Origin of the sequence: Pseudomonas migulae, assembly GCF_043225285.1 — a bacterium.
Lineage (GTDB): Bacteria > Pseudomonadota > Gammaproteobacteria > Pseudomonadales > Pseudomonadaceae > Aquipseudomonas > Aquipseudomonas migulae_C.
The window spans coordinates 114501-172171 of the sequence record NZ_CP171224.1; the positions used below are offsets into that span (position 1 = coordinate 114501).

General features: G+C 62.3%; 49 protein-coding genes and 1 pseudogene (2 of these 50 cut by a window edge). 31 read left to right on the forward strand and 19 right to left on the reverse strand.

Annotated elements, in window-relative coordinates:
- From ACF6ZU_RS00635 to ACF6ZU_RS00645, 3 genes are all read left to right on the forward strand, one after another.
- Positions 1-125, forward strand: the end of a protein-coding gene (locus ACF6ZU_RS00635; protein ID WP_392889886.1) for a TetR/AcrR family transcriptional regulator. It extends 499 nt beyond the left edge of the window; 125 of the gene's 624 nt are visible here — the last part of the coding sequence; its start codon lies off the left edge, out of view; the stop codon is at positions 123-125.
- A 10-nt stretch (positions 126-135) separates the two neighbouring features.
- A complete protein-coding gene (gene mug / locus ACF6ZU_RS00640) occupies positions 136-666 on the forward strand; it encodes a G/U mismatch-specific DNA glycosylase (protein WP_392889889.1) in 531 nt (176 codons plus the stop codon).
- 73 nt (positions 667-739) lie between these two features.
- Positions 740-1168, forward strand: a complete 429-nt coding sequence (locus ACF6ZU_RS00645; protein WP_392889891.1) for a nuclear transport factor 2 family protein — start codon at positions 740-742, stop codon at positions 1166-1168.
- Positions 1169-1240: 72 nt separating this feature from the next.
- Here the strand turns inward: ACF6ZU_RS00645 and ACF6ZU_RS00650 are convergent, their stop codons facing one another.
- Complete coding sequence (locus ACF6ZU_RS00650) at positions 1241-1477, reverse strand: hypothetical protein (RefSeq protein ID WP_392889893.1); 237 nt, start codon at positions 1475-1477, stop codon at positions 1241-1243.
- Positions 1478-1646: 169 nt separating this feature from the next.
- Here ACF6ZU_RS00650 and ACF6ZU_RS00655 point away from each other — a divergent pair, with 169 nt between their 5' ends.
- Positions 1647-3410: an L-lactate permease gene (locus ACF6ZU_RS00655; RefSeq protein ID WP_392889895.1), complete on the forward strand. Its 1764-nt coding sequence runs from the start codon at positions 1647-1649 to the stop codon at positions 3408-3410.
- A 287-nt stretch (positions 3411-3697) separates the two neighbouring features.
- Here ACF6ZU_RS00655 and ACF6ZU_RS00660 read toward each other — a convergent pair whose 3' ends face one another.
- Positions 3698-3826, reverse strand: coding sequence for a hypothetical protein (locus ACF6ZU_RS00660; protein ID WP_392889897.1), 129 nt, complete (start codon positions 3824-3826; stop codon positions 3698-3700).
- A 592-nt stretch (positions 3827-4418) separates the two neighbouring features.
- Here ACF6ZU_RS00660 and glcD point away from each other — a divergent pair.
- The 5 genes from glcD (at position 4419) to yghX (ending at position 9746) form a co-directional block, all read left to right on the forward strand.
- Positions 4419-5918 carry a glycolate oxidase subunit GlcD gene (gene glcD, locus ACF6ZU_RS00665; RefSeq protein ID WP_392889899.1) on the forward strand — a complete coding sequence of 500 codons (1500 nt, stop codon included), beginning with the start codon at positions 4419-4421 and terminating at the stop codon, positions 5916-5918.
- Positions 5918-6982 (forward strand): glycolate oxidase subunit GlcE, encoded by a 1065-nt coding sequence (gene glcE / locus ACF6ZU_RS00670; protein WP_392889901.1) that lies wholly within the window; start codon positions 5918-5920, stop codon positions 6980-6982. Before glcD ends, glcE begins: the two co-directional genes overlap by 1 nt.
- Before the next feature lie 3 nt (positions 6983-6985).
- A complete protein-coding gene (glcF, locus tag ACF6ZU_RS00675) occupies positions 6986-8227 on the forward strand; it encodes a glycolate oxidase subunit GlcF (protein WP_392889903.1) in 1242 nt (413 codons plus the stop codon).
- Positions 8224-8625 carry a heme-binding protein gene (locus ACF6ZU_RS00680; RefSeq protein WP_392889905.1) on the forward strand — a complete coding sequence of 134 codons (402 nt, stop codon included), beginning with the start codon at positions 8224-8226 and terminating at the stop codon, positions 8623-8625. The genes glcF and ACF6ZU_RS00680 overlap by 4 nt, the downstream gene beginning before the upstream one ends.
- Before the next feature lie 233 nt (positions 8626-8858).
- On the forward strand, positions 8859-9746 hold the full coding sequence (gene yghX, locus ACF6ZU_RS00685; protein ID WP_392889907.1) for a YghX family hydrolase: 888 nt from the start codon (positions 8859-8861) through the stop codon (positions 9744-9746).
- Positions 9747-9758: 12 nt separating this feature from the next.
- On the opposite strand, the gene ACF6ZU_RS00690 is transcribed toward yghX, so the two are convergent.
- Positions 9759-10703 carry an aldo/keto reductase gene (locus ACF6ZU_RS00690; RefSeq protein ID WP_392889911.1) on the reverse strand — a complete coding sequence of 315 codons (945 nt, stop codon included), beginning with the start codon at positions 10701-10703 and terminating at the stop codon, positions 9759-9761.
- 988 nt (positions 10704-11691) lie between these two features.
- Here ACF6ZU_RS00690 and ACF6ZU_RS00695 point away from each other — a divergent pair.
- The gene (locus ACF6ZU_RS00695) at positions 11692-12480 is read left to right on the forward strand and encodes an alpha/beta hydrolase (RefSeq protein WP_392889913.1); all 789 of its coding nucleotides are present in this window, start codon (positions 11692-11694) and stop codon (positions 12478-12480) included.
- A 9-nt stretch (positions 12481-12489) separates the two neighbouring features.
- Here the strand turns inward: ACF6ZU_RS00695 and ACF6ZU_RS00700 are convergent, their stop codons facing one another.
- From ACF6ZU_RS00700 to ACF6ZU_RS00710, 3 genes are all read right to left on the reverse strand, one after another.
- Positions 12490-12819 (reverse strand): hypothetical protein, encoded by a 330-nt coding sequence (locus ACF6ZU_RS00700; RefSeq protein WP_392889915.1) that lies wholly within the window; start codon positions 12817-12819, stop codon positions 12490-12492.
- Between the two features lie 79 nt (positions 12820-12898).
- A complete protein-coding gene (locus ACF6ZU_RS00705; protein ID WP_392889917.1) occupies positions 12899-13219 on the reverse strand; it encodes a DMT family transporter in 321 nt (106 codons plus the stop codon).
- A 69-nt stretch (positions 13220-13288) separates the two neighbouring features.
- Positions 13289-13744: a carboxymuconolactone decarboxylase family protein gene (locus ACF6ZU_RS00710; protein ID WP_392889919.1), complete on the reverse strand. Its 456-nt coding sequence runs from the start codon at positions 13742-13744 to the stop codon at positions 13289-13291.
- A gap of 199 nt (positions 13745-13943) precedes the next feature.
- On the opposite strand from ACF6ZU_RS00710, the gene ACF6ZU_RS00715 reads away from it, so the two are divergent.
- The 3 genes from ACF6ZU_RS00715 (at position 13944) to ACF6ZU_RS00725 (ending at position 16739) form a co-directional block, all read left to right on the forward strand.
- The gene (locus tag ACF6ZU_RS00715; protein WP_392889921.1) at positions 13944-14597 is read left to right on the forward strand and encodes an FMN-dependent NADH-azoreductase; all 654 of its coding nucleotides are present in this window, start codon (positions 13944-13946) and stop codon (positions 14595-14597) included.
- Positions 14563-15975 (forward strand): PLP-dependent aminotransferase family protein, encoded by a 1413-nt coding sequence (locus ACF6ZU_RS00720; RefSeq protein ID WP_392889923.1) that lies wholly within the window; start codon positions 14563-14565, stop codon positions 15973-15975. Before ACF6ZU_RS00715 ends, ACF6ZU_RS00720 begins: the two co-directional genes overlap by 35 nt.
- Positions 15976-16142: 167 nt before the next feature.
- On the forward strand, positions 16143-16739 hold the full coding sequence (locus ACF6ZU_RS00725; protein WP_392889925.1) for a TIGR00730 family Rossman fold protein: 597 nt from the start codon (positions 16143-16145) through the stop codon (positions 16737-16739).
- Positions 16740-16851: 112 nt separating this feature from the next.
- Here ACF6ZU_RS00725 and ACF6ZU_RS00730 read toward each other — a convergent pair whose 3' ends face one another.
- Positions 16852-17871 carry an ABC transporter substrate-binding protein gene (locus tag ACF6ZU_RS00730; RefSeq protein ID WP_392889927.1) on the reverse strand — a complete coding sequence of 340 codons (1020 nt, stop codon included), beginning with the start codon at positions 17869-17871 and terminating at the stop codon, positions 16852-16854.
- Positions 17872-17925: 54 nt separating this feature from the next.
- Entirely contained in the window at positions 17926-18999 is a 1074-nt protein-coding gene (locus ACF6ZU_RS00735) for a sigma-54 interaction domain-containing protein (RefSeq protein WP_392889929.1), read from the reverse strand.
- A gap of 812 nt (positions 19000-19811) precedes the next feature.
- On the opposite strand from ACF6ZU_RS00735, the gene ACF6ZU_RS00740 reads away from it, so the two are divergent.
- The 4 genes from ACF6ZU_RS00740 (at position 19812) to ACF6ZU_RS00755 (ending at position 24509) form a co-directional block, all read left to right on the forward strand.
- A complete protein-coding gene (locus ACF6ZU_RS00740; RefSeq protein WP_392889931.1) occupies positions 19812-20885 on the forward strand; it encodes an ABC transporter substrate-binding protein in 1074 nt (357 codons plus the stop codon).
- A 14-nt stretch (positions 20886-20899) separates the two neighbouring features.
- Entirely contained in the window at positions 20900-22123 is a 1224-nt protein-coding gene (locus tag ACF6ZU_RS00745; protein WP_392889935.1) for a lipase family protein, read from the forward strand.
- Positions 22124-22138: 15 nt separating this feature from the next.
- Complete coding sequence (locus ACF6ZU_RS00750) at positions 22139-23347, forward strand: LLM class flavin-dependent oxidoreductase (RefSeq protein WP_392889938.1); 1209 nt, start codon at positions 22139-22141, stop codon at positions 23345-23347.
- Between the two features lie 76 nt (positions 23348-23423).
- Positions 23424-24509 carry an LLM class flavin-dependent oxidoreductase gene (locus ACF6ZU_RS00755; protein WP_392889940.1) on the forward strand — a complete coding sequence of 362 codons (1086 nt, stop codon included), beginning with the start codon at positions 23424-23426 and terminating at the stop codon, positions 24507-24509.
- Positions 24510-24606: 97 nt separating this feature from the next.
- On the opposite strand, the pseudogene ACF6ZU_RS00760 reads toward ACF6ZU_RS00755, so the two are convergent.
- The 8 genes and pseudogenes from ACF6ZU_RS00760 to ACF6ZU_RS00795 form a co-directional block, all read right to left on the reverse strand.
- A pseudogene (locus ACF6ZU_RS00760) lies at positions 24607-25066 on the reverse strand (transposase).
- Positions 25067-25270: 204 nt separating this feature from the next.
- The gene (locus ACF6ZU_RS00765) at positions 25271-27076 is read right to left on the reverse strand and encodes a dipeptide ABC transporter ATP-binding protein (protein ID WP_392889942.1); all 1806 of its coding nucleotides are present in this window, start codon (positions 27074-27076) and stop codon (positions 25271-25273) included.
- Positions 27073-27918, reverse strand: coding sequence for an ABC transporter permease (locus tag ACF6ZU_RS00770; protein ID WP_392889944.1), 846 nt, complete (start codon positions 27916-27918; stop codon positions 27073-27075). The genes ACF6ZU_RS00765 and ACF6ZU_RS00770 overlap by 4 nt, the downstream gene beginning before the upstream one ends.
- 10 nt (positions 27919-27928) lie before the next feature.
- Complete coding sequence (locus ACF6ZU_RS00775) at positions 27929-28990, reverse strand: ABC transporter permease (RefSeq protein WP_392889946.1); 1062 nt, start codon at positions 28988-28990, stop codon at positions 27929-27931.
- A complete protein-coding gene (locus tag ACF6ZU_RS00780) occupies positions 28983-30551 on the reverse strand; it encodes an ABC transporter substrate-binding protein (RefSeq protein ID WP_392889949.1) in 1569 nt (522 codons plus the stop codon). The genes ACF6ZU_RS00775 and ACF6ZU_RS00780 overlap by 8 nt, the downstream gene beginning before the upstream one ends.
- 10 nt (positions 30552-30561) lie before the next feature.
- Complete coding sequence (locus ACF6ZU_RS00785; RefSeq protein WP_392889951.1) at positions 30562-31761, reverse strand: LLM class flavin-dependent oxidoreductase; 1200 nt, start codon at positions 31759-31761, stop codon at positions 30562-30564.
- Between the two features lie 161 nt (positions 31762-31922).
- The gene (locus ACF6ZU_RS00790; protein WP_392889954.1) at positions 31923-32654 is read right to left on the reverse strand and encodes a class II aldolase/adducin family protein; all 732 of its coding nucleotides are present in this window, start codon (positions 32652-32654) and stop codon (positions 31923-31925) included.
- 15 nt (positions 32655-32669) lie between these two features.
- Entirely contained in the window at positions 32670-33725 is a 1056-nt protein-coding gene (locus ACF6ZU_RS00795) for an ABC transporter substrate-binding protein (protein WP_392889956.1), read from the reverse strand.
- Between the two features lie 431 nt (positions 33726-34156).
- Between ACF6ZU_RS00795 and ACF6ZU_RS00800 the strand changes: the two genes are divergently transcribed.
- The 13 genes from ACF6ZU_RS00800 (at position 34157) to ACF6ZU_RS00860 (ending at position 52018) form a co-directional block, all read left to right on the forward strand.
- Positions 34157-35425 (forward strand): acyl-CoA dehydrogenase family protein, encoded by a 1269-nt coding sequence (locus tag ACF6ZU_RS00800; protein ID WP_392889958.1) that lies wholly within the window; start codon positions 34157-34159, stop codon positions 35423-35425.
- A 250-nt stretch (positions 35426-35675) separates the two neighbouring features.
- A complete protein-coding gene (locus ACF6ZU_RS00805; RefSeq protein ID WP_392889960.1) occupies positions 35676-37457 on the forward strand; it encodes an ABC transporter ATP-binding protein in 1782 nt (593 codons plus the stop codon).
- Positions 37450-39318, forward strand: a complete 1869-nt coding sequence (locus ACF6ZU_RS00810) for an ABC transporter ATP-binding protein (protein ID WP_392889963.1) — start codon at positions 37450-37452, stop codon at positions 39316-39318. The genes ACF6ZU_RS00805 and ACF6ZU_RS00810 overlap by 8 nt, the downstream gene beginning before the upstream one ends.
- 306 nt (positions 39319-39624) lie before the next feature.
- Positions 39625-40785: an LLM class flavin-dependent oxidoreductase gene (locus ACF6ZU_RS00815; protein WP_392889965.1), complete on the forward strand. Its 1161-nt coding sequence runs from the start codon at positions 39625-39627 to the stop codon at positions 40783-40785.
- Between the two features lie 20 nt (positions 40786-40805).
- The gene (locus ACF6ZU_RS00820; RefSeq protein ID WP_392889967.1) at positions 40806-41858 is read left to right on the forward strand and encodes an ABC transporter substrate-binding protein; all 1053 of its coding nucleotides are present in this window, start codon (positions 40806-40808) and stop codon (positions 41856-41858) included.
- 36 nt (positions 41859-41894) lie between these two features.
- Positions 41895-42953 carry an ABC transporter substrate-binding protein gene (locus tag ACF6ZU_RS00825; RefSeq protein WP_392889970.1) on the forward strand — a complete coding sequence of 353 codons (1059 nt, stop codon included), beginning with the start codon at positions 41895-41897 and terminating at the stop codon, positions 42951-42953.
- 376 nt (positions 42954-43329) lie between these two features.
- A complete protein-coding gene (locus ACF6ZU_RS00830) occupies positions 43330-45600 on the forward strand; it encodes a TonB-dependent receptor (RefSeq protein WP_392889972.1) in 2271 nt (756 codons plus the stop codon).
- 260 nt (positions 45601-45860) lie between these two features.
- Positions 45861-48323 (forward strand): TonB-dependent receptor plug domain-containing protein, encoded by a 2463-nt coding sequence (locus ACF6ZU_RS00835; protein WP_392889974.1) that lies wholly within the window; start codon positions 45861-45863, stop codon positions 48321-48323.
- 225 nt (positions 48324-48548) lie between these two features.
- Entirely contained in the window at positions 48549-49310 is a 762-nt protein-coding gene (locus ACF6ZU_RS00840) for an ABC transporter permease (RefSeq protein ID WP_392889976.1), read from the forward strand.
- A gap of 9 nt (positions 49311-49319) precedes the next feature.
- On the forward strand, positions 49320-50081 hold the full coding sequence (locus tag ACF6ZU_RS00845) for an ABC transporter permease (protein WP_392889978.1): 762 nt from the start codon (positions 49320-49322) through the stop codon (positions 50079-50081).
- 13 nt (positions 50082-50094) lie between these two features.
- Positions 50095-50889, forward strand: a complete 795-nt coding sequence (locus ACF6ZU_RS00850) for an ABC transporter ATP-binding protein (protein ID WP_392889980.1) — start codon at positions 50095-50097, stop codon at positions 50887-50889.
- 323 nt (positions 50890-51212) lie between these two features.
- Positions 51213-51374, forward strand: coding sequence for a hypothetical protein (locus tag ACF6ZU_RS00855; protein ID WP_392889982.1), 162 nt, complete (start codon positions 51213-51215; stop codon positions 51372-51374).
- Between the two features lie 53 nt (positions 51375-51427).
- Positions 51428-52018 carry a helix-turn-helix domain-containing protein gene (locus ACF6ZU_RS00860; protein ID WP_392893988.1) on the forward strand — a complete coding sequence of 197 codons (591 nt, stop codon included), beginning with the start codon at positions 51428-51430 and terminating at the stop codon, positions 52016-52018.
- A gap of 2296 nt (positions 52019-54314) precedes the next feature.
- Here the strand turns inward: ACF6ZU_RS00860 and ACF6ZU_RS00865 are convergent.
- Positions 54315-54824, reverse strand: coding sequence for a hypothetical protein (locus ACF6ZU_RS00865; RefSeq protein ID WP_392889984.1), 510 nt, complete (start codon positions 54822-54824; stop codon positions 54315-54317).
- Between the two features lie 354 nt (positions 54825-55178).
- Here ACF6ZU_RS00865 and ACF6ZU_RS00870 point away from each other — a divergent pair, with 354 nt between their 5' ends.
- Positions 55179-55487 (forward strand): hypothetical protein, encoded by a 309-nt coding sequence (locus tag ACF6ZU_RS00870; RefSeq protein WP_392889986.1) that lies wholly within the window; start codon positions 55179-55181, stop codon positions 55485-55487.
- Here ACF6ZU_RS00870 and ACF6ZU_RS00875 read toward each other — a convergent pair.
- Positions 55471-56745 carry a glucarate dehydratase family protein gene (locus ACF6ZU_RS00875; protein ID WP_392889988.1) on the reverse strand — a complete coding sequence of 425 codons (1275 nt, stop codon included), beginning with the start codon at positions 56743-56745 and terminating at the stop codon, positions 55471-55473. The genes ACF6ZU_RS00870 and ACF6ZU_RS00875 overlap by 17 nt on opposite strands.
- Positions 56742-57671, reverse strand: the 3' portion of a protein-coding gene (locus ACF6ZU_RS00880; RefSeq protein ID WP_392889991.1) for an MFS transporter. The gene runs 468 nt beyond the window's last position; only the last 930 of its 1398 coding nucleotides appear in the window; the start codon falls outside the window, past its right edge — the gene reads right to left on this strand; it ends in the stop codon at positions 56742-56744. Before ACF6ZU_RS00880 ends, ACF6ZU_RS00875 begins: the two co-directional genes overlap by 4 nt.

Here is a 57671-nt window from a genome sequence, read left to right on the forward strand (position 1 = left end):
CGTCGGCCCTCGCCGTGCTCGCCTCCTCCCTGCTGCACAGCATTTCGATCCGGGCGCGGGCGGGCAAATCCCGTGACGAGTTGTCGGAACTGGCGCGCAACGCGGTCAACGTCATCTGCGGTTGAGGTGTTCAACGTGAGCGAAGGACTCGAAGACATCCTGGCCGAGCATCTGGCGGTGATTTTTTGCGGCATCAATCCGGGGATGCTGGCCGCCGCCCGGGGGCATCACTTCGCCGGCCGGGGTAATCGCTTCTGGCGCACGCTGTACCTCGCAGGCTTTACGCCGGAGGAAGTGAAACCGGAAAACGACCGCACGCTCTTGCACTATCAATGCGGCCTGACCGCCGTGGTGGACCGGCCCACGGCGCGGGCGGATCAGCTCTCGGCCGATGAGTTCACTGCCGCTGCCGCGAATTTCGAACTGAAGATTGCGCGGCATGCGCCACGTTTTGTCGCCTTCCTGGGCAAGGCGGCGTATTGCGCGCTGACCGGTCAGCGACAAGTTCCATGGGGGCTTCAGCCAAAACCGTTCGGGAACGCAGCCGTCTGGATTCTGCCCAATCCCAGTGGACGAAACCTGGCGTTCACGCTTGACCAGCTGGTTGCCGCTTACCGCGAACTCAATGTGGCTGCCACCATCGACCGCTTGAATGCATCGCCATAAACAGACCTTCGGACCCATTGCGATACAGTCGCTGGCAACGCTTTCAGAACAACAACAAAACAGGAGTTGAACCATGTCTGAACTGAACCTGCAGCCCAACGCCGCCGCTTCGCTGGCCCAATGGCACGAGATGATCCGCCAGGGTGACCTCAAAGGCCTGCCCGCTCTGCTCGACCCGAAAGCGGTGTTCCGCTCGCCCATGGCCCACACGCCGTACCCGGGCGCACCGGTGGTCGCGATGATTCTGAACACCGTGGTCGAGGTCTTTGAAGACTTCAAATACCACCGTGAATTGTCGACGGCGGATGGCTTGAATGTGGTTCTCGAATTCAGCGCGAAGGTCAGCGGAAAAGAGCTCAAGGGCATCGACATGATCCGCTTCGACGAGCACGGCAAAATCGTCGAGTTCGAGGTCATGGTTCGTCCGTTGAGCGGCTTGCAGGCGCTGGGTGAGGAAATGGGTCGTCGTCTCGGCGCTTACCTCGCGGCCAGCAAGGCGTGAAGCGCGCCGGCTCCTACACGGCCCTTGTAGGAGCCGGCTTGCCGGCGATGGCGTCACCTCGATTCCAAAGCCTTATAACGTCCGCTGCCCATTGCCAATGTCTTTGGCTTTCTCGATCCCCCACTCCATCGCCGCCTCCATGTCGAGAAAATGCGGCGTCGGGTGATCGTTTTCCTCGATGGCCACGCCATCCGGTCGGTAGACACCGATAAACATCCCCAAGGAACCGTCCCTCAGAATCTCGGCCTTGACCTTGATGCTGCATCCGTTCGACAGCGTTTCCGTGTGGAGCAAATGGCGCTCAGTCATCGTTGCGTTCCTCCGGTCAGTGAAGTCGGTTGACGCGTGCCGCATCCCGTATTTCCAGTTCTGAAGCCCTGATTTGCCGGGCACAGGACAGCGGCGTAATGCCACCTATACTACAAGCCACCGCCCCCTCGGGGTCTGCACTTTCAACAATAAAAAGCAGAGGTGGAACATGGTCTGGCAGCAAATCTACGATCCGTTCGGCAACCCGGTCATTTCAACCATCATGGCCGCCGTGCCGGTGGTGGTGATGCTGGCGGCCCTGGCGTTCTTTCATATCAAAGCACATCTGGCGGCATTGCTCGCCCTTGCCTCGGCGCTGGTCATCGCGATCTTCGCCTTCGGCATGCCGGCGAACATGGCCGGCTCGGCTGCCCTTTACGGCGCCGCCAACGGTCTGCTGCCGATTGGCTGGATTGTGCTCAACATCATTTTCCTGCACCGGCTGACCACCGAGAACGGCTCGTTCAAAGTGCTGCAAGACTCGCTGGCGCGAATAACCGATGACAGGCGTCTGCAACTGTTGCTGATTGCCTTCTGTTTCGGTGCCTTTTTCGAAGGCGCGGCCGGCTTCGGGACGCCGGTGGCGGTGACCGGGGCGATCCTGATCGGTCTCGGTTTTTCGCCGCTGGCCGCGTCCGGCCTGGCGTTGATCGCCAACACCGCGCCGGTGGCCTTCGGTGCCCTCGGTACGCCGATCATTACCTTGGCCAAGGTCACCGGTCTGGACGAAATGGAATTGTCGATGATGGTCGGTCGGCAACTGCCGTTTTTCTCGGTGATCGTGCCGTTCTGGCTGATCTGGGCTTTTGCGGGCTGGCGCAAGATGCTGGAAATCTGGCCGGCCATCCTGGTCGCCGGGGTCAGCTTCGCCATACCGCAATTCCTGGTGTCCAACTATCACGGGCCGATGCTGGTGGACGTGATCGCCGCGCTGATTTCCATGGCCTGCCTCACCGGTTTTCTCAAGGTCTGGAAACCGGCGACCGTGCACACCTCGGCGGCCTTGTCCGGGCGCGTCGACAACTCGAAAATTGCCGAGGAGCACGATGAAAAACCCGTCGCCAGCGCGACGTTTTCCAGCGACGCCAAACCGGCGGTGATGCGCGCGTGGATGCCTTGGATCATCCTCACGGTGTTCGTCTTCGCCTGGGGCACCCAAGGGTTCAAGAACCTGTTCGATACGCGCCCGGCGATTGATCCAGTGACGAACTCCGCGAAGCTCGACCCTCAGGGCAAACCGCTACGCGAAGCCAACCCTATCTTTGCCCCGGTCATTACGTTTGGCACCATCCACCAGCAAATCGAAAAAGTCCCGCCGGTGGTGCCTGCGCCTAAAACCGAGGACGCGGTCTACAAGTTCACCTGGCTCACCAGTACCGGCAGCGGCATCTTGCTGGCGGCGATTCTTGGCGGGTTGTTGATGGGCTACTCGATCCCGCAACTGATCAAGCAGTACCTGCGAACCATCTGGGTCGTGCGCTACTCGCTGATCACCATCGTCGCGATGCTCGCGCTCGGGTTTCTCACGCGGTACTCGGGGCTCGACGCCACCATGGGGCTGGCCTTTGCGGCGACGGGGATTTTTTATCCGATGTTCGGCACTTTGCTGGGCTGGCTCGGCGTGGCGTTGACCGGGTCGGACACGGCGTCCAACGTGTTGTTTGGCGGTTTGCAACGGGTGACGGCGGAGCAATTGGGGCTGAGTCCGGTGTTGATGGCGGCGGCCAACAGTTCCGGTGGGGTGATGGGCAAGATGGTCGATGCGCAGTCGATTGTCGTGGCTTCGACCGCGACGCGTTGGTATGGGCATGAGGGGGAGATTTTGCGTTATGTGTTCTTCCATTCGATCGTTCTGGCGATTCTGGTGGGGGGGTTGGTGACGTTGCAGGCGTATGTGGCTCCGTTCAGTCATATGGTGGTGGGTGGGCATTGAGCGCTGGGGGCATATCCGTTTCTTGCGTGATGGCGACTATTGGTTTCGCCCTTACGGCGAGTCACTTGGAAAAGCCCCAAGTAACCAAGGGCTCTTGCCCCTTTCGTTCGGTGCCTCGCCTAGGCTCGGCATTCCCTCGCTCCGGTCCTGCTCCGTGGGCCCGCCGCCATCGGCCATCCATGGCCGGGGGCGGCTACCGCGGCATCCTTGCCGCGGTGCCCACTGCGCAGAACCTCCACTCGGCCTCTCGAGGGGGCGTGCACCGCAAGATCAAAATCAAAGGCGAGCTAACGCTCGGCCTGATGAGTGGTGAAGATCAAAAGCGCACGCCGATCCCCTGTAGGAGCCAGCTTGCTGGCGAAAAACGCCCAGGCACCGCGTTCATCCAGGCACCCCGCGTCATCGTTGACGTCCATCGCCAGCAAGCTGGCTCCTACAATGGAAACGCGTATGTATTCGGGATGCACACGATCAACTGTAGGAGCCGGCTTGCTGGCGATCGCGGTGGGTCAGTCCACACATGTATCGCCTGAACGGACGCAATCGTCGGAACGCCGCCCGCAGCAAGCCGGCTCCTACAGGGGGATTGTTGTACATATCCGGAATGGGGGGAACGCAGACACCAAAGAGCCAAGTCGGCTTTAAGGCCGCCTCGGCGGCTGTGGCGGTGGTCGCCCCCTCGAGAGGCCGAGTGGAGGTTCTGCGCAGTGGGCAACCCGGCATGGATGCCGGGTTAGCCGCGCACGGCCATGGATGGCCGATCGCGGCGGGCCCACGGAGCAGGACCGGAGCGAGGGAATGCCGAGCCATGGCGAGGCACCGAACGAAAGGGGCAAAAGCGCTTGGTTACTTGGCGCCGGGCGGCGTTCCGTTTTTCCAAGTAACTCGCCGTAAGGGCGAAACCAACAGCCGCCGTGACAAAAACAATGGATCTGCACCCAACAGTTTTGAACACAACTCCACAGACCGCTGCCCGCCCCGTCACCAACGGAGTATCGTAAAACGACCATGAACATTCTCTACGATGAACGCGTTGACGGCACCCTGCCCGACGTCAACAAGTCAGCACTGCTGCAAGCCCTGCAAACCCGTTTGCCAGGCCTGGAAGTGCTGCATCAGCAAGAAGAGCTCAAGCCGTACGAATGCGACGGGCTGTCGGCCTATCGCACCACCCCGCTGCTGGTGATACTGCCGCGCCACCTCGACGAAGTACAAGGCGTGCTTCGGCTCTGCCACGACATGCACGTCCCGGTGGTCGCCCGTGGCGCCGGCACCGGTCTGTCCGGTGGCGCGCTGCCGCTGGAAAAAGGCGTGCTGCTGGTGATGGCGCGTTTCAACCGCATCCTGCACATCGACCCCGCCGCCCGTACCGCACGGGTTCAGCCGGGTGTGCGCAACCTCGCGATTTCACAGGCTGCCGCACCATTCGGCTTGTACTACGCGCCGGACCCCTCCTCGCAAATCGCCTGCTCCATCGGCGGCAACGTCGCCGAAAACGCCGGGGGCGTGCATTGCCTCAAGTACGGCCTGACCGTGCACAACCTGCTCAAGGTCGAGATCCTCACCGTCGACGGCGAACACCTGACCCTCGGCTCCGACGCCCTCGACTCGCCCGGTTTCGACCTGCTGGCGCTGTTCACCGGTTCCGAAGGCATGCTCGGGGTGATCACCGAGGTCACCGTCAAACTGCTGCCCAAACCACAAACCGCGAAGGTGCTGCTGGCCGCGTTCGATTCCGTTGAAAAAGCCGGTCGCGCCGTGGGCGACATCATCGCCGCCGGCATCATCCCCGGCGGCCTGGAAATGATGGACAACCTGGCCATTCGCGCCGCCGAGGACTTCATCCACGCCGGTTATCCGGTGGACGCCGAAGCCATTCTGCTGTGCGAACTCGATGGCGTCGAAGCCGATGTTCACGACGACTGCGACCGCGTGCGCCAGGTACTGGAACAGGCCGGCGCCACCGAAGTGCGCCAGGCTAGGGATGAAGCCGAGCGCGTACGTTTCTGGGCCGGACGCAAGAACGCCTTCCCGGCCGTGGGTCGGCTGTCACCGGATTATTACTGCATGGACGGCACCATCCCGCGCCGGGAATTGCCCGGGGTGTTGCGCGCCATCGCCGCGTTGTCCGCCGAGTATGGCCTGCGTGTGGCCAACGTTTTCCACGCCGGTGACGGCAACATGCACCCGCTGATCCTGTTCGACGCCAATCAACCGGGTGAACTCGACCGCGCCGAAGCCCTGGGCGGCAAGATCCTCGAACTCTGCGTGAAAGTCGGCGGCAGCATCACCGGCGAACATGGCGTGGGCCGCGAGAAAATCAATCAGATGTGCGCGCAGTTCAACAGCGATGAGCTGACGCTGTTTCATGCGGTCAAGGCCGCCTTCGACCCGAGCGGCCTGCTCAACCCTGGCAAGAACATTCCGACCCTGCACCGCTGCGCCGAATTTGGCGCCATGCACGTGCACGGCGGCCAACTGCCCTTCCCTGACCTGGAGCGTTTCTGATGCACAGCGAACGGGATTTCGATGACAGCGCCGCACTGCTGGAGCAGGTCAACCAGGCACTGGAAAGCGCCACACCGCTGCGCATCCAGGGCTCCAACAGCAAGGCCTTCCTGGGACGCATCGTTGCCGGTGAAGTGCTCGACACCCGCGACCATCGCGGCATCGTCAGCTACGACCCGACTGAACTGGTGATCACCGCGCGTTGCGGCACCCCCTTGTCGGAACTGATGGAAGCCCTGGACGACGCACAGCAGATGCTGCCCTGCGAGCCACCCTCCTTTGGTGACGACGCCACGGTCGGCGGGATGATTGCCGCCGGGTTGTCGGGGCCACGGCGTCCGTGGTCAGGTTCGGTGCGCGATTTCGTCCTCGGCACCCGGGTCATCACCGGGCACGGCAAGCACTTGCGTTTCGGCGGCGAAGTGATGAAGAACGTCGCCGGCTACGACCTGTCACGCCTGATGGCCGGCAGTTTTGGCTCACTGGGGGTGATCACCGAAGTCTCGCTCAAGGTCCTGCCCAAACCACGGCAATGCCTGAGCATCAGCCTGGAAATGGACAGCGACCGCGCCTTGCTGCGTCTCGCGGAATGGGGCCAGCAACCGCTGCCGATCAGTGCCGCGTGCCACGACGGCCAACGTCTGCATCTGCGCCTTGAAGGGGGCGAAGGCTCGGTGGCGGCGGCCCATGATCGTCTGGGTGGTGAGTTGTCGGGAGCGTCTTACTGGACCGATCTCAACGAACATCAGCTGGAATTTTTCGACGAAGACCAGCCTCTTTGGCGCCTGTCCCTACCGCACAACACACCGCGCCTGTCCTTGCCCGGCCGGCAACTGATCGACTGGGGCGGCGCCCAGCGCTGGCTCAAGTCGGACGCTGAAGCAGCGTTCATTCGCAAAGTCGTCGCCGAAATCGGCGGCCACGTCACCTGCTACACCCATGGCTTGATCGACAGCCCGTTCCAGCCGTTGCCCGCCGCGTTGATGCGCTACCACCGCAGCCTCAAGCAACAACTCGATCCTCGGGGCATCTTCAACCCCGGACGCCTGTACGCGGAGCTTTGAACCATGCAGACGACCCTGAGCGAGACCGCCCGACAACTGCCCCGCGCCGAAGAAGCTGAAAGCATCCTGCGCACCTGCGTGCACTGCGGGTTCTGTAACGCCACCTGCCCGACCTATCAATTGCTCGGCGATGAACTGGACGGGCCGCGGGGCCGCATCTACCTGATCAAACAGGTGCTGGAGGGCAACGAGGTCACGCAGAAAACCCAGCAACACCTGGACCGCTGCCTGTCCTGCCGCAATTGCGAAACCACCTGCCCTTCCGGCGTGGACTACCACAACTTGCTCGACATCGGCCGCGCGGTGGTCGATGCCGCCGTGCCGCGCCCCATCGGCCAGCGTTTGTTGCGCGAAGGCTTGCGCAGCGTGGTGCCCAATCCGGGGTTGTTCAATGGCCTGGTCAGCAGCGGCCAGGTGTTTCGCGCGTGGCTGCCAGACACCCTGCAAGCGAAATTGCCCCGCAATATCCCGGTCAGCAAACCCTTCCCCATTGCCCGGCATGCCCGCCAGGTGCTGATGCTCGAAGGCTGCGTGCAACCGAGCCTGTCGCCCAACACCAATGTCGCGGCGGCGCGGGTGCTGGATCGCCTGGGCATCAGCGTCACGCCGTGCCGTAACGTCGGCTGTTGCGGTGCCGTGGACTATCACCTCGACGCCCAGGCGGCCGGGCTCGACCGCGCCCGCCGCAACATCGATGCCTGGTGGCCGAGCATCGAAAACGGCGCCGAAGCCATCGTGCAAACCGCCAGTGGCTGCGGCGCCTTCATCAAGGACTACGGCCATCTGCTCGAACGCGACCCGGCCTATGCCGACAAGGCGAAACGGGTCAGCGCGCTGGCCAGGGACCTGGTGGAAGTGTTGCGCGACGAACCGCTGGAAACCCTCGGCATCCACAGCGACCAGCGCCTGGCGTTCCATTGCCCCTGCACCTTGCAGCACGCGCAAAAGCTCGGCGGTGCGGTGGAAGCGCTGCTGATCCGGCTTGGCTTCAACCTCACGGCCGTGCCCGACAGCCATTTGTGCTGCGGCTCCGCGGGCACCTATTCGATCACCCAACCCGAGTTGTCCCGGCAACTGCGCGACAACAAACTGAACGCGCTGGAAAGCGGACATCCTGAAGTGATTGTCACCGCCAATATCGGCTGCCAGTCCCACCTCGACGGGGCCAACCGTACCCCGGTCCGGCACTGGATCGAACTGGTCGACGCCGCAATGCCTTCCCCCATTACCGGAGATTCCCGATGAAAAGCAAAGCCGTCCTGAGCCAGGCCGAAGTCAGCCGGATCCTCGCCGCCGCGCGCACCGAGGCGCAGAACAACCAATGGGCCGTGACCATCGTGGTGGTCGACGACGGCGGCCACCCCCTCGCCCTCGAACGCCTCGACGGCTGCGCCCCCGCCAGTGCCTACATCGCCACCGAAAAGGCCCGCACCTCGGCGCTGGGCCGACGTGAATCCAAGGGTTACGAAGAGATGGTCAATGGCGGGCGTGTTGCGTTTCTGTCGGCGCCGTTACTGACGTCCCTGGAAGGGGGTGTGCCGATCATCGTCGACGGCCAGGTGATCGGCGCGGTTGGCGTGTCGGGAGTGAAGGCCGAGCACGACGCGCAGGTGGCGCGGGCCGGGGCGCAATGCCTGAACTAATCTGCGATAAATGGCTCACCCCAACCCCGTAGGAGCCAGCTTGCTGGCGATAGCGATCTCACGAACGCCATCGCCGGCAAGCCGGCTCCTACCCGATTGGGGAATATTCGAGATTTCAGGCTCACACAAAAACCTGTAGGAGCCAGCTTGCTGGCGATGGCGATCTTACGGACGCCATCGCCGGCAAGCCGGCTCGTACATGGATTCATCTACGCCAAAGAGGTAGCGCACCGATGACTCGTCTGACCGCAAAAGACTTCGCCCCGGAACTGCTCGAACTTTACGACTACTACGCCCACGGCAAGATCAATCGACGCGAGTTCCTCGACCAGGCGGCGTTGTTCACCCTCGGCGGTCTGACGGCCAGCGCGCTGCTGGCGGCGCTGAGCCCCAACTACGCGTTGGCCGAGCAAGTGGAATTCACCGACCCGGACATCATCGCCGAGTACATCACCTACCCGTCCCCCAAGGGCAACGGGCCGGTTCGTGGCTATCTGGTGCGGCCGGCCAAAACCGCGGGCAAGGTGCCGGCGGTCGTGGTGGTGCATGAAAACCGTGGGCTCAACCCCTACATCGAAGACGTGGCGCGGCGGGTGGCCAAGGCCGGGTTCATCGCCCTCGCGCCGGATGGCCTGACGTCGGTCGGCGGTTATCCCGGCAACGATGACAAAGGTCGGGAGTTGCAGGCCACCGTCGATCCGGAAAAACTCATGAACGATTTTTTCGCCGCCATCGAGTGGATGATGAAACACGAAGCGAGCACCGGAAAAGTCGGGATCACCGGTTTCTGCTACGGCGGTGGCGTGGTCAACGCGGCGGCCGTGGCCTATCCGGAACTGGGCGCCGGCGTGTCCTTTTATGGCCGGCAGGCCGACGCGAAGGATGTGCCCCGGATCAAGGCGCCGTTGCTGCTGCATTACGGCGAACTGGACACGCGCATCAACGAGGGCTGGCCCGCGTACGAAAAGGCGTTGAAAGCGGCGGGCAAGACCTATGAAGCCTACATCTACCCCGGCGCCAACCACGGCTTCCACAACGACTCCACACCCCGATACGACGAGGCCGCGGCCAAGTTGGCCTGGGACCGCACGCTGGCGTGGTTCCGTCGATACCTGGCCTAGGCCGACAACCGTTTACCCCACTACGTCGATCAACTGCTCGCGCTGCGCTCCCGTCAGCGTCGGGCCGAAACCGGCACCGGCATTGTCCGCCATGTAACGCGGGTTGCCGGTGCCGGGGATGACGCACGTCACCGCCGAATGCGCCAGCAGAAACTTCAGCGCCAGTTGCGCCCAACTGGTGACGCCGACTTGCGAAGCCCAGCCCGGCAGCGGCTTGCCCTTCAACCGGGCGAGCAAATCACCACCGCCGAACGGCCGGTTGCAGATCACCGCCACGCCCCGCTCGCGGCACAGTGGCAGGATGCGTTTCTCGACACCGCGATCATCCAGCGCGTAGTTGATCTGCAAAAAATCCAGGGGCTCGGCTTTCAGCACCGCTTCCACTTCGTCATAGGCCGACGCGGTGTAATGGGTGATGCCGATGTAGCGGATGCGCCCTTCTTCCTTCCATTGGCGCAGGGTCGGCAAATGGGTTTTCCAGTCCAGCAGGTTGTGAATCTGCATCAGGTCGATGCGGTCGGTTTGCAGCAGTTTGAAGGATTGCTCCATCTGCGCGATGCCTTCTTCACGCCCCCGGGTCCACACCTTGGTGGCCAGGAACGCTGGCGAGCGGGGTTGGTGAATCGACAGCAATTCGCCAGTGGTCTCCTCGGCACGACCGTACATCGGTGAACTGTCGATCACCGTGCCGCCCTTTTCGAACAACGCGCTGAGGACCGCGGGGAGCTGCTTGTAGGCCGGATCGCCCGGCGCCACGTCAAAGCCGCGATACGTACCCACGCCGACGATGGGCAATGGCTCGTTGCTGGAAGGAATGGCGCGGGTCAGCATGTTCTTGCCTCCTGTTTCCTTCGACGGCGCGGTGGTTGCAAAGGCCGGATCGAAAGTGAGCACCGCCGAAGCACCGGCAGCCAGCGTGAGTATTTGGCGACGCGTGTATCCGTCAGTGTGGCTCATGGATCGGTCCTTCACTATTTACTGCCCGGCAAACGAGCGATCAGCAGCGCCATCGGACTTCTGCCAGCTACAAGAGAATAGCTGCCGGCGGCAATTCGTCCTGGCTTGACTTGGAATGAGGTTGGGTGGGGATGGGGGGCATATCCGTTACTTTTGTGATGGCGGCTGGCGGTTTCGCCCTTACGGCGAGTTACTTGCAAAAGCGGCAAGTAACCAAGCGCTCTTGCCCCTTTCGTTCGGTGCCTCGCCCAGGCTCGGCATGCCCTCGCTCCGGTCCTGCTCCGTGGGCCCGCCGCGATCGGCCATCCGTGGCCGTGCGCGGCTAACCCGGCATCCATGCCGGGTTGCCCACTGCGCAGAACCTCCACTCGGCCTCTCGAGGGGGCGACCACCGCCACAGCAGCCGAGGCGGCCTTAAAGCCGACCTGGCTCTTCACTTGTCCGCGTTAATCCCATTCCGGATATGTACACCAATCCCCTGTAGGAGCCAGCTTGCTGGCGATGGACGTTAACGATGACGCAGGTTGCCTGGATGAACGCGGTGCCTGGGCGTTTTTCGCCAGCAAGCTGGCTCCTACAGGGAATCGCGTACGCTTTTGATCTTCACCACTAATCAGGCCGAGCGTTAGCTCGCCTTGGCTTTTGAGGTGCACGCCCCCTCGAGAGGCCGAGTGGAGGTTCTGCGCAGTGGGCAACCCGGCATGGATGCCGGGTTAGCCGCCCCCGGCCATGGATGGCCGATGGCGGCGGGCCCACGGAGCAGGACCGGAGCGAGCCACCGAACGACAGGGGCAGGAGCGCTTGGTTACTTGGCGCCGGGCGGCGTTCCGTTTCTCCAAGTAACTCGCCGTAAGGGCGAAACCAATAGCAGCCGTTACCGAAGAAACGGATATGTACACCCCCCGCAAAGCCAACCACGCCACTGCCGCTGAACTACACTCCGACGACAGCCATCAAACCGCCGAAGCCTCCACCCCCAGAGCAGTCAATGCCCCCGAAGCCCATCAGCCGAATGTCACGCATCCTGATGTATACCGTCCTGATCATCACAGTGCTGTACCTGGCGCTCTGCCTGGCGCTGTTCATCTTCCAGCGCAACCTGATCTACTTCCCGCAACCAGCCGCCATCGACGCCCCCGAAACGCAGCTCACGCTGTCCGTCGCCGACGCGCAAGTGAACGTCACCGTCAGACCCCACGACGGGCCCAATGCCTTGATTTATTTTGGCGGCAATGCCGAAGACGTTTCCCGCAACCTACCCGAGTTTTCCCAGGCATTCCCCGATCATGCCCTGTACTTGCTGCACTACCGCGGTTTCGGTGGCAGCACCGGCTCCCCTTCCGAAGAAGCCATCGCCCAGGATGCCCTGACCCTGTTCGACAAGGTCTACAACAGCCACCCCAATATTGCCGTAGTCGGTCGCAGCCTCGGCTCGGGCGTCGCCGTGCGCCTCGCCAGCCAGCGCCCCGCCGCGCGGCTGATCCTGATCACTCCGTACGACAGCCTCGAAGACATCGCCAAGCGCCAATACCCGATCTTCCCGGTGAAGTGGCTGCTCAAGGACAAATTCGAATCATGGAAATACGCCGCACATATCACCATCCCGACGCTGCTGCTGGTCGCGGAACAGGACGAAGTGATCCCGCGTTCCAGCACAGAAAAGCTCTACGGGCATTTCGCCAAGGGCGTGGCGACCCTGAAGGTCATCCCGGATGTCGGGCACAATTCGATTTCCGACACCCCGGAATACTTCAAGTCATTGGAGCAAGGCTTGTAGGTCAGCCGATCATTTGCGCGCCATCTTAAAGCGCACGCAATCTTCATAAAAACCCTGCCGCAGTGCCGCAGGCTTGATCCGAGAAGGGCTGTCGTAGGTTTGCTCGGTGATGCCCATGGCGGTCATGCGCATCCACGGCTTGCTGAATTTGTAGGTCTGCAATTTCTGCCGGGCGGCGTACAACGAAACGCCCGCCAGTTTGAGTTCCTGGGCCCTGGCGGCGGTGCCGGCGCCCCAACTGCACATATACCGGTCATTACCTTGCAGCTCTCTGGCCTGGGCAGAAACGGCGATACCTGCCAGGCCCAGCGAAATCAGTGTCTTCCATACAATGCGCATTTAAAGCCAGCCCTAACCACCTGAAATTGAAGTGATTCTGTCTGTAACTTTCAGGCTTCGGGGCCAGCAATATGCCTTCTCAGTTACCCGTGACCAACTTGAGCCCGATCACACCGCCCAGGATCACCGCAATGCACAGTATCCGCAGAAAAGAGGTGGCATCGCCCAGCAACGCCATCCCCAGAATGGCGGTGCCCGCCGCGCCAATCCCGGTCCACACCGCGTAAGCAGTGCCCACCGGTAATGTCCGCAGCGACAGAGACAGCAGAAAGACACTCGACAACCCTGTCGCGGCCGCCAGCAGTCCTGGGATCAATCGGGTAAATCCGTCCGAGCCCTTCATGAAAAAAGCGAAGGCGATTTCGAGAATGCCGGCGATGCCAAGCAGTGACCAGGCCATGGTGATGACTCCGTTGGTCGACCCGCCGAACACCACAGCCCGGCGAGTACGAGGGGTTCAAGAAATGTTTCAGGCGTTGTTGGCAGCGGCCGGTTTCGCCCGGAATGTCACGCCGAAACGGTTGAAGGCGTTCATCAGGCCGATCGCATAGGTCAGGTCCGCCAGTTCCTTGTCGCTGAATTCGGCGGCCGCAGCGGCATAGTCGGCATCCGGCACACCGGTTTCAGCCACGCGAGTCACGGTTTCCGCCCAGCTCAACGCGACCTGTTCACGGGTGCTGAAAACGGCGCCGGAATCACGCCACACCGGCACCAACACCAGTTTGTCGACGCTGACGCCGAGCTTGGTCAGGTCGCGGGAATGCATGTCGATGCAAAAGGCGCAGCCATTGATTTGCGACACCCGTAGGTAAACTAGGTCGATCAGTTCGTGGGACAGGCCGCTGTTCTGCAGATAGACGTAAACACCGCCGTAAGCCTTGTAACCTTCAGGTGAAGCTTTGGCGTAATCGAGACGATTGCTCATGATGAATCCTTGTGTTTGCTGATTGAGGAACGCCATCGTGTCGCGTCTTGGCCCTGCCGATAAGATCCATGATCGGCCTAGAGTTGTAGGCCATGATTCAGCAATCATGGCCCAATCATTTGTGCATTTCTTGGACCTTTGGCCTGGGTCATGGGCTTCATAGAATGATTCCCCTCGCACACTTCACATCGGGTGAATCATGAAAATCCTCCACGTCACTTGCAGCCCTCGCGGCGAAGCATCAGAAAGTTATCGGTTGTCGAAGCACATCATCGGCTTTCTGCTGAAGGCCAACCCGGCGGCCACCGTCATCCACCGGGTGCTCAGCGGCAATGCGCTCAGCGCGATCGATGAGCTTTACGCGGAGTCCCAACAGTCCAGCGCCGACGTCACCGAGACTGGCTCGATCGCCCGCTCGAATGCACTCATCGATGAGTTGCAGAACGCCGATGTACTGGTGATTGGCACGCCGATGCATAACTTCACCGTGCCCTCTACGCTGAAACTCTGGATTGACCATGTGGCGCGGGTCCGGCGCACGTTCAATGTCGGGCCGCAGGGCAAAACCAGCCTGCTGCCCGATCGTCCGGTGTATGTTGCGGTGTCCTCGGGCGGCCGGTTTTCCGGGGTCACCCCGCGTCAACCGGATTTCCTGACGCCCTACCTGAAGGCCGTACTGGGTATGATCGGCCTGCATGACGTCAATTTCTTCTCTGTCGAAGGAACCGCTATGGGCCCGGACGCCGTCGCCGGCGCCAGGCACAAGACCGGCGAGGCGCTGCAGGCGCATTTTTCCAAGCACTCCATGGGCGAGGCCAATGACCCTTCAGAGCAAACACTTCTCACCCCTTGATCCGGCGTCCCCGGAACCGATCTACCGGCAGATCTACTGGCGGTTCCGCGGGGCGATCAGTGACGGATTGCTCGCGCCGGGGGACCGGATTCCGGCGGCCCGGGCGCTGGCGAAGGAGCTCGGCCTGGCGCGAGGCACCATCGACACCGCGTATTCGCTGCTGACGGCGGAGGGTTATCTGCTGGCGCGGGGCCAGGCGGGCACTGTGGTCGCGCCGGGGATCAACGTCAGAAAGCCCTCCGCGCGCGCCGAGCAACCTTTGCACGCCGCCACGTCGATCCGGCACAAGGCGCCGGTGCTGCCCTTTCAAATGGCCCTGCCGGCGCTGGATGCCTTTCCGCGGAAAATCTGGTCGCAGATCGGCGCCCGGTGCGTACGTGCTACGCGCATTCCGGACATGGCCAACCCCTCGGTGTTGGGCCTGGAGTCGTTACGCACCGCGATTGCCACTTACCTTCAAGTCGCGCGGGGCATTACCTGTTCACCCGCGCAAGTGTTCATCACCTCGGGTTATCGCAATACGCTGGCGTTGATCGCCCATGCCTTGCTCAAACCCGGGGACCGTGTGCTCGTTGAAGACCCGGGTTATCTGCCGACCCGACAGTTGCTCGCACATCTGCAGATCGAGGTCGCGCCGGTGCCGGTCGATCAGGACGGCATGCAGGTGTCGCAGGGGGTGAGCAGTACGATGGACGCGCGGGCGGCGGTCGTCACCCCGGCGCATCAGAGCCCTTTATGTGTGTCGCTGTCGTTGCCGCGCCGGCTGGAGTTGCTGGAATGGGCAACCCGGCAGCAGGCCTGGATCGTCGAGGACGATTACGACGGCGAGTACCGCTACGTCAGCCGTCCGCTGCCGGCGCTGAAAAGCCTGGATCGCGACGGTCGGGTGCTCTATGCCGGCACGTTCAGCAAGGTGCTGTTTCCCGGGATTCGCCTGTCGTACCTGGTGGTGCCGCCGGCGCAGGTTGAACGCTTCGAGCACGTCAGCGAAACCTTTCTCGGCGGCTGTCCGGAACTGACCCAGGCCATTGTTGCCACGTTCCTGACCGAGGGCCATTTTGCCCGCCATATCCAGCGTATGCGCAAGCTCTACGGTGAACGTCGGGAGGCGACCGCTCGTGGGTTGAAGAAAGTCCTGGGTGATCGCATTCGCATCGATCTCCAGCCCGGTGGGATGCATTTGATCCTGCGGCTGACGGGAGCGCAGTCCGATCGCGCGCTGGTCGAGCGGCTGTTGGCGGCGGGTATCTATGCCGAAGCGTTGAGCGACTGGCGGGTGCGTGACGAAACGGATTCTGCGTTGCTGCTGGGGTTTGCCAATGTTGATTCGGAGGAGACTGCCGAGCGGTTGGGGAAACGGATACTGGCGTTGATGTGAGGGGAATTCGAGGACGCTATCGCCGGCAAGCCGGCTCCTACAGGTTTTGTGGCGTTTTTGAAACCGCCGCCCAACTTCATGGCCCAATCAATCACCCAACTTATGGACCTGTCCGCCTCCACGCTCACATCGCATCATTGGGCATTTTTCACACCCCGGAAAATCCAATGTCCACCTCTTCCCCACTCCGCAGCATCGCCGTCTTCTCCGGCTCCAACCACGGCTTCAACCCCGACTACGTGGCAGGCGCCCAGGCCCTCGGCCGCGAGATCGCAAAGCGCGGCATCCAACTGGTCTACGGCGGCACCGACAAGGGTTTGATGGGCGTGATGGCTGACACCGTGCTCGCCGAGGGCGGTGAAGTGGTCGGCATCATTACCCGCCTGCTGTTTGACCTCGGGCATCTGCACCGTGGCCTGACCCGCCACGAAGTCACGCAAGACATGCGCAGCCGCAAGGCACGCATGAGTGAGTCGGCGGACGCCTTCATCGCCCTCCCCGGCGGATTGGGCACGTTTGAAGAGTTGTTCGAAGCCGCGACCCTGACGCAACTCGGCGAACACCAAAAAGGCGTGGCCTGCCTGAACATCGGCGACTTCTTCAACCCGGTGCGCAGCCTGCTCGACCATGCGGTGAAAGAAGGTTTCATGAAAACCGAGCACAGCGAAATGCTGATCCTCAACGCGGACCCTGCCGCCCTGATCGACGCACTCGAACAATGGCAGGCCCCAACCGTCACCAAATGGATCGGCCCTGCGGTTTGAAACCTTTTCATCGGACAAACACGGTCCTGTAGGAGCCAGCTTGCTGGCGATGAGGCCCTCAAACCTTGCGGCGCATTCAAGGACACCATCGACGGCAAGGGGTTGTGTTGTTTCAGCTACCGGCACCGGCATGTGCTTCTTCGAAGAAATAATCCTTCCAGCTATCCGCCTTGTTTTTCAGCACGCCCAGTTCCTGCAGTTTCTCGGCATAGACCGCCGTGCGCTGCGGTACCACCGTGAAGTTGATTTCGGGATCGTTGACGATGGTTTCGACCAGCGACAGCGGCAGCTTCGACTGCTCGACGCGAATGTAGGTCTGTGCCGCAGCGGCTTTGTCGGCCTTGATGATCTTCTCCGCTTCGGCCAGGGCGTCGTAAAACGCCTTGTAGGTTTTCGGGTTTTCGTCGTGGAACTTCTCGGTGGTGTACAGCACGTTGAACGTCGCCTGACCACCCAGCACGTCATACGAACTCAACACTTTGTGCACGTTGGGGTTCTGCAGTTCCTGGTACTGGAACGGCGGGCTGGAAAAGTGTGAGTTGATCTCCGAACCACCGGCAATCAGCGCCGACGTCGCGTCCGGGTGCGCCAGGCTGATCGAGATGTCGTCGAATTTCTTGTACTGGTCATTGCCGAATTGCTTGGCCGTTTCGATCTGCAACGTACGCGACTGGAACCCTACCCCGGCCGCCGGCACAGCGATGCGATCCTTTTCGGAGAAGTCCTTCAGCGTCTTCACGTTCGGGTTGTTGGTCAGCAGGTAGTTGGGCATCGAGCCCAGGGAGGCGATGGCCTTGACGTTCTGTTTGCCCTTGGTGCGGTCCCAGATGGTCAGCATCGGCGGCACGCCGGCCGACACCACGTCCAGCGCGCCGGCCAGCAGCGCTTCGTTCATCGCCGTGGCACCGGAGATGCTGTTCCAGTCGACCTTGATATCCAGGCCCTCGGCCTTGCCGTGTTTCTCGATGAGTTGCTGATCGCGAACCACATCCAGGATGAGATAGCCGATACCGAATTGCTGGGCGATGCTGATCTTGCCTTCAGCCTGCGCGCCGGGGCTGAGCAATGCGCTCACCGCTGCCAGGGATGCCGCCAGAAGTGTCAACGCTGAACGCTTGTAGGGAGTTGCCATGAAATGCTCGCTGTGGGTGGACGGATCAGGGATGAAGCGACGGTGAACGAATGGCTACTCTTGCACCGTCAATGTCTTGTTCAATTCGCCGATTTTTTCCAGCCGCGCCCGGACGATGTTGCGGCTGATGTTGAGCAGGCGCCCGGTCTGCAACTGGTTGCCATGGCAGAACCGGTACGCGGCGCGAAAGATGGTTTCTTCGATGTGTTCGTAAAGGTCCGGAATGTTCTGTTCGAACAACGCATTGAGGGCCGATTCCAGGTCCACCGGGCCGGCGATACCGTGGTTCGTCTGCGCGGCCTGTTCCTGGCGGATGCCCGAGGAGCGCATGTCGACCAGGTGCAGATCCGCCGGGGCCACCCGTTGATTTCGGCACACCAGCAAGGCGTGGTGGATGGAGTTTTCCAGTTCGCGGATGTTGCCTGGCCAGCTGTGTTCCAGCAGTTTGCGTTCGGCTTCGATGCTCAATGTCGCGCGGTTGTAACCGAGGCGCTGGCAGTGTTCTTCGAGGAAAAATTCGGCCAGCGGCAGGATGTCGCCCGGCCGTTCGCGTAACGGTGGCAGGCGGATGGTGGCGACGTGCAGACGGTAGAACAGGTCTTCACGAAAGTGCCCGGCGACCACGGCGTCCGCGAGGTTGACGTTGGTCGCGGCCACCAGCCGGACGTTGATGGGGATCGGCGTGCGCGAGCCGAGGCGCACCACTTCGCGCTCCTGCAGGACGCGCAGCAGTTTGACCTGCATGTTCAGCGGCAGATCACCGATCTCGTCGAGGAACAATGTGCCGCCATTGGCCGCTTCGAACCAACCGGCCTTGCTGGTCGTGGCGCCGGTGAAGGCGCCCTTTTCGTGGCCGAACAATTCGCTTTCCACCAGGGTTTCGGCAAACGCACCGCAGTTCACTGCCACGAAAGGTTCGCGGCCGCGACGACTCAGGTGATGGATATGCCGGGCGACCAATTCCTTGCCGGTGCCGGTTTCGCCAATGATCAGCGTGTTGGCTTCGCTGGGCGCCAGGCGCTCGATGCGACTGAGCAATTCCTGGGAGCGCGGGTCCTTGAACACCAGGACGGTGGCCCGCACCGACTTGGTCAATTCGCGAGCGTTTGGGTGAGTGATCAGCGACATGGTGCATTCCTGGCAGTAAAAGCGCGTGATCAATAGTGCATGAAGTTGTTTAGACTAAAAAATTCTTAATTAGTATTTATATATACCTATAAGCCATATGCGATGTGATTGCTTCCAGCCTGCTGCTGGAGCAGCAATGGGGACGCATTGGTCTGCTTGCCTATCAACAGCGGGCTGTTCGTGCCGCACCCTCTCCTCGCCCTGAAACCCTTATCCGGCAAGGCCTGCAGACTGTTTTTCAGACGCTGGCATGCAATCTGCTCTCTCCCTTTCAGGCACACCGAAATTTTTTTGTAGGAGCCGGCTTGCCGGCGATGGCGTCCGCAAGTTCGCCGCAAGGGTCGATGGCCTCATCGCCAGCAAGCCGGCTCCTACAGGGGGACCGTGTTTGCAACGCAGCAGCCTCGGTGCACCGCAAAACTTGTAGGAGCCGGCTTGCTGGCGATGGCGTCCGCAAATTCGCCGCCATGCTTGAAGGCCTCATCGCCAGCAAGCTGGCTCCTACAAGGACCGTGTTTGCAACGCAGCAGCATCGGTACACCGCAAAACCTTGTAGGAGCCGGCTTGCCGGCGATGGCGTCCGCTAGTTCGCCGCAAGGCTTGATGGCCTCATCGCCAGCAAGCCGGCTCCTACAGGGACCGTGTTTGCAACGCAGCAGCATTGGTATGCCGCAAAACCATTGTAGGAGCCGGCTTGCTGGCGATGGCGTCCGCAAGTTCGCCGCAGGGCCCAATGGCCTCATCGCCGGCAAGCCGGCTCCTACAGAGATTGAGTTTCGACAATGCCGGTTTGGTCATTTAGGGAGATTGCTATGAAACGTTTCTGGCGCAACAGCCTGGTCGCCTTGACCGGGTTAATGCTCAGTGCCACGGCGCTGGCTGAACAGGTTCCGGCGTCGGTGAAGATCGCCATCGTCGCGTACACGCAGGGTGGCAAGCCGGTATTCGGCGGGATCGCCGGGCGGGTGATCGAGGACGGCTGGCTTGAACAGCAACTGGCGCAACGCGGCGTGAAGCTCGACTGGATCGCCCTGCCCCACGCTGGCGCCGGACCGCAGATCAACGAAGGCTTCAGCAACAACAGCATCGATTTCGCCGTGCGCGGTGACCTGCCTTCGGTAATCGCCGGGGCGGGTGGCGTTCCGGGCAAGCTGATCGTGCCCGGAGGCAGCGGCAACAACATCTACCTGGTGGTGCCCGCCGGTTCCAGCGCCAACAGCATCGAAGACCTCAAGGGCAAACGCCTGGCCCTGCACCGCGGTCGTCCGTGGGAGTTCGCGTTCAGCAACTTCCTCGCCAGCAAGCACCTGAAACTCGACGATTTCAAGATCGCCAACCTCAACCCACAAGTCGGTGCAGCGGCCGTGTCCGCCGGCAAGGTCGATGCAGCGGTGCTGCTCAGCGAAGCCTATGCGCTGGAAGACAAAGGCGTCGGCAAGATCATCTGGTCAACCAAGCAAGGCGCCAACGACTGGCGCCTGGTCTCCGACCTTTGGGGCACCGACAGTTTTGTCGCGCAACACCCGGACATCACCCAGTTGCTCGCGACCGCGTGGATCAAAGCCGCGTGGTGGATTTCCCAGGAACAGAACCAGGACGCCTACTACCAACTCTCCTCCCGCGCCGGCACCGCCGAAAGCGTGCTGCGCCGCGACGACCAGAACGACCCCGTGGCCTGGAAAGACCGCTGGGCGCCAAAAAGCGACCAGCAACTAAAGGCCCACTACCAGGCGTTGACCGCCTATGCCCTGGCCAATCACCTGATTCGCGACACCTACGACATCACCCCTTCGCTGGCCACCGGTTTCACCAACCAGGCGCTGATCGATCTGAAACTCACTGACTACTGGCCAGCCCTGCGCGGCCAGGTCAGCAACAATCCATGATTAGGGAAATCCAGATGAAACTGCCGCAAAAATTCGTGTTCGGTCTGAGTGTTCTGGCGCTGTCCATGAGCGCCCTGGCCGCGGGTACGCACGCCCCCAAACCCGACCCGCAACAAGGCGATGGCCGTGTCTCGGCGTTCTACACCTGGAAAGAGGTGATTCCGGCCACGCCGGGCAAACTGCTGCGCAGTGAGCCGCTGGAGAAAACCCTGAGCCTGCCCAATGCCGCCAGTGCACAACGGATTCTCTACACCTCCACCGACGGCATCGACAACAAGACGCCGATCGTGGTCTCGGGCACGTTGTTCCTGCCCAAAGGCAAGGCGCCTGCCGGTGGCTGGCCGGTCGCGAGCTGGGGCCATGGCACCGTCGGTGTGGCGGACGTGTGCGCGCCGTCCTGGCAAGGGCGTTCGTACCGCGATGTGCAATACCTCAGCCGCTGGCTGGATGAAGGCTACGCCATCGTCGCCACCGACTATCAGGGCCTCGGCGTCCCCGGCGGCCACCCGCTGCTGAACAACCGCATGGCCGCCTACGGCATTCTCGACGCGGCCAAAGCTGTGGTCGCGGGCGTTCCGGGGCTGGCCAACAAAGTGCTGATCGTCGGTCAGTCCCAGGGTGGCGCTGGTGCCTTCGCCTCGGCGGCCTACGCCCCGACCTACGCGCCGGACCTCGGCGTCAAAGGCAGCATCGGTACGGGGGTGATCTATACCGTCGGCGCGAAAAACGTCGGTGAACAGGACGAAAACAAAGTCGATGCGTCGCTCGCCTACGGCTTCTACACCCTGCTCGCCGCCCAGCAATACGACCCGAGCATCAACCCGAAAGACTTCTACACCGACAAGGCCCTGCCGCTGTTCGAACAGGCGCGTACCAGCTGCCTCTCCGCACTGGTCAGCGATGTGATCGGCGTCGGCCTGACCCCGGCCAACGCGAAAAAAGACTACAAGGGCGACCAGCTCGCTGCATGGCAAAAACAGGTCTCCTACCCGACCCTGAAACTGGCCCAGCCGATTTTCATTGGCACCGGCGCCGAGGACAAAACCCCGGCCGCCTCGACCCAGGTTGCACTGATGCAGGACGCCTGCAAGACCGGCTCGGTGGTCGAAGGCCATCTCTACAAAGGCCTGGGCCACAGCGAAACGGTCAACGCCTCGCTCAAGGACTCGGTGCCGTTCGCGCACAAGGTGATCAACGACCAGCCCATCACCCCGATCTGCAGCCCTAGCGTGCAGTAAGACGGAGGCCTTCTCATGAGCATCGAATTCTTCACCCGCCTGCCTCTGCATGGCGAAACCCAGTTCCTGCCCGGCGACCCGCGCAATCGCGGCGACTGGCACCGTGGCGGCCCGAGCACCGGGGCGGTTTCGGGGTTCAGCGTGGGCGACCACTTCACCTACATCGACTACCTGGGGCAGATCGCCAGGGCTGCGGAAATCAACGGCTTCGGCGGTGCGCTGATGGTTAACGCGCCTTCGGGCGAAGAGCCGTGGACGGTCTGCTCGTTACTGGCCCGGGAAACCCGAACGCTGAAATTCGTCACCGCGTTCCAGCCCTATCACTACACGCCGTGGGTGGCGGTGCAGCAGGCGGCCACCTATCAGCGCGCCACCGGCAACCGCCTAGTGTGGAACATCATCAACGGCGGCTCGGATGCGATTCAGCGTCAGATCGGCGATTTCAGTGATCACGACGAGCGTTATGAGCGCGCCATCGAGTTCATGGACGTGGTCAGGGGTTACTGGCACAACGAGAACTTCCACTACGACGGCAAGTTCTACAAGGCCGAAGGCGGTGGCTTGCGCGGGCCGTTGAAGAAGGCCGAGCTGCCAGTGATCTGCACCGCCGGCTCATCGATTCCGGCCCGTGAATTCGCGGCCAAGCACGCCGACTTCTACCTGATGCGCGCCGAACACCCGGACGAAATTGCCGCGCTGATCGCCGACATCCGTGAACGCGCCTTGAAGTACGGTCGCACCGACATTCGCTTTGGTTTGTCGATCGACGTCATCACCCGCGAAACCGAAGAGCTGGCCCGCACCGAAGCCAAGCGTTTCTTCGACGAGGGCATTGCCCGAGGCGCGGTCAAGGCCGTGGCGGCCCACGCCGGCCTGAGGACCGCACGCAAGCTCAGCTACGAAAACGAGTTCGCGCAGAAGGCCGAAACCCAGGGCTTCGATGACTTTTTCATCTATCCCAATGTCTGGACCGGCTTCGGCTACATCGGCATTCCGCCGGGCTGTGCGCTGGTGGGTAGCTATGAAAATGTCGTGGCACGGATTCGCGAGTACAACGCCCTCGGCATCGACCTGTTCTTCCTCGCCGGCTATCCGCATCTGGAAGAAGCCTACCGTCTTGGCGAGCACATCCTGCCGCACTTTCGCAGCGAGCGCGTCGAGCTGAGTCGTCCCGCGCCAGCCCCCCTGGAGCTGCGGTCCGCCAACGGTCCGGCGGGTGCCTGATGCGATAAGCGCAGGAGCCGGCAAGCCGGCTCCTACAGGGGTATCTGGATCAACCGTTTCATATCAGGAGCACGCCATGTCCATCGAATTCGTCGGCATGATTTTCCCCCGCCAGTGGTCCGAGACCCGTGGCATCCGCAGCCCGGATTTCGATCTGGAATTCATCCGCCAGCACGCCCGCGCCCATGAACACGCCGGGTTCGATCGGGTGCTGATCGCCAGTGGCCCCGGCAGCGCCGACAGCTTGCAGATCGCCGCCTACGCCGCGGCGCACACCGAGCGCCTGGGTTTCATGATCGCTCACCGTCCGGGTCTCACCGCGCCCACGGTCGCCGCCCGGTCCTTCGCCACGCTGGATCACACCACCGGCGGCGGACGCATCCGTCTGCACGCGATTACCGGCATCACCGCCGAGCCGCAGGAAGGCGATTTCCTGCTGGACAAGACCGAGCGCTACAAGCGCACCGATGAGTACCTGGAGATCGTGCGTCGCACCTGGACAGCGGAAGAACCGTTCGATTTTGAAGGGCAGTATTTCAACATCAAGGGTGCCTTCTCGCCGGTCAAGCCGTTGCAGCAACCGCACATCCCGATTTCCTTTGGCGGGTCTTCCGACATCGCCTATCAGATCGCGGTGAAGCACGCGGACCTCTATGCATTGTGGGGCGAACCGTTGAGCGGCGTGGCCGAGCAGATCGGCAAACTGCGCGCGGCGGCGAGTGCGGCTGGCGTCGAGGCGCCGCGGGTCAGTCTGTCCGTGCGCCTGATTCTGGGAGCGACCGAGGAGCTGGCGTGGCAACGAGCGGAGCAGATTCTCGAACAGATCAAGGCCAACCCGCAGTTCGCGGCCGGCAGCCCCTGGCAAAAACGCATCAAGGGCACCGGCTCGGAACGCTTGCTCGCCGCCGCCGCGCTGGGCGACCGCCACGACCGCGCCCTGTGGATGCCCACCGCCACCGCCGTCGGCGCCTACGGCGACACCACTGCCTTGGTCGGCACTCCGGAAACCGTGGCCCAGGCTCTGCTCGATTACGTCGACCTGGGCGTGACCACCTTCCTCAATCGCGGGTATGACCCGTTTTACGACACCGTCGATTACGGCCGCTGGATCATCCCGGCGGTGCGTGAGGAAGCGCGGCGGCGCAAGGCGCGGGCGGCGTAACCGCGTAACGGCCACCGACGCTATCGCCAGCAAGCTGGCTCCTGTAGGAGCCGGCTTGCCGGCGATGGCGGCATAACTACCGCCAACAAAATCCCGACTACACCCATTTCGCATCCCACAACGGGTAATCGCGTGCGTACCTGACGAGTCCCGCGCGTACCGGGTTGGCGATGACATAACGCGCCACTGCCAATAAATCCTCTTCCCGCCGGATCGCCCGATCGTGAAAGTTTTTTTTGCCACAGGCGCCCGGAACGTCCGAGGTGGGCATTGATCATCCGCGCACTGCGAGATTTAGTGCCACGCATCAACGTTGGCAACGTGCACTTTTTGAGCTCCACCAGCCAATGGAAATGATCGGGCATGATGACCCAGGTCAGAGATTCAATCAGATCCTCGGCTTGCGCATTCTGAAACTCTCGCACCAATAACCGCCCAGTTCGCAAATCAGTGAACAAGGGTTCGCGATGCTGGACGACAGCGGTCAACAGGTAGATTTGCCCGGATTCGGAATAGCGCCCGGCGCGCAGGTTTTTGGCGTGGGGAAGATTGGGCATTCCATTGCCCTCCTGTGTTTTTGCGAGAAACACAAGGCTAGTGCGCAGAAGGGATGGCCGTAGTCAAAATTCAGATCTGAATGTGTCTGTTTGATCGCCATCGCCGGCAAGCCGGCTCCTACAATTTGAAACCCGATCCCCTGTAGGAGCCGGCTTGCCGGCGATGGCGGCATAACATTCACCAACGAATTGCGGGTGAGCCGTCTATGCGCCCAACGTCGGCGAATTCTCAAGCAACGTGCGCGTATACGCCGCATGCGGCTGATCCAGCACATCGTCCACCCACCCCTGCTCCACCACCCGCCCCACCTTCAACACCAACACCCGGTCGGCAATCGCGCGGACCACGCCGAGGTCGTGGGTGACGAACAGCAGCGTCAGCCCTTCCAGCTGCAACTGGCGCAACAACGCCAGGATCGAAGCCTGCACCGACACGTCCAGCGCCGAGGTGATTTCGTCGCAGATCAGCAGTTTCGGTTCACACACCAGGGCCCGCGCGATGGCCACGCGCTGACGCTCGCCGCCGGACAAACTGTGCGGATACAACTGCGCCACCGATGCCGGCAGCGAAACCCGTTTCAGCACTTCCTCCACACGCTGGCGTGCGACGTTGCCCTTGATGCCGAAGAAGTGCTGCAGCGGCGCGCTCAAGGTCTGGTACACGGTTTGACGCGGGTTCAGCGCCCGGTAAGGGTTCTGGAAAATGTACTGAATCTGATGCCGTTGCCGCCCGTCACGCCGGCGCGCCGACAAACTCAGCGGCTCGCCCGCATAGTGCACCTCGCCTTCGGCATTTTCCCCCAACCCGGCGATGGCCCGGGCCAGGCTGGTCTTGCCGGAGCCGGATTCGCCTACCAGCGCCAGGCATTCCCCTGCGGCGACGCGCAGCGAAACGTCGAACAGCACCTGGCGGTCATAGGCCACGTTCAGGTCCTTGATCTCCAGCAGTGGCGCCCGTTCCACCCGCAGGTCGACGGGCGACACCGGCGTCTGGGCAACCAGCTGCAAGGCCTGAAGATGCGGATCAAGGCACGCCACTCGCTGCTGTGAAGACAAGTCCTGCAACGCCGGTTCGACCCGCGAGCATTCAGCCGCGCGGCGCGAACACCGAGGCGCAAAGGCACACCCCTGCGCTCGCTGACCCGGCGCCGGGGCGTGCCCGCGGATGGCCTGCAAATCGCGCCGTTGCGCCACATCGGGAATCGCCGCCAGCAAGCCTCGGGTGTATGGATGCGCCGGCCGATGGAACAGCGCCTCACGGCTCGCGATTTCGACGAGTCGCCCGGCGTACATCACCATCACCCGGTCCACCAGGTCCTTGATCACCGCGAGGTCATGGGACACGTACACCGCCGCCACGCCGAGGCTTTTGCACAACCGGCGCAAGGTCGCGAGGATGTGCGCCTGAGTAGTGACATCCAGCGCCGTGGTCGGCTCATCGAGGACGATCAACTGCGGGCGCAGGACAAACGCCAGCGCCAGCATCACCCGTTGCTGCTGCCCGCCGGACAGTTGATGAGGAAAGCGCCGCAGAAACGCAGCGTCGTCGGGCAGGCCGACATCACGCAGCGTATCGACGATGCGCTGCTCCTGCCCTGCACGGTCCAGTTCAATCTGATGCGCCCCCAGGGTTTCACGCAGCAGGCTGCCGATGCGCAGCGCCGGGTTCAGCGCCGTCGCCGGGTCCTGGGCGACGTAACCGATCAGGCTGCCACGGGCCAGGCGCAGCGCTTCGCCCTCCAGCGTCAGCAACGATTGCCCCGCCACCTCAACCTGCCCGCCGACAATCCGTGCCCCGCGCCGGGCATGGGCGAGCAACGCCGTGGCCAGCGTGGTTTTGCCGGAGCCGGACTCGCCGACCAACCCAAGGATCTCGCCCGCCTCAAGATTGAACGACACCCCGGACAACACATCGACCTGCCCCGCCAGCTCGACGCGCAGATCCCGAACCTGCAACACCCCCGCAGTGGTCTGCGACTGGCGGGAATCGATCCCGGCAATTGCGTTCATGGCTGTTTCTCCCCGATCCGTGAACTGCTGCGGCCGATGCCTTCGGCCAGGATATTGGTGCCGTAGGCGAAGACGCCGATCAGGATCGCCGGGGCCAGCACCGCCCACGGCTGCACCAGCAAACCGGCCTGGTTCTCATTGATCATCAACCCCCAGTCGGCCGTCGGTGGCGCCACGCCGTACCCGAGAAAACTCAGGCCCGAGAGCATGCCCACGCCCCAGGTCAGCATGTTGCCGAAGTGCACCAGCAACGGCGTGAGGATGTTCGGCAGAATCTCGCGGAACAGAATTCGTCGGCGCGAATAACCCATCATCTGCGCCGCCTCGACGAACTCCTGCCCCGCCACCGCCACCGCACTGCCACGGGCCAGGCGAATCACGCCGGGGGTGAAGGCGATGGCCACGGTCAGCACGATCAACCAAGGCGCGCGGCCGAGCATCGAAACGATCAACAGCACCAGAATCAGGTCGGGAAAGGCCAGCGACACATCCGCCAGCCAGGTGATCAGTTGATCGAGCCGACGCCGGGAGAACCCCGCCAACAAGCCCAGCGTGCTGCCCGCCAGCAATGCGATCGACGCCGCCGCCACCGACATCCACAACACCGACAGGCCACCGCTGAGCAGGCGCGAGACCACGTCGTGCCCGAGAAAGTCATAGCCCAGCAACGCCCCGCTGACAGGCGCGCCGTATACCGGGCCGAGCATTTCCGTCGGACTGTTGGGTGCCAGCCAGGGGCCAAATAACGCGAGCGTCACCACCAGCGCAGTGATCAGCGCGCCCTTGCGCGTTTGTGGTTCCGCCAGCCATACGCGCCAGCGTGAACGTCGGGAATCAGTCATGCATCACCTCTCAGGGCGCCTTGGATTGGGAACGGCGCCACCAGGGCTGAATGCCCCGGCGGTTGCGCTGGATCATGGTCACCCGGCGCGCGGTACGCAGCTTCGGGGTGAGCAGCACGGTCAACAGGTCTGCCAGAAGATTGATCAACACCACGCCCAAGGTGATCACCAGCACAATGGCCTGGATCATCGGCAGATCGCGCATCTGGATCGCCGAATTCAACGAGGTGCCGATGCCGGGATAACTGAAAATGACCTCGGCCAGCAGCGCACCGCCGATCAGCGTGCGTAAGGTCAGCGCCACGCCTTGAATGGCCGGGATCAGTGCGTTGGGCAAAGTGTGGCGCCAGACAATGCGCCACTCGGGAATGCCGCGAAGCCGGGCGGCGACCACGTAATCGGACTCCAGCGCCTCGATCATCGAGGCCCGTACCATGCGCGTCAGGTACGGCATCGCCGACAGACTCAAGGCCAGCACCGGCAACACCAGAAACGGCAACTGGCGCAGCAGCGATTTGTCCGGATCGAGGATCGATACAGCGGGCAGCAGGTCCATGTTCGGCATGGAAAACAGCAACACCAGGCCGATGGCCAACAGAAAACCCGGCGTCGCCTTGAGGAAGATCAGCAGCGACAGGCTCCAGCGATCCAGCCGGCTGTCACGCCGCAGCGCCAGGGCAACGCCGAGCAATAACGCCACCGGCACCACCACGACGATCACCCCGGCCAACAACGCCAGGGTGTAGCCAAAACGGCCGAACAGCAGGCTGCCGACCGGTGCGTTGGAGTCGAGTGAGATCCCAAGTTCGCCGCTCAGGGCGTTGCCGAGCCAGCGCAGATACTGCTCGAGGATCGGTCGGTCCAGACCCAGTTGCCGTTGCAGGGTCAGGATGCTTTCCAGTGGCGCATCAGGCCCGAGAATCACCCGGGCCGGATCGGAGGGCAGCGCCTGGGTGGCAATGAACACCACCAGGCTGATCACCCACGCGGTGAGCAGGCCGTAACCCAGCCGCCCGACGAACCACGACAACCAGGCCGGCGTGCGCGGTTCCTTGCAGGTGGGCTCAGGCATGGTTCACCCACATCTCGTCGAAGCGCCAGGAAGCAAACGTCGTCTGTTCCGGTTGCAATCCACCCACGCGCACCGATGCCGCATCCAGCACATCGTTGAAGCCCCAGATCAGCAGGCCGCCACGTTCGTGTTGAATGCTCTGCGCTTCATGCACCAGCACTTTGCGTTGCTCTAGATCCGGTTGCGCCAGCGCCTGGCGATACAACGCACTGAAGCGCTCATCGTGGAAATTGCTGCGGTTGTAGATCGCTTGCGGCGCATCGTTGTGCAACGCCGACGCGAGGAATCCCCGGGCCGGTGTCGAACTCGGCGACAGCAACCAGTTTTCCCGCTGCGGGCCGTTGAACACCGAGCCATCGACCTGGGTGACCTTGATCTCGACCCCGGCCTTTTTCGCCTGCTGGGCAAACACCAGCGCCGCGTTCACCCCCGGCCCCGGCGTGGTGGTCAGCTCAACCCGCAGGTCGCTCTGGCCAGCCTGGCGCAACAGCGAACGCGCCTGCTCCAGATCGTAGGGACGCTGGGCAATGCTGTGGTTGTAGGTCGGGTCGTGGGGCGAATACAGGTCATTGGCGATGCGCCCGAAACCATTGAGGCCGCGATCCACCAACTCGCGACGGTCGGCCAGCAGGCGGAACGCCTGGCGCACCCGCTGGTCCTGAAACGGCTCCTTGGCCAGGTTCAGGTTGAAGCCGGTAAACGAAGTGCTTGGCGACGCGTACAGCTTCAGCCGCGAATCGGCCTTGAGCAGTGCGCTGTGTTCGGCCTGCACGCCACTGGCCACGTCAATCTGCCCGGCGCGCAGGGCGGCGGCGCGGGACACCTGGTCCTTGAACTCGATGATCTCCAGTTCATCGGCGTAGGGTTGGCCGGGCTTGTAGTAATTCTCGAAACGTTGATAGAGCGAGCGCTGGCCGGGAATGAAGCTCTTGAGCTTGTAGGGCCCGGCGCCGACCGGGTTGCTGATCGGGTCGTAATCCGTGGGAACGATGCCACCGAAGCTGATCAGGGTTTCATCCAGCGGGTAAAAACTCTGGCCTTCCTTGAAGCGGATTTCGATGGTGCGCGCATCCAGTTTGCGCAACGCGTTGCGGTCGATCGCCCCCACCAGGCCGGCAAACGGTGACGCCAGTTTCGGGTCGGTCAGGCGCAGGATCGAGAACAGCATGTCATCGGCGCCGATGCTCTTGCCGTGATGGAACTCCAGGCCCGGTTTGATCCGGATGGTCCAGGCGCTGGCGTCGGCATTCGGTTCGGCGAACTCGGCGAGGGCCAACCGGGTACTGACGTCGGTGTTCCATTCCCAGAACTTGCTGTACAGCGCCCAGCCGCGAATGATCCCGCCGCCCACCGGTTTGTGCGCGTCGAGGTTGCCCGACTGATCGCCATCGATGATGCCGACCCGCAGGCGGCCACCGTGCACCGGCGTGCTGGACAAGGCAGCGGCGCCACTGACTGACGCCCCGCTGTCGCACCCGCTGAGCAGGCTGCTGCCGAGCAACAGGCCGCTACCGACGGCCAGGCCATTGCCGAGGAAACGGCGACGGGAATATTCGTTCATCGCTGTCTCCTCAGACTGTCTCAACCGCAGCCGCACGCTGCGGCGCAGGGGTGCTGGCGCCCAGGCGCGGTACTTCGAAACCGTGATCCAGATCGAGCAGCGGGAACAGCAGATCAGCCACCCGGTGCGCTTCATCGATCAACGGAAACCCGGACAGAATGAACGCCGACGTGCCCTGGGCTTCGTATTCACGAATGCGCTCGGCGACCTGTTCAGCGCTGCCCACCAGGTAGGTGCCGGCGGCTGGACCCAGGATGTTGAAGCCGAACAGGCTCGGGCCGAGCCAGACGTTTGGATAGATTTCCAGGTCCCGGGCCTTGGGCAGGCGGCCGGCGCGAATGGCCTCGACGTTGCGCTGGGTTTGCGGGTCGTCGCTGTGGAAACTCTCCAGGGTTTCGCCGGGGGGCAGTTGCCGCTCGATGGCAGTTCGCGCGGTCTGCAGCGAAGTGCGTTGCAGGAGTTTCTCGGCGTGGGCCCAGGCCTCTTCCTCGGTTTCACGGACGATGATTTGCAGGCGGGTGCCGAAGGTCAGTTCGCGGCCGATTTTCGCCGCTTCCGCCGCGACCTTGCGAAATTTTTCGCCGAGTTTCGGCGGGGTGTTGGCGAAGCTCAGGTACACGTCGAGCAGTTGCACTGAATGCGCGACGCCCGGCCCCGAGGTGCCCGCGCCCCACAGAGGGATGCCGGGCTTTTGCTTCGGTGGGTGCCAGCCGCCCAACGGGTGATTGGCCGCGCCCGGCGAACGGGGAGCGAGCTTGACGTATTGGCCGTCGAAGCCCGACGTGTCGCCGGCATAGAAACCCTGAAAGGCACGCCAGTATTCGAGGCTGAAGTCGTAGCGCTCGTCGTGGGGATAGTGCACTCCGAGGGTCGCGAGGCCGGCGTCATTGCCGTTGACCACGTTGAACAGCAAGCGGCCGTTGGAGAATTGATCGAAGGTCAGCGCCCATTTGGCCAACACGGCTGGCGACAGTTCACCGGGGTGTTGCGCCACCAGGAATCGCAGACGCTTGGTGGCATCGATCAGGGCGGCCGAGACGGCCAGGCTTTCGTTGGGGCTGGAGCCGAGCAGCGAGCCGTAGTAGCCGAGACGGTCACTGGCCACGGCAAGTTGTTTCAAGTGTTCGAAATCGGTGGTCCAGCGGCCCTCGGGTTCCCACGGATAAGGGCCGTCGGGGGTGGTGAGGTACCAGAGAATTTTTACGGCCATGGGTGTGTTCCTTGAATGTGTGTCGACCTGGTGGCGCTGCAAACACGGTCTTTGTAGGAGCCGGCTTGCCGGCGATGAGGCCCTCTGACTTTGCGGTGAACTTTCGGGCGCCATCGCCGGCAAGCCGGCTCCTACAGGGGATGGTGGTGGCCTGGAGATTGTTAGCTGCGGCGATCGATCGCGGGCACCAGCCCCAGTTCGGTGGCTTTGTCGTACAGGCCGCTCATTTTCCATTGCTGAGTCAGCACGCCGGGGCCGTAGGCACGGGAACCGCCGAGGGCGTCGGCGAGCAGTTGCAGTTGCGCGCCCTCCTCCAGCAGCAGGATGAATTCCGCCGTGGCGCGCAGCCCCTGTTTGCCCCACACCGTAGAGCCGCCGTTGGCTTCGAGAATCGCCAGGTTGAACGGGTTCTCGGCGATCTTGTCGAGGATGAAATCGACTTCCTGCTGACGACGATCGATGTACACCGGCAGCTCCCGGGCCAGCTGATAACGCTGCACCGGCACATAGTGGAACGGCAGGGTGCGATGGGTTTGCGCCCAGGCGCCGAGGTACGGTGAATGCACATGGGACACGGTGGTGACGTCGGGGTGTTGCTGGAACAGTTTGGTGTAGCGGCCCAGCCCGCCCTTGCCCTTGCCGTAGATCACCTTGCCTTCGAAGTCGGTGACCGTGGCTTGCAGCGGCTTGCGATAATTCCACGGGCCGCCGTAGTTCACCGACACCAGCAGTTCCTGGCCCGGTACACGCTCGATGAAACCGACGGTGCCGTTGGCGGTGATGGTGTTGGTTTCACGGAACACGGTGAAGGCTTCTTCAGCCTCGATCAGCACCTTGTCGATGAAGTTCTTCAGTTCTTCGCTGATCAGTTGTTCGTTGATGAGGACGGTCATGGCAATTCTCCAGAGTCAGGCGCGGCGCTTGGCCAACAGTTCATGGGCGGCTTGCAACGGGCGCGGATCGACCCAGTCGGCGATGGCAAAATCGCGTTCGAGGAAGCCGTGCAGGTAAAGGAAATCCTTTTGCGTATCGAGAAACTCCAGTCGCTGTGCCGACAGGTCCGGCGCCAGGGTGGTGTGGAATTCACCGCGATAGGCTTCGGCGACACCGGCACTGCCGGCACGGGTTTCTTCTTCGAGAATCCCGTTCAACGCCTCGCGGTTGTTGGCGGCCCAGTCAGCGGCCGCCAGGGTTTGCGCGAGGAAGCGCACGACGAGATCGAAATGGTTGTCCAGCAGGCTCTGGTGCACGGTGATCGGACGCGGTGTGCCGTTGTTGATGCGATAGCGTGGTTCGGCGATCAGGTCGAGGTCGATCCCCACTACCAGCCCGAGGCGACGCGCCGCATCGGCGGCGGACGCGCCTTTGACATACACCGCATCCACTTCACCGCGCACCAGGTAATCGAGTCCCGACCACAGGCGCTGCAAACCTTCCTGGGGATTCGCCGCCTGCTCCTGGTTCTGCAAGGCGACTTCCACCAGTTCGACGTCATCGAAACCCAGACCGGCCAGGCTAAGCGCGCCTTTATAACCATGCAGGCTCATGGCGCGAGCGATGCTGCCCGGACGGTTTTCGCCCCAGGCCGGCAGCGCCAGGCGTTTGCCCTTGAGGTCTTCCGGGCGGCGAATGCCGGAGTCCGGGCGAACCAGAATGGTCTGCCATTCTTCGATCCAGGTCAGGCCGATCAAGCGACTCGGCGCACCGGACGCACGCGCCGCCAATGCCGGCACGTTACCGCCTTCGCGAAACAGGCCCGGCAGCTCGTGATCGTAGTGGTGATGCCCCAGTTGACGGGCTTCCTGCAAGGTCGACACCGGCAGGCCGTCAGGGGCGAATTCTTCGCCGAGCCAGCCGAGCTTGTAGGCGATGCCGGAGGCGGTCGGCACCGGGCAACGGGTGAACCAGATCTGCTCCAGCTCAGCCGGGGCAGCGGGTCGGGATTGTTTGGCAGCTAGCGTCATGGACAGCTCCGTGAGGTGGGCAAGTGACTATTGCCGGAGCTATTGCAGCGCCCGTGCCAAGAACTGAAAGGCCCGGTTTGCGGGGCTTTGCGCCCGTACACCATCCGATATCGACGGCCGATTGCTGACCTGCCAACAGCATTGCGCGGCGACTGCTGCTGATCGAGCAGTCGACCGCGCAGCGTTGCTTCCCCAGCAACACCACCCCACCCAAACCCTTGCCCGGCGGGGGTTCCAGCCATTGGCGCAGAACTTGCTCAAGGGCTCTCAACGCCCGGAAGACAAACACAAATCCCCTGTAGGAGCCGGCTTGCCGGCGATGGCGTCGGCGAAATCGACGCATGGCTTGAGGGCCAATCGCCGGCAAGCCGGCTCCTACAGGGGGTGCGGATTTCGTGGACATCATCGGATCAATGATCAGAGGTACAGCAATGAGCAAGGTCGAACACAATCCCGCCGGACAACTGATTCCGGAACAGGCGCCGATCCGCCTGCTGGACAGCGAGGCGCAAGCCATCGCCGTGGCGAAAGAAATCGCCCTGGAGATCGCCGAAATCGCCGCTGACGCCAGTCAGAACGGCCAGCTGCCACGGCGTCAGGCGCAGCTGTTGTCCGAGAGCGGCCTGACCGCGATCGGCGTGCCCAAGGCGTTTGGCGGGCTCGGCGCTTCGGTGGAAACCATCGTCGAAACCGTACGCATCATTTCGGTTGCCGACGGTGGTGTCGGCCAGTTGCTGCAAATTCATAACGTTATGCTGCGAGGGATTTTTACCGGGTACGCCGACGACATCCGCGACCGGCTGATCCGCGATGTGCTGGCCGGCAAGCGCTTTGGCAATGCCCTGGCGGAAGTTGGCGGCAAGAACAAGTTCGCCCTCAAGACCCGCGTCGAACGCCGCGCCGACGGCAAGCTGATCCTCAATGGCAGCAAGTTCTACTCCACCGGTTCTTACCTGGCCGAATGGATTTCCCTGACCGCCGCCAGCGATGACGGCGGTGCCGGGGTGCTGCTCAATCGCAACACGCCGGGCCTGACGCTGGTGGATGACTGGGAAGCCTTCGGCCAGAAAAACTCGGTCAGTGGCACGGTGATTTTCGACAACATCGAACTCGACGAAGGCTTCGTTTCCCAACGCAAGGGGCCGATGAAACGCACGGGCCTGACCTTCCCGCAGATTCTCCACGCGGCCATCGACACCGGCATTGCCGAAGGCGCGCTCTCGGCGGCGGTGGAGTACCTGAATCACAACGCCCGCCCATGGGTGGAAAGTGGCGTCGATCACGCCAATCAGGAGCCGCACATCATCAAGCAGATCGGCGAATACGCCGTGGCCCTGCGCGGTGCGCAATCGCTGCTGCGCGATGCGGCGCGGGTGTTCGACCAGCACGAACTGTACCCGGACAACAAGGAACTGCAGGACGAACTGATCCTGTCGGTGGCGACTGCACGCGCGCATTCCGATGCGGCGTCGCTGAAGATCTCCAGCGACATCTTCTCGCTGCTGGGTGCCAGCTCGTCGCTGAGCAAATGGAACCTCGACCGCTTCTGGCGCAATGCCCGGGTCCACACCACCCACGACCCGATCCGCTGGCGTTTGCACCATGTCGGCAATTACTACCTCAACGGCGTCGACCCGGGCGAATACACCGCGATCCTTAATGCCAAGGAAAAACAAGGCGCGACCAGCCCTGGACGATAACCCCCCCCCGTAGGAGCCGGCTTGCCGGCGATGGCGTCCTCAAAATCGACGCATTATCCGAAGGCCCCATCGCCGGCAAGCCGGCTCCTACAAGGGTTCGGCGTTCGGCTTGAATGCACGCAAAACCTGTGGGAGCTGGCTTGCCAGCGATGGCGTCCTCGAGATCGATGCAACATCCAAAGACGCCATCGCCAGCAAGCCGGCTCCTACGGGGTCGAGATCGTGTCCGCACACCTCACAGAGTTTTTTCATGATCGAAAAACACCCCCTCTTGCGCAGCCTGGCGATTTACCGGGAGATGCCCTGGCGCTTCACCCTGGTGGCGGCGTTGTACATTGCGGTAAACCTCGGGCTGGTCTGGCAGCAATGGCTGATCGGTCATGCGGTCAATGACGTCAGTGCCGGTCGCGCGGTGGTGCGGCAGGCCGATGGCAGTCTCGACGCCAGCCTCGGCTGGTACTGGTTGTGGCTGATGCTCGCCGTGGCGTTCGGCCGTGGCGTGGTGCAATACGCCGCCAGCGTGTTGTCGCTGGTGCTCAGCCAGGAACTGCTGACACGCCTGCGCGAACGCATCCTGCAACAGGTGCAGAACCTGCACCTCGGTTATCACTGGCAACACGGCATGGGCGAGATGATCACCCGCACCACCCGTGACGCCGACAAGGTCCGCGATGCGCTGATCAGCTTCTGGCGCCAGGTGGTGGAAACCCCGCTGGTGGTGCTGGCGACGGTTGGCCTGCTGAGTTGGTACGACCCGTTGCTGGGATTGGTGCCGTTGTTGCTGACGGTGTTCGGATTATGGATTTTCGTGCGCCAGACCGAACGTCTGGTCAGCCTCGACCGCGCGGTCGGCGAGGCTTACGACCGGGTCAATCAGGACCTCAGCGAAGGCATCGGCGGTGTGCGGGTGATCAAGTCGTTCGGCCTGGAACACAGCCGCATCCAGCGCTTCGCCGGACAAGTGGCGGTTTTCGCCGAACACGCCCGCCAGGCCCTCGCCTATTCCAGCTCGCGGATCCCGTTGCCGCAAGCCGTCGTCGCACTGGGGCATGTGTGGATTCTGGTCTACGGCGCGCACCTGGTTGCCACGGCACAATTGGGTATCGGTGAACTGGTGACGTCGCTGCTGATCGCCACCACCCTGGTGTTCCGCATCGAAGGCATTGGCCGGGTGATGCAGACCTTCGCGGATGCGCGCTCCAGCGCCGGGCGCATCTGGCAGCTGCTGGACGAGCCGGCCGCGATTCGCAGCGGTCATGCCGCCCTCCCCGACACGCCACTGGGATTGAAACTCGAACACGTCAATGTCAGCGCTCCCGGCGGTGGCCTAGACATTCTTCATGACTGCTCACTGACCTTGCAGCCGGGCGAAATCGTCGCGCTGGTGGGCGCCACCGGCACCGGCAAGAGTCTGCTGGCCAGCCTGTTGCCGCGCCTGAGCGACGTCAGTTCCGGTCGATTGCTGCTCGGTTCGGACAGCGCGGGCTGGCAGGACATCCGCGACTTGAATCTGGACGAGTTGCGGCGCCGGGTTCACGTGGTGCCGCAGGAAAGCTTCCTGTTTTCCGACACCCTCGCCGCCAACCTGCGCCTGACCAACCCCAATGCCAGCGATCAGCAGCTGCGCAACGGCCTGCGCCTGGCCGCCGCCGAAGATGTGCTGGAACGCCTGCCACACGGCTTGGCCACGCCGCTTGGTGATCGCGGCGTGACGCTGTCCGGCGGTCAGCGCCAGCGTCTGAGCCTGGCCCGCGCCCTGCTCGGCGCGCCGGATATTCTGTGCCTGGACGACGCCACCAGCGCGCTGGATGCAATCAGCGAACGCCAGGTACTGAACAACATCCGCGAGTTGCGCCGCGATCAGGGCCGGGCGACCACCTTGCTGGTGATCTCCAGCAAGCTCTCGACCATTCTCCTGGCGGACCGCGTGCTGATGCTCCAGGACGGCCATATCGTCGCCAACGGCACCCACGCTGAACTGCTGAATACCCATCCGGACTACCGCGACCTGCTAGGGATCGACCATGGCTAACCCAATCGCCGGCAAGGCCCTGAGCGATATCGAAATTGAAGAGATGCTCGCGAAAAAGGCCCTCGACCGCAGCATGTTCAGCCGACTGCTGCCGCTGCTGAAGCCGATTCGCGGGCACATTGTCGGCGTCATCGGCATTGAGCTGCTGCTGGTGTGCACGGTGTTCCTGCGGCCGTGGTTCGTGCGTGAGCTGCTCGACCGAGGGCTGATCCAGCAGAACGATCACTGGCTGCTGGACGAGCGTCTGGTGCTGTGGCTCGGACTCGGGCTGGCGGCTAGCTGGCTCGGGCGCTTCCTGCTCGCCGGGGTGTCGCAGTTCGTCGCCGGCAGCGCAGCGATCCGCGTGCTCAATGACTTGCGTGTGCGTGTATTTGCTCACGTGCAGAGCCTGAGCGTCAGCTACTTCGACCGGACCAAGGCTGGGCGGATCATTTCCCGTGCCGACCGCGATGTCGATGCGCTGGAACCGTTGCTGATCCAGGGTCCGCCAGAACTGTTGGGCGCTCTGCTGCGTTGTGGCCTGGCCGCGGTGATGCTGTGGCGGATCGACCCGCGCTTCTTCCTCAGCCTCGCGGCGACGGTGCCGCTGCTGGTGCTGGCGACCTGGAGTTTCAAGCGCATTTCCCAGCGCAACTGGGCCAAGGTCGCGGAGAACCGCAGCCGCTTCACCGCGCATCTGGTGGAGAGCGTCAGCGGCGCGCGGATGTTGCAGCAATGCGCCCGGCAAGCGCCGAACCTGCGGCGTTATCGCGGCCTGCTCGATGACTTCAATCAGGCATTGATTCGCGGCAGCCTGCGCTCCAGCTGGTTTGCACCGTTCACAGCGCTGCTCAGTTCCGCCGGCATGGCGCTGCTGTTGCTGGTGGGCGCTTACGGGCTGGCGCAGGCGGACGTGACCGTGGGGCAGATCGCCGAAAGCCTGTTTTATGTGTTCCTGTTCCTCGGTCCGTTGCAGGAACTGTCGGACCTGTTCGAGCGCTACGCCACCGGTTCGGCGTCGGCGCAGCGGATCTTTCTGCTGCTCGACACGCACCCGGAAATCAACGACAGCGCCACCCCTCGTCAATTGGGCAAGGCCCGGGGCGAAGTGAGTTTTGAACGGGTGCGGTTTGCCTATGGTGCCGGCAGTGCTTCACCGGTGATCAACGACCTCGACCTGCACATTCCCGCCGGTGAGGTGCTGGCGATTGTCGGTCCCTCGGGCCATGGCAAGAGCACGCTGGTGCAACTGCTGACGCGTTTTTACGAGGTACAGTCGGGGGCGGTGAAACTCGACGGCGTGGATGTCCGTGAACTCACCCAGCAAGCGTTACGGCGCAACGTCGGCGTGGTGTTGCAGGACAACGTGTTGTTCAGCGGCAGCATTCTCGACAACCTGCGCCTCGCCGCACCCGACGCTGACGATGCCCGTTTGATCGCTGCGGCCCGTGAACTGGGCGCGGACGAAGTGCTGGAGCGCCTGCCGCATCAGTACCACACGGAAGTCGGGCCGTTGGGCGGGCACTTGAGTCATGGCCAGCGGCAATTGGTGTGCCTGGTGCGCGCCTACCTCGCGGACCCGGCGGTGCTGGTGCTGGACGAAGCCACCTCGGCGGTCGACATCCACACCGAACGGCGCATCCAGCGCGCGTTCCGCCGACTGTGCGAAGGCCGTACCGCGATCATCATCGCCCATCGCCTGGCGACCATTCGCGATGCCGATCGCATTGCGGTGATTCGTCAGGGACGTCTGGTGGAACAGGGGCCGCACAGCCAGTTGATCGATCAGGGTGGCGCCTATGCGGCGCTGTACCAGACCTATTTGCGCAGCGCCGAAGCGGGGGCATCGATCGACGACATCGTCGCCACATCCCCGGCGTGACGAAAACCGCTATCGCCGGCAAGCCGGCTCCTACAAGGTCACCGATAACCTGTAGGAGCCGGCTTGCCGGCGATGGCAATTTCCGAAACACCACAAAACTCTCTGCTGCACCCCGAACAACCATTGCTGCCGGACTGCTGCCACAGAAGCAACTCCCGCCCTCAGCCCCTCACCTCTCTCAACCAAACCCCCGCCCCCACTGGCCAAAACCCGCCCTGCCGACCATGGCATGTCCGTTGCAATCCCCCCTGACAAGGCGTCCCCGCAATTGCGCGGCGCAACGCGTACTTGAATCAGGAGCATCCCATGAGCACTGAATTTTTCTGGCGTCTGCCGCTGGGCACCGATGGTCCGCAGTTGACCACCGAAAAACACAACCGCGGCAATCCGGACTACCGCCCCGGCAACATCGCACCGGGCCGCTTGCCCAACGGCGAGCCGGACGATTTCACCTACATCGACTACATCGCCCAGGTCGCGAAAGCCGCCGAACTGGCCGGTTTCGAAGGCGCCCTGCTACCCACCGGACCGGAACCATGGATCGCCGCCGCCGCGCTGGCCCGTGAAACCCGACGGATCAAATTCCTGATCGCCTTCCAGGCCACCTGGACGTTACCGGCCTACGCCGCACAACAAGCGGCGATCCTGCAGAACCTCAGCCGCGGGCGCCTGGAGTGGAACATCATCACCGGCGGCAACCCGGCCAGTCAGCGGGCCAACGGTGACTTCCTCGACCATGACAAGCGCTACAAACGCACCGGCGAATTCCTCGACATCATCCAGGGCCTTTGGCAGAACGAGCGCTTCTCCTACGACGGCGACATCTACCAACTGGAGAACGGCGCCCTGCCCCACGGCCTGCACAACGAGCGCAAACCCGGTGTGTACTTCTCCGGATTTTCCGACGCGGCACTGGATGTCGCCGCCAGGCACGCCGACGTTTACCTGAACTGGGCCGAGCCGATCGACAAGCTCAAGCCGCACATCGAGCGCGTACGCGAACTGGCGGACAAACAGGGCCGCAGCGTGCGCTTCGGCCTGCGCGTCGACCTGTTCGCCCGGGAAACCGAAGAGCAGGCCTGGAAGGATCTGCGTCGCCAGTTCGACAAGCTCGACGGCAAAAGCAGCGTGGTCGCCAAAGGTTTTACCAGCGGTTCCGATTCGGTCGGTGGTGCACGGCAAACGGCCTACCACCAGAACGTCGATCGTTTCGATGACCTGATCATCGGCCCGAACCTGTGGGCCGGTTTCGCCAAGGCCAAACCGGGGCCGACCGTCGGCCTGGTGGGCAGCCACCAGAACATCGCCGAACGCCTGTCGGAATACCGCGACGCCGGTTTCTCGACCTTCATCCTCGCTGGCAATCCGCACCTGGAAGAAGCCCTGCGCATCGGCCAGGAAGTGCTGCCGCTGGTGCACCAGCGCCCTGCCGCCCAACCGCAAACCCATCTGAAGGCCAGCGCCTGAGCGCGGCGGGAGAATCATTGATGACGCAACCCCTCGACACCCTCTGGTACACGCGCTGCCCGGTCCCGACCGGCCTCGGCATTGCCGTGCAGAAAGGCTGGCTGCAAGACACCGTCGGTGCGCTCGGCACCGAAGTGCAGTCGTTGCGCGAGTCCACCGACAAGGCCGTGCGCGAATCGCATTTCGATCACACCTTGCGTAACTCGGTGCGCCACGGTGGCAACATCCCGGCGATCTGGGCGCGTGCGCAAGGCCGGGAAACCCGGGTTATCGGCCTGTCCTGGGCCGATGAAGTGCAACTGATTCTGACCCGTCCCGACAGCGGCATCAAAACCGTCAAGGACCTCAAGGGCCGGCGTTTCGGCCTGCCGGACTGGGCCGGCGCGCAGATCGATTTCACCCGCGCCCAGGCCCTGCGCGGCCTGGAAAACGCCCTGAAACTGGAAGGCCTGCAAGTCGGCGACGTACAACTGGTCAACTTCCGTTATGACGGCACCTTCAGCGATCCGCAGGTGCAGACCGTGAACGGCACGCCGGTCAGTGCGCAACGGGTCGAGGGCCGTAACCTGGAACTGGTGGGCCTGCTGCGCGGCGAGGTCGATGCGATTTTCCTCAAGGGTGCCAGTGCGGCGCGCCAGGCCCATGAATTCGGCCTGCACACGGTGATCGACACCGGCTCGCACCCGGAGCCGCTGATTCGCAGCAACAACGGCACCCCACGCACGCTGGCCGTGGACCTGAACCTGCTGGACCGGCATTTCGATGTCGCCACCGGGATTCTCGATTCGGTGCTGCGCGCCGAACAATGGGCCCACACCCATCCGGAAGAAACCCGCCGCTACCTGGCCCGGGAAACCAACAGCAGCGAGTACTGGGTCAGCGCCGCTTATGGCGATGACGCTCACCTGCGTCTGCGCACCGGGCTCGACGAGCAAGCCATCGCTGCCCTGCAGGACTTCACGCACTTCCTGCATCGCTGGCGCTTCATCCCGAAAAGCTTCGATGTGCGCGACTGGATTGATCCACGGCCGCTGCAAGCGTTGCTCGAAACACCTACCGCACTGGCAGGCTAACCCGCCAGGTTTCATGGATTAGAACTGAAGACCCTTATGAGCAAACCACTCGATACGCTTTGGTACACCCACAGCCCGGTGCCCACCGGGCTTGGCATCGCCGTGCAGTCCGGGCGTCTGGCGGAAGCCTTTCTGCCGTTCGGCACCAATATCCAGTCCTTGCGCGAGTCCAGTGAACGTGAGGTTCGCGAAGCCCATTACGACCACCACCTGAAAAACTCGGTGCGCCACGGCGGCAACATCCCGGCCATCTGGGCCTACGCCAGCGGCGTGCAAACCCGCGTACTGGGGTTGTCCTGGAGCGACGAGGTGCAGTTGATCCTGACCACCGCGGAAAGCGGGGTAAAAACCATCCGCGACCTGAAGAACCGCCGCTTCGGCGTGCCGAAATGGGCCAACGTGCAAATCGATTTCACCCGCGCCCAGGCCCTGCGCGGCCTGGAGAACGCGCTGAAGCTCGAAGGCCTGGAAGTGTCCGACGTCGAGCTGGTGGATTACCCCTACGGCGGCACTTACAGCGATGAGCAGAAGCAGCATGTCTACGGCTCGGAAGTCAGCCTCGGCGTGACGCGCCTGAGCAAACGCAACAACGAACTGATCGGCCTGCTGCGCGGCGACATCGACGCGATTTTCCTCAAGGGTGCGCACGCGGTGCACCTGGCGAACGAATTCGGCCTGCACGTGGTGGTCGATACCGGCTCGCACCCGGACCCGCTGATTCGCTCGAACAACGGCACGCCACGCACGCTGACCGTGGACACACACCTGCTCTATGAACATTTCGACGCCAGCGTGAAGATCGTCGATACCGTGCTGCGCACCGAGCAATGGGCCTGGGCCAACCCGGATGAAACCCGGCGCTTTCTGGCGCGGGAACTCAATACCAGTGAGTACTGGGTCGCCGCCGCTTATGGCGAAGACGCGCACCGGCGTTTGCGCACGACCCTGGATGCGCGGTCGATTGAAGCGCTGCAGGATTTCACCGATTTCCTGCATCGCTGGGACTTCATTCCACGGCGGTTCGATGTGCGCGAGTGGATCGATTTCAGCGTGCTGGAACAGGTGATCGGTTCGACGTCGCGATTGGCGGTTTGAGGTTTTTTGTCGTTAGTGAAAACGCCATCGCCGGCAAGCCGGCTCCTACAGGTCATGCACCGAAACTGTAGGAGCCGGCTTGCCGGCGATGGCGTCTAAAAGAACAACACACTGCTTACCTGGCAACACACTCCTTCCCAACTTCTGCTTCCCCAGCAACACCCGCCACGCAACTTTCTGCTGAATCCATGACAGGCACTTAACGCCAGACTGGATCCAACTAAACCCTGCATTCAAAACCTGTTAAAAGCCAAACTATTAAAAACATTTAAATCGTTATTTTTCATCAACTTAACAAAACTAAACCACTCAAAAAAACACTTGGCACGATCTCTGCTCTACCCCCTTTAGTGAAACTTTAACGGGGGAGATTCAAATGCATAAACTTAATCCAATCACCAAGAGTATATGGCTAACCTTGTTGCTGGCCGGGGGCACTGTCAGCGAGGGGTTGCTGGCGGCGGAAAGCACGGAAGCCGAGACCAACAAGACCAGCACGGAGCCTTCACTGAAGACCGTCACCGTCACCGCGCAACACCGGGAGGAAACCCTGCAAGAGGTTCCGGTGGCCGTGTCGGCGGTACAGGGCACCAGCCTTGTGGCCGACGGTGTGCGCAACATCGGCGACATCACCACCTTCGTTCCCAACGTCGCGGCGAAGAACCCCGACGGTGATGGCCGACCGCGTTGGTACATTCGCGGTTTAGGCACCGGCGACACTGGCGCAGCGACCGTGTTTCCAGTGGGTATCTATGCCGATGACGTCTATCTGAACGCACCGATTGCCGGCGGCGGTCCGTTGTTCGACCTGGAACGCGTGGAGATTTTGCGCGGTCCGCAAGGCACGCTCTACGGCAAGAACACCACAGCCGGTGCGGTGAACATCATTTCCAAAAAGCCAACCTTCGACACCGACGGCTTCGGCACGATCGGCTTCGGCAGCAAGAACGAGCGGATCGTCAGCGGTGCCATCGGCGGTGCGCTGGTGGATGACAAACTCGCGGCACGGGTGTCGCTGTATTCCGAAGAACGCGACGGTTTCCAGAAGAACCTCGTCGACGACAACACCTACGGCGACGTCAACAAAAAAGCCGTGCGCCTGCAGTTTCTTGCCCAGGTCAACGATAACCTCGATGCGTTGCTGAAGATCCACAGCCGCGAATACAAAGGCGATGGCAGCAACGGCTCGCTGACTGAAGGCCGTTATTACAACGTCCGCTATGAAAGGCCACACGGGCGCGACATCGCCATCAACGTGAATGAAGATTCCAAGCTCAATCACGACGGCACGTCGCTGACCCTGAACTGGCGCCTGGGCGATTACACCCTGACGTCGATCAGCGCCTATGACTACATCCGCGGCCAGTCCACCAGCGATGCCGACTACACGCCTTATGAGGTGAACGGCGCAGCGATTTCCGATAACAAATACACCCAATACTCGCAGGAAATCCGCCTGGCCTCACCGCAACAGGAAACCCTGCGCTGGCTGGCCGGTGCCCATTACTTCCACGAGGACCTCGACAGCTCGTCGCAGCGCATCATCACACCCGGCCCGACGCCCAATGGCACCGGCTCGAACCAGACCGGCGGCGCAACCGATTTTCGTGACCTCAGCTACGACCACACCACCGACAGCTATGCGTTGTTCGGCAACCTGACCTACGACTTCACCGACAACTTCAGTGTCACCGGTGGCTTGCGCTGGACCCAGGAAAAGAAAGACATCGATCTCGACCTGACCCAACTGACCCGCACCACTGCCAACGGCCCGCTGGTGCGCCTGGGTGGCGTCGGCACCAACGGCAGCCGCGACGAAAACAAGACCTGGGAAGCCTGGACTTACGACCTGACGCCGGAATACCGGATCAACGACAACGTGCGCGTGTTCTTCCGCTATGCCCACGGGTTCCGTTCCGGTGGTTTCAACACCGGGCTGTCGACCAGTCTTGCGCAGCTGACCACGGTCGATCCGGAACAACTCGACGCCTACGAAATCGGCCTCAAGTCCGAGTGGTTCGATCATCGCCTGACGGCCAACGCCAACATCTTCTACTACGACTACTCGGACATTCAGGTGAACCTGCTGACGGTCAACAACGGTGTGCTGACCACTGCGTTGACCAACGGCGCCAAGGGCACGGTCAAAGGTGCCGAGCTGGAACTCGAAGCCCAGCCGACCGACTACCTGCACCTGCGGGCGGCGGTGTCGTTCCTCGACACCGAGTACACCGACTTCAAAAACACCAACCCCAATACGGGCGCCGTGACCGGTGACTACAGTGGCAACAGCTTCGTGCGCTCGCCGCGCAACGTGGTGTCGCTCGGTGCCGACTACACCTTCCCGCTGGAAATCGGCGGCAAGCTGGTGGCCGGTGGCGACGTGAGTTTCCGCGACAAGGAATACTTCCTCGCCGACCGCCAGAGCAGCGCCGACAAGACCCTCAGTCAGGACCATTACACCCTGGCCAACACCCGCCTGACCTGGTTCAGCCCGGATGAAAAACTCAGCGTCACCGGTTTCGTCAACAACGTCACCGACCGTCGCTACCAGGTCCATGGCCGTCCCAACGGCACCCTGGGTCAATACGTCATCACCTACGGCGACCCGCGCACCGTCGGCTTGAGCGTGACCAGCCGATTCTGACGCTGATTGACACACATCCCCCTGTAGGAGCTGGCTTGCCAGCGATGGGGCCCTTGAGCCTTGCATCGCCGGTCAGGACGCCATCGCCGGCGAGCCGGCTCCTACAAGGGTTGTGTCGTTCGCAATTTATGTAACACCGCTCAATCTGTAGGAGCTGGCTTGCCAGCGATGAGGCCCTCGAGGTGCGCATCGCCGGTGAGGACGCCATCGCCGGCAAGCCGGCTCCTACAAGGTCCGCGTACTTTTGGAAGGATTCTTTTATGTTCCATCGCACTCCGTTGGCCGGCGCTATTGCGTTGGTCATTGGCAGCCTTGCCGTGCCTGTAATAGCTGCCGAAACCAAACCTGCTGCCACCTCCGATCACCTGGACACCGTCGTCGTGCTCGGCACCCGGCGCAGTGATGTCACTGCCCTGGAAAGCGCCGCGCCGGTCGACGTGTTGACCGCCGAGCAATTGCAGCAGACTGGTGCCAGCGACCTGTCCGGCGCCCTCACCGCTCTGTCGCCGTCGTTCAGCTATCCGCAATCACCCCAGGGCGCCTTTGCCGGTTCCATCGCCCAAGGCGCATCGTTGCGTGGCCTCGCCTCCGACCAGGTGCTCGTGCTGGTCAACGGCAAACGCCGTCACACCAGTTCCAACGTCACCCGACAGAGCCTGGTCAATGGCCGGGGCGCGGCGGCGGTCGATCTGAGCCTGATTCCCCTGAGTTCGATCCAGCGCGTGGAAATCCTGCGCGACGGTGCCGCGGCGCAATATGGCTCCGATGCCATCGCCGGGGTGATCAACATCGTGCTCAAGGAAAAGGACGACGGCGGCAACATCGGCTACCGCTTCGGCGGCTACGACAAGGGCGACGGCATTTCCCGCAAGCTCAGCGGCTGGAAAGGTTTCGCCCTGCCCAACGACGGCTTCCTGACCCTGAGTTTCGACGCCGGCAGCCAGGACCCGGCCAGCGACACCAACCCGGACAACCGGATCTTCTATCCCGGTTCCACCAGCATCAACACCCCGCGCGAGCAGAATAATCGCTACCGCACCTGGCGCTGGGGCTCGGGCAATGTCTCGGACCAGTACAACTTCGCCGCCAACAGCGAATTCGGGATCAACGACAGTCTGACCGCCTACGGTTTCGCCACCTATTCGCACAAAAACACCGACGCCGAAGGTTTCTTCGATCCGCCGACCACCCTGCGCAACAACTACAGCAGCACAGCGTTGCAGCGTTTCCCGGACGGGCGCCTGCCGATCACCCGCTACGCGCTGGAAGACTATGCGCTGACCGGCGGCCTGCGTTACGAAGACGATCTGCTGGGCAAATTCGACTTCGCGGTGAACCATGGCAACAACACCCTGAAGTCCACCGATCGCAACGCCATCAACCCGAGCTGGGGCGCCACCAGCCCGGAGAAAATCTACACCGGCGAACGTGAAGCCGATCAGACCAACGTCACCCTGGATTGGGTGCGGGACTTCCCGACTGATCTGCTGTTCAAGCCACTGACACTCTCCGCGGGCCTGGCCTGGCGTGAGGAAAACTACGAGCTGAGCGCGGGTGAAGCGGCGGGCTGGCAGAACGGGCCGTTGTTCAACACCGTCGACCCGGTCACTGGCCGGCGCATTCCGGGTTATTACTCGGGCATCACCCAGGTCGATGCCGCGTCCCTGGACCGCAATGTGCTGGGCGCGTACATCGATGTCGAAGGCCAGATCACCGAGAAATTCCAGGCCGGTGTCGCGGTGCGCACCGAGCACTATTCGGACTTCGGCGACACCACCAACGGCAAGCTGTCGCTGCGCTATGACTTCACCCCTGAAATTGCCGCCCGCGCCACAGCCAGTACCGGCTATCGCGCACCGTCCCTGGTGCAGAGCGGTTTGTCCTCGTTCAGCGTGCAGGTGGTGGAGCAACCACCGGGCAGCGGCAACTTCGTCGAGGTGCAGCAACGCACGCTGCGCGCCGACAGCCCCGAAGCCGCGTTGCTGGGCGGCAAGTCGCTGAAGCCGGAAGAGTCCACCAGTTACTCCCTCGGCCTGGTCTGGCGGCCGCTGGCCAATGCGTCGGTGACGCTGGACGCCTACCGGATCGACATCGACAACCGCATCACCCTATCCGACCAGTTGCCGGCGGCGGTGGTCCGGCCGATCTTCGCCGGCACGCCGTACGCGAACATCCAGAGCGCGGCGTTCTACACCAACGTGGCGGACACCCGCACCGACGGCGTCGAGCTGACCGGCAACTATCAGCTGGACCTGCAACAATGGGGGCAATTGAACCTGAGCAGCGGCATCAGCCAGAACAACACCAAGATCACGGCGTTGCGCGATGTCGGCAACATCCAGGGTTCGCAGATTGTCGGGCGCACCACCCAGGGCCTGATCGAGGACGGTACGCCGGAAACCAAGCTGGTGCTCAGCGCCAACTGGCTGTACGAGAACTGGGGGGTGACCGTGGCCCAGCGCCGTTATGGCGAATGGAAAAGCCTCAACGCCACCAACCCGACCCTGGACCAGACCTACAGTCCGCAGTGGGTCACAGACCTGGACCTGTCGTACACCTTCGACAAGGCGCTGAAGGTCTCGGTGGGTGCGATCAACCTGTTCGACACCCACCCGGACAAGGCTGACGGCGCGCAGCTGTACGGCGTGCCGAAGTACTCGATCACCAGCCCTGAAGGTGCGCAAGGCGCGTTCTACTACACCAGCGTCAGTTACGAGTTCTGACGGGGTGCTGATGGGGTGTTGCTGGGGCAGCAATGAATGCTGGTTAAGCACCACCGCTTTTGTAGGAGCCGGCTTGCCGGCGATGCGGTCAACACGGTTTCGCGGTGTGCATGCGGCCGCTATCGCCAGCAAGCTGGCTCCTACAGGGGGCGTGTCGCTTGGTGCATCGTGGGTGGCACAGCTCTTGCGATAGCCCTTCGGTACTTCGCTGAAATAAGACCCGCCATGCGCACTCGACGTCTGTTGTATTCCCTGACCTGGCTCATCTCCCCCATCGCCCTGCTGTTGCTGTGGGCGGTGGTGGCCGAGGCCGGGATTTTTCCTCGCAACCTGCTGGTCCCGCCCGCCCGGGTGTGGCAAACCTTCGGGGAGCTGTCGGCCAGCGGCGAACTGCTCGAACACCTGCTCAACAGCCTGTCACGGTTGGGGCTGGGCTTCGGCATCGGCTCGCTGCTGGGACTGGCGTTCGGGGTGCTGATGGCCCTGTCGAAAAACGTCGAGGTCTACTGCTCGCCGCTGTTTCATACCCTGCGCCAGATCCCCAGCATCGCGTTGATCCCGATGTTCGTGCTGCTGTTCGGCATCGATGAAACCTTCAAGATCATCATCGTCGCCAAGACCGCGTTCTTCCCGGTGGCGCTGGCGGCGAGCGAAGGGGTCAAAGCCATTCCGCGCAGTTACTTCGAAGTCGCCGATGTCTATCGCCTGCGCTGGCCGACCTTCGTCCGCGAGATCGCCCTGCCCGCCGCCGCGCCGCCGATCATCACCGGTTTTCGCATCAGCCTGACCCGTGCCTGGGTGGTGCTGGTGGCCACCGAGTTGCTCGCGGCCGACAGCGGCCTGGGCCAGATGATCGAAATGAGCCGGCAGATGCTGCGCATCGATGTGGTGATGGTCGGGATCGTGGTCACCGGCCTGATCGGCTTCGCCCTGGACTTCACCTTTCGCCAACTGGAACAGCGTCTGTTCCGCTGGCAAACCCGCTAGGAGCCGATGATGCCTCGATTACTTGCCCAATCACGCGGCCTGCTGCTGCCGCTGTTGCTGATCGGCGCCTGGGAATACCTGTCACGTCAGGGCGCGGCCGGGGCGTATGCCTTTGTCCCTTTGTCGGCGATCGGCTCGGCGTTACTTGAATTGTTGGTCAACGGTGAACTTCTGGTGAATCTGTTGGCCAGCCTGGCGCGCACCAGTACCGGTCTGGCCTTCGGCATTTTCTTCGGTGTGTTGCTGGGGGTGCTGATGGCGCTGTCGACGGTGGCCAATCGGCTGATCGGGCCATTGTTCCATTCGATCCGTCAGGTGCCGATGCTCGGCTGGATTCCGCTGATCGCCATGTGGTTCGGCAACGGCGAATTCTCCAAGGTGCTGATCGTCAGCCTCGCGGCGTTTTACCCGATGGTGCTCAACACGTATCAGGGCTTCAGCCATGTCGAGCAACGTTACCGCGAGGTCGGCCAGGTGCTGGTACTGACGCGCTGGCAACGCTTCCGGCATGTGCTGCTGCCCGCGGCGCTGCCGAGCATTGCCACCGGTGTGCTGCATGCGTTGGCGTTCGCCTGGGTCACCGCCGTGGGCAGCGAACTGTTCCTGTCGTCCGGCGCCGGCCTGGGCAACCTGATGATGAACGCCGAGGCCGGCTCACGCATGGAAGTGATCGTCCTCAGCGTGCTGTGCATCGGCCTCTGCGGCTACTTGATGACCTTCTTGTTTAACCTGTTGAGCCGCCATCTGCTGCGCTGGCGCAACATTCGTTGAAAGGCCGATAACCATGAATGCAATTGCCCAACATGCTGTGCCGCACAGCACCTCATTTCAGTCCGGCGCGCTGGCGATTCGCGGCCTGAGCAAGGCCTATCGGATCGAAGGCCAGCCTTTGCCGGTGTTGCAGCAGATCAATCTCGACGTGCGCCCCGGCGAGTTCGTCAGCATCGTCGGCGCCAGCGGCTGCGGGAAATCCACGCTGCTGCGCCTGATCGTCGGGCTGGAAGCCGACTATGAAGGCGACATTCTGCTCGATGGCAAACGAGTGGTCGGCACCAGCCTGGAACGCGGGATTGTATTTCAGGACCATCGACTGTTCCCGTGGATGACCCTGAGCCAGAACATTGCCCTGGCGTTGAAAAACCATCCGTTGTCCCCGGCAGAAAAGAATCGGCTGGTGGCCGAGCACATTGCGCTGGTCAATCTCGAAGGGTTTGAAAACGCCTACCCGCATCAGTTGTCCGGCGGCATGGCGCAACGCGCGGCCATCGCCCGGGCGCTGATCAACAAACCGAAAGTGCTGCTGCTCGACGAACCCCTCGGCGCCCTCGACGCCCTGACCCGGGTACGCCTGCAACACGAGTTGCAGCGCATCTGGGTGCAACAGCGCTGCACGGTGATCATGGTCACCCACGACATCGAAGAAGCGCTGTACCTGGGCGACCGGGTGATCGTCATGGACGCCCATCCGGGGCGGATCAAGCACGAAATCATCGTCGACCTGCCCCACCCGCGGGATCGCGCATCGGCGGTGTTGCAGGGGTACAAGGAGCAGTTGTTGGAGGAGTTGGTGGGGCATTGAGTCCATGGATCGTTGGAAGCCGGTTTGCTGGCGATTGAAGCGACGCGCTGTATCACATGCGCCGCCATCGCCGGCAAGCCGGCTCCTACAAGGTCCGTGTACATCCGATCGACCTGGACAAACACAAAACCCTGTAGGAGCCGGCTTGCCGGCGATAGCGGCTGCGGGATCAACGCAAAATCCGAAGGTGTCGACAGGTTCAAAGAGCCAACGTTTAAAAGAACCAAAAAGAATTAATAAATACAAAATCAGTATTTATCGTTATAAAAATATCCGCGTACTCTCAGTCCATCCCGTCATTCATCACGACAGTGAAGTGCCTTATGAACCCGACTGCCAACGTCATCGATTTCGTTACCCGCCACAAGCGCAAACAGGCTCAGCAACGGGCACGGGCCATGTGGGAAATGTACGCACGCAACGCCGGTCTCCAGGCCTTTCAGTGGGTTCAGGCCGCTCAGTCGACCGAGACCCGTCACGCGTGAGCAGCAACGAACCCTCGCGCTTTCTGGCGAGCGCCGACGAACCCGTTCTGGACCTGAATAATCTGGAATCGCTGGAAGAAGACCCGATCTGCGAACGGGTCGCGCAAAACCTGCAACGCCTGCGGGGCAAGCGTCACCTGTCCCTCGACGCGCTGGCGCGGCAATGTGGCGTGAGCCGGGCGATGCTGGCGCAGATCGAATCCGGGCGCAGCGTTCCGTCTATCAAAGTGCTGTGCAAGATTGCCAAGGGCTTGAAGGTTTCGGTGGCGGCGTTTCTTGAGCATCGGGCGTTTGAAGGTGTTGCGGTGCTGTCGGTGAGTCAGAGCAAACGGCTGGTCAGTGCCAGCGGTGCGTTTGTCAGCCGTGCGTTGTTTCCGTTCGATGTGGCGCGCCAGTCGGAGTTTTACGAATTGCGCTTGAGCCCGCTGGGTGAAGACGTTTCCGAGGGGCATGGTCCTGGCGTTCAGGAGAACCTGGTGGTGTCGCAGGGTGTGCTGGAAATCAGCGTCAACGATGAGCGCTATTTGCTGTCCACGGGGGATTCGATTCTGTTTTATGCGGACCAGCCTCATCGCTATCGCAACCCGGCGGACAGCGAGGCGGTGGCGTATCTGGTGGTGACTTATCCGGAGCGTCTGGACTGATTGATCGCCAGCTGTGCTTCCTCCTGCGGGAGCGAGCCTGCTCGCGATGGCTGCGTATCGGACTACGAATTTTTTGAGGGTGTACATATCCATTGCTGCGGTAACGGCCGCTAATGGTTCCGCCCTTACGGCGGGTCACTTGGAAAAACGGAACGCCGCCCGGCCCTAAGTAACCAAGGGCTCTTGCCCCTTTCGTTCGGTGCCTCGCCATGGCTCGGCATTCCCTCGCTCCGGTCCTGCTCCGTGGGCCCGCCGCCATCGGCCATCCATGGCCGGGGGCGGCTACCGCGGCATCCTTGCCGCGGTACCCACTACGCAGAACCTCCACTCGGCCTCTCGAGGGGGCGTGCACCGTAAGATCAAAAGCCAAGGCGAGCTAACGCTCGGCCTGATGAGTGGTGAAAGTCAAAAGCGTACGCGGTTCCTGTAGGAGCCAGCTTGCTGGCGAAAAACGCCCAGGCACCGCGTTTATCCAGACAACCCGCGTCATCGTTAACGTCCATCGCCAGCAAGCCGGCTCCTACAATTTCGACCGTGTGAACCCAATCCCCGTGTGGGAGCGAGCCTGCTCGCGAAAAACGCCCGGACACCGCGTGCATCCAGACAGCCCGCGTCATCGTTGACGTCCATCGCCAGCAAGCCGGCTCCTACAATTTCGACCGTGTGAACCCAATCCCCGTGTGGGAGCGAGCCTGCTCGCGAAAAACGCCCAGGCACCGCGTTCATCCACCCAACCCGCGTCATCGTTGACGTCCATCGCCAGCAAGCTGGCTCCTACAATTTTGACCGTGTGAACCCGATCCCGTGTAGGAGCCGGCTTGCTGGCGATGACGGTGGGTCAGACAACGAATGTATTGGCTGGACGGCCCCCATCGCCAGCAAGCCGGCTCCTACAATTTCGACCGTGTGAACCCAATCCCCGTGTGGGAGCGAGCCTGCTCGCGAAAAACGCCCAGGCACCGCGTTCATCCACCCAACCCGCGTCATCGTTGACGTCCATCGCCAGCAAGCTGGCTCCTACAGTTTTGACCGTGTGAACCCGATCCCGTGTAGGAGCCGGCTTGCTGGCATGACGGTGGGTCAGACAACGAATGTATTGGCTGGACGGCCCCCATCGCCAGCAAGCCGGCTCCTACAATTTCGACCGTGTGAACCCAATCCCCGTGTGGGAGCGAGCCTGCTCGCGAAAAACGCCCAGGCACCGCGTTCATCCACCCAACCCGCGTCATCGTTGACGTCCATCGCCAGCAAGCTGGCTCCTACAATTTTGACCGTGTGAACCCGATCCCGTGTAGGAGCCGGCTTGCTGGCGATGACGGTGGGTCAGACAACGAATGTATTGGCTGGACGGCCCCCATCGCCAGCAAGCCGGCTCCTACAATTTCGACCGTGTGAACCCAATCCCCGTGTGGGAGCGAGCCTGCTCGCGAAAAACGCCCGGACACCGCGTGCATCCAGACAGCCCGCGCCATCGTTGACGCCCATCGCCAGCAGGCTGGCTCCTACAATTTTGACCGTGTGAACCCGATCCCGTGTAGGAGCCGGCTTGCTGGCGATGACGGTGGGTCAGACAACGAATGTATTGGCTGGACGGCCCCCATCGCCAGCAAGCCGGCTCCTACAATTTTGACCGTGTGAACCCAATCCCCGTGTGGGAGCGAGCCTGCTCGCGAAAAACGTCCAGGCACCGCGTTCATCCACCCAACCCGCGTCATCGTTGACGTCCATCGCCAGCAAGCTGGCTCCTACAGTTTTGACCGTGTGAACCCGATCCCGTGTAGGAGCCGGCTTGCTGGCGATTACGGTGGATCAGGCAATGAATGTGTTGGCTGGACGGACGCTATCGCCAGCAAGCCGGCTCCTACAGGGGAGCGATGTACAGATCCGGAATGAGGGAACGCGAACACAAGAGAGCCAGGTCGGCCTTAAGGCCGCCTCGGCGGCTGTGGCGGTGGTCGCCCCCTCGAGAGGCCGAGTGGAGGTTCTGCGCAGTGGGCAACCCGGCATGGATGCCGGGTAGCCGCGCACGGCCAGGGATGGCCGATCGCGGCGGGCCCACGGAGCAGGACCGGAGCGAGGGAATGCCGAGCCATGGCGAGGCACCGAACGAAAGGGGCAAGAGCGCTTGGTTACTTGCCGCTTTTGCAAGTGACTCGCCGTAAGGGCGAAACCGCCAGCCGCCGTAACCGCAGGAATGGATATGTACACCGCCCAAACCACCCAAACCACGCACAGCTGAAACGCAAAAAGCCCCCAAGGCCTAACACCTCGGGGGCTTTTTTGTACTACCGGGGAATCAGCAGGTGCAGCACATCAGCGGCATGCCATTGCAGCTCATCATCATCGGCATGCTGCAATCGTTCATCATCTTCATCATCAGCGCGCAGCAGTTCTTCATCATGTCCATGTTCATGCCCGCCATCGGCATGATTTTGCACATCATGCCGTCGTCCATCATGGTGCATTCCATCACGCACTTCATCGATGGCATCGGCATGCCCATCATCGGCATCGGCATCATCATGTTCATCATCGGCATGGCCATGGCCGCCTGGGACATGCACATCATGCTCATGTTGCCGCAATGCATCATCATCGGCATGCCGCAGTTCATCATCATCTGCATCATTTCAGCGCTGTTCTTGAACATCGCCATGTCCATGCCAGCGGCCGGCATCATCTTGCACATCATGCCGTCGTCCATCATGTCGCAGGTCATGGTCGCCATCATCATCGGCATGCCCATCATCGGCATCATTGGCATGTTGGCGTTCATCGGCATTTGCATCTGCATGGCGTTCATCATGGTGTTGTTCCCCGGAGGATTTGTAGGTGGACGAAGCTGATGGAGGGGGATTCTATGGATTGATGAAGGCCCGACAAGACGCTGATCAAGCAGCAAAAACCGATGTTGCAACCGCCTTAGCGCGGTGTTCGGAACGCCCTTTGCCGCTATTGCTTCAAAAAAGACGTCAACACGAACACAGCCAATGCCATGACGCGGTTTAAGCAGCAATGGATATTCGATGCACCTCTATACAAATAACCCAAAGAAATAATCGTTCTAAAAAGCCGCCGATATTTTCAACGCGCGGCAAATTTGGTGTGGTTCAGGGATTCTTCATACAATCGCGGCCACTCGCCCCTATCGGAGACCGGTGTGCCACCCCTGACTACCCGTGAGATCTACCAGCTATTGCGCGACGCCGCCCTCGAAGTGCGGCCGATGCGCCGCCTCGACGAACCGTCCGCGCCCGGCCTGGTGCACGTCGACATCGAGGGCTGGCACTTGACCCTCGACCTCGACGACACGCACTTGCGCCACTGCCAGCGTTGCCGCAGCCCCGACGGTCGCGAAGGCGAACTCGACAGTTGGCAACGCTACGGCACCGACCCGGTGAGTTTGCTCAGCACCTGGGAACTGGCCCAGATCGAGCGCTTGCTGGCCGCGCTTAAAAACGCGGTTTGACCGCCTTCCAGTCCGGTTTGTAGCGCTGCATCTGTTTCACGTCATCGCGCTGGCGAATGCCGCAGGTCAGGTATTGGTCATGCAGTTTGCCCAGTTGATCGTGATCCAGCTCCAGGCCGAGCCCCGGCGCGCGGGTGATTTTCACGCAGCCGTCGACGATCGGCAGCTTGCCGCCCTTGATCACTTCTTCATCCGGTTCCTGCCACGGGTAATGCGTGTCGCAGGCGTAATCCAGATTAGGTACCGAAGCCGCCACATGGGCCATCGCCATCAGGCTGATGCCCAGGTGCGAGTTGGAATGCATGGACACGCCGAGACCGAAGGTGTCGCACATTTTCGCCAGCGCCTGGGTGTCCCGCAGGCCGCCCCAGTAATGGTGATCAGCGAGAACGATCTGCACGCTGTTCAACGCCACGCTGCGCCGGAACTCGTCGAAATCGGTGACCACCATGTTGGTCGCCAGCGGCAGGCCGGTGCGTTTGTGCAGTTCGGACATGCCGTCGAGTCCCGGGGTCGGGTCTTCGTAATATTGCAGGTCATCACCGAGCAGTTCGGCCATGCGAATCGAGGTTTCCAGCGACCAGTTGCCGTTCGGGTCGATGCGCAGCGGGTAACCGGGGAAGGCCTTTTTCAGGGCCTTGATGCACGACACTTCGTGCTCCGGCGGCAGCGTGCCGGCCTTGAGCTTGATGCTCTTGAAGCCGTAGGCCTCGATCATCCGCCGCGCCTGGGCGACGATCTGTTCTTCGTTCAGCGCCTCGCCCCAGTTGTCCGGTTTGTAAGGCGAGTCGACGTGCTGGGCGTACTTGAAAAACAGGTAGGCGCTGAACGGAATCTCGTCGCGAATGGCCCCGCCCAACAAGTCCACCAACGGCACGTTCAGCGAGTGCGCCTGCAAATCGAGGAACGCCACTTCGAACGCCGAATACGCATTGCTCACCGCTTTGCTGGCGTGGGAGCCCGGCGCCAGTTCCGCGCCGGCAAGGCTGGCAGGTTTGTGCGCCGCCACCGTGGCTTGCACGATGCGCCGCAGCTCGTTGAGGTTGAACGGGTCGAGGCCGATCAGTTGCGATTGCAGTTGCTGCTGGATCGCCAGCGCCGGTGCGTCGCCGTAACTTTCACCCAGACCGATGTAGCCAGTGTCGCTCTCGATTTCGATGATCGAGCGCAGCGCGAACGGCTCGTGAATCCCGCTGGCATTGAGCAGCGGCGGATCACGGAACGCGATGGGGGTGACGGTGACTCGTGTGATTTTCAAGAGGCTGCTCCCTTTGGATCAGTTTTCAAAGCAGGATGACTTAACGATTTTTGTGCGGTTGCGGTGTCGGCAGGTTTAGCGGTCAGCACGCGGCGGACATCGCCACGCGGAGCGGTCCGGGCAAAGAAGATCACCACCGCCGCCACCAGCGAAGTGGCCGCCAGGCCATAGAGGCCACCTTCGATGGAGCCGGTTTTCTGTTCAAGGAAACCGAAGGCTGTCGGGGCGACAAAACCGCCGAGGTTGCCGATGGAGTTGATCAGCGCGATCACGGCCGCAGCGATCCGTGCGTCCAGGTAGCCTTGCGGAATCGGCCAGAACAACGCCGAGGCCGCCTTGAAACCGATCGCGGCAAAACAAATGGCAACAAAGGCGAACACCGGCCCGCCGGTGGTGGACATGAACATGCCGAACGCGGCGATCACCAGCGTCAACGCGACCCACGCCTGCTGGTGTTTCCATTTGCTGGCCATGGCCGCGAAGCCGTACATCGCGACGATGGAAATGATCCACGGAATCGAGTTGAACAGCCCGACCTGGAAGTCGCCGAGGTTGCCCATTTTCTTGATCATGCTCGGCAGCCAGAACGTGGCGCCGTAGATGGTCAGGGCGATGGAAAAGTAGATGAAGCAGAACAGCGCGATCTGTTTGTCCGCCAGCAACTTGAACATCGACGGCTTGACCGTCTGCGTGGCTTCGCGGGCCTGTTGCTCCAAGGCAATGGCGTTCACCAGCGCATCCTTTTCTTCCGCGCTCAGCCAGTTCGCCTGACGCGGATGGGACTGCAACCAGAACCAGACGAACCCGCAGAGCACGATCGAGGCAAAGCCTTCGATCAGGAACATCCACTGCCAGCCATGCAGGTTGAAACCACTGACGTTCAGCAGCGCACCGGACACCGGCCCGGAAATCACCGAGGCAATTGC

Excerpts from the sequence above, each read along its gene's own strand:
- ACF6ZU_RS00655 (WP_392889895.1), top strand. The coding sequence starts at position 1,647 with ATGGTCTGGCAGCAAATCTACGATCCGTTCGGCAACCCGGTCATTTCA.
- ACF6ZU_RS00720 (WP_392889923.1), top strand. The coding sequence starts at position 14,563 with ATGACCCTTCAGAGCAAACACTTCTCACCCCTTGATCCGGCGTCCCCG.
- ACF6ZU_RS00780 (WP_392889949.1), bottom strand. The coding sequence starts at position 30,551 with ATGAACGAATATTCCCGTCGCCGTTTCCTCGGCAATGGCCTGGCCGTC.
- ACF6ZU_RS00645 (WP_392889891.1), top strand. The coding sequence starts at position 740 with ATGTCTGAACTGAACCTGCAGCCCAACGCCGCCGCTTCGCTGGCCCAA.
- ACF6ZU_RS00800 (WP_392889958.1), top strand. The coding sequence starts at position 34,157 with ATGAGCAAGGTCGAACACAATCCCGCCGGACAACTGATTCCGGAACAG.
- ACF6ZU_RS00725 (WP_392889925.1), top strand. The coding sequence starts at position 16,143 with ATGTCCACCTCTTCCCCACTCCGCAGCATCGCCGTCTTCTCCGGCTCC.
- ACF6ZU_RS00820 (WP_392889967.1), top strand. The coding sequence starts at position 40,806 with ATGACGCAACCCCTCGACACCCTCTGGTACACGCGCTGCCCGGTCCCG.
- ACF6ZU_RS00845 (WP_392889978.1), top strand. The coding sequence starts at position 49,320 with ATGCCTCGATTACTTGCCCAATCACGCGGCCTGCTGCTGCCGCTGTTG.
- ACF6ZU_RS00810 (WP_392889963.1), top strand. The coding sequence starts at position 37,450 with ATGGCTAACCCAATCGCCGGCAAGGCCCTGAGCGATATCGAAATTGAA.
- ACF6ZU_RS00680 (WP_392889905.1), top strand. The coding sequence starts at position 8,224 with ATGAAAAGCAAAGCCGTCCTGAGCCAGGCCGAAGTCAGCCGGATCCTC.
- ACF6ZU_RS00740 (WP_392889931.1), top strand. The coding sequence starts at position 19,812 with ATGAAACGTTTCTGGCGCAACAGCCTGGTCGCCTTGACCGGGTTAATG.
- ACF6ZU_RS00775 (WP_392889946.1), bottom strand. The coding sequence starts at position 28,990 with ATGCCTGAGCCCACCTGCAAGGAACCGCGCACGCCGGCCTGGTTGTCG.
- ACF6ZU_RS00840 (WP_392889976.1), top strand. The coding sequence starts at position 48,549 with ATGCGCACTCGACGTCTGTTGTATTCCCTGACCTGGCTCATCTCCCCC.
- ACF6ZU_RS00695 (WP_392889913.1), top strand. The coding sequence starts at position 11,692 with ATGCCCCCGAAGCCCATCAGCCGAATGTCACGCATCCTGATGTATACC.
- ACF6ZU_RS00730 (WP_392889927.1), bottom strand. The coding sequence starts at position 17,871 with ATGGCAACTCCCTACAAGCGTTCAGCGTTGACACTTCTGGCGGCATCC.
- ACF6ZU_RS00705 (WP_392889917.1), bottom strand. The coding sequence starts at position 13,219 with ATGGCCTGGTCACTGCTTGGCATCGCCGGCATTCTCGAAATCGCCTTC.
- ACF6ZU_RS00830 (WP_392889972.1), top strand. The coding sequence starts at position 43,330 with ATGCATAAACTTAATCCAATCACCAAGAGTATATGGCTAACCTTGTTG.
- ACF6ZU_RS00770 (WP_392889944.1), bottom strand. The coding sequence starts at position 27,918 with ATGACTGATTCCCGACGTTCACGCTGGCGCGTATGGCTGGCGGAACCA.
- yghX (WP_392889907.1), top strand. The coding sequence starts at position 8,859 with ATGACTCGTCTGACCGCAAAAGACTTCGCCCCGGAACTGCTCGAACTT.
- glcE (WP_392889901.1), top strand. The coding sequence starts at position 5,918 with ATGCACAGCGAACGGGATTTCGATGACAGCGCCGCACTGCTGGAGCAG.
- ACF6ZU_RS00790 (WP_392889954.1), bottom strand. The coding sequence starts at position 32,654 with ATGACCGTCCTCATCAACGAACAACTGATCAGCGAAGAACTGAAGAAC.
- ACF6ZU_RS00690 (WP_392889911.1), bottom strand. The coding sequence starts at position 10,703 with ATGAGCCACACTGACGGATACACGCGTCGCCAAATACTCACGCTGGCT.
- ACF6ZU_RS00715 (WP_392889921.1), top strand. The coding sequence starts at position 13,944 with ATGAAAATCCTCCACGTCACTTGCAGCCCTCGCGGCGAAGCATCAGAA.
- ACF6ZU_RS00850 (WP_392889980.1), top strand. The coding sequence starts at position 50,095 with ATGAATGCAATTGCCCAACATGCTGTGCCGCACAGCACCTCATTTCAG.
- ACF6ZU_RS00825 (WP_392889970.1), top strand. The coding sequence starts at position 41,895 with ATGAGCAAACCACTCGATACGCTTTGGTACACCCACAGCCCGGTGCCC.
- ACF6ZU_RS00710 (WP_392889919.1), bottom strand. The coding sequence starts at position 13,744 with ATGAGCAATCGTCTCGATTACGCCAAAGCTTCACCTGAAGGTTACAAG.
- ACF6ZU_RS00795 (WP_392889956.1), bottom strand. The coding sequence starts at position 33,725 with ATGACGCTAGCTGCCAAACAATCCCGACCCGCTGCCCCGGCTGAGCTG.
- ACF6ZU_RS00835 (WP_392889974.1), top strand. The coding sequence starts at position 45,861 with ATGTTCCATCGCACTCCGTTGGCCGGCGCTATTGCGTTGGTCATTGGC.
- ACF6ZU_RS00700 (WP_392889915.1), bottom strand. The coding sequence starts at position 12,819 with ATGCGCATTGTATGGAAGACACTGATTTCGCTGGGCCTGGCAGGTATC.
- ACF6ZU_RS00650 (WP_392889893.1), bottom strand. The coding sequence starts at position 1,477 with ATGACTGAGCGCCATTTGCTCCACACGGAAACGCTGTCGAACGGATGC.
- ACF6ZU_RS00855 (WP_392889982.1), top strand. The coding sequence starts at position 51,213 with ATGAACCCGACTGCCAACGTCATCGATTTCGTTACCCGCCACAAGCGC.
- ACF6ZU_RS00785 (WP_392889951.1), bottom strand. The coding sequence starts at position 31,761 with ATGGCCGTAAAAATTCTCTGGTACCTCACCACCCCCGACGGCCCTTAT.
- ACF6ZU_RS00745 (WP_392889935.1), top strand. The coding sequence starts at position 20,900 with ATGAAACTGCCGCAAAAATTCGTGTTCGGTCTGAGTGTTCTGGCGCTG.
- ACF6ZU_RS00755 (WP_392889940.1), top strand. The coding sequence starts at position 23,424 with ATGTCCATCGAATTCGTCGGCATGATTTTCCCCCGCCAGTGGTCCGAG.
- glcD (WP_392889899.1), top strand. The coding sequence starts at position 4,419 with ATGAACATTCTCTACGATGAACGCGTTGACGGCACCCTGCCCGACGTC.
- ACF6ZU_RS00660 (WP_392889897.1), bottom strand. The coding sequence starts at position 3,826 with ATGGACGTCAACGATGACGCGGGGTGCCTGGATGAACGCGGTGCCTGG.
- ACF6ZU_RS00865 (WP_392889984.1), bottom strand. The coding sequence starts at position 54,824 with ATGATGAACGCCATGCAGATGCAAATGCCGATGAACGCCAACATGCCA.
- glcF (WP_392889903.1), top strand. The coding sequence starts at position 6,986 with ATGCAGACGACCCTGAGCGAGACCGCCCGACAACTGCCCCGCGCCGAA.
- ACF6ZU_RS00815 (WP_392889965.1), top strand. The coding sequence starts at position 39,625 with ATGAGCACTGAATTTTTCTGGCGTCTGCCGCTGGGCACCGATGGTCCG.
- ACF6ZU_RS00765 (WP_392889942.1), bottom strand. The coding sequence starts at position 27,076 with ATGAACGCAATTGCCGGGATCGATTCCCGCCAGTCGCAGACCACTGCG.
- ACF6ZU_RS00750 (WP_392889938.1), top strand. The coding sequence starts at position 22,139 with ATGAGCATCGAATTCTTCACCCGCCTGCCTCTGCATGGCGAAACCCAG.
- ACF6ZU_RS00805 (WP_392889960.1), top strand. The coding sequence starts at position 35,676 with ATGATCGAAAAACACCCCCTCTTGCGCAGCCTGGCGATTTACCGGGAG.
- ACF6ZU_RS00735 (WP_392889929.1), bottom strand. The coding sequence starts at position 18,999 with ATGTCGCTGATCACTCACCCAAACGCTCGCGAATTGACCAAGTCGGTG.